Genomic DNA, 57,671 nt, shown 5'->3' with positions numbered 1-57,671 from the left:
GCCATCTTGCCCTTGCCAATCAGCCGGACGGGGGGGTGCTGGCCACACTCTGGCTGCCCGGCAACTGAGGACACTTCACACCAAGCACACAGAGCCGGGCTAAGCTGCACCTCCTCGATGACGACCTTCCCCGTCGATGCGCATTCGTATTAATCAAGGAGATAGATATGCCCCGTATGCTGTTGTCCGGTCTGCTTGCCGCCGGCCTCTTCTGTGCACTGCCTGCCAGCGCCGCTTCTGGCTGCATGCTGTTTGCCGATGGAACCGGCAAACCCGTCAGCACCCAGGGGGACTGTGCCGCCCAGTTGACCCCGGCCTCCACCTTCAAGATCCCGCTGGCACTGATGGGCTATGACAGCGGCTTCCTGGTGGATGAACAACTGCCGGCCCTGCCGTTCAAGGCCGGTGATCCTGATTTCCTGCCGGAGTGGAAACAGACCACCACCCCGAGCAGCTGGATGCAATTCTCGGTCATCTGGTACTCGCAGCGCCTCACCGAGTGGCTGGGAGAAGCTCGCTTCCAGCACTACGTGGACAGCTTCGACTACGGCAACCGGGATCTCGAAGGCAACCCGGGCAAGCACGACGGTCTGACCCAGGCCTGGCTCAGCACCAGCCTCGCCATCAGCCCCCAGGAGCAAGCCCGCTTCCTTGGCAAGATGGTGAGCGGCAAGCTGCCGGTCTCCGCCCAGACCCTGCGTCATACCGCCAACCTGATGCGTCAGCCCGACATCGACGGTTGGCAGATCCACGGCAAGACCGGCATGGGCTACCCCAAGCTGCTGGATGGCAGCCTGGACAGGGAGCAGCAGATCGGCTGGTTCGTCGGCTGGGCCAGCAAACAGGACAAGACGCTCATCTTCGTCCACACCGTTATCCAGAAGCCGGGCAAGCAGTTCGCTTCCCTCAGGGCCAGGGAGGAGGTGTTCGCCTCCCTGCCGGCCCGGTTGAAGACACTCTGATGCCAGCAACACCGGCGCCTGGCGCCGGTTTTTTTATCCCCCTTCACCACCACTTCACACTGCCCCATCCTCCCTTCACGCGACCCCGGCACACTCCCGTTCAACAACAAGGAGACGTGTCATGGTCAAACAGATTTTCACCCACAAGATCGCCCTGCTGCTGTTGCTCTGCCTGCTGATGATGATCCCGGTTCACGCCATCATGGAGCTGAATCGGGAGCGCCAGGCCTATCGCAGTCAGGCCATTCACAGCATCATGGCCAGCCACAGCGGGCCCCAGCGCCTGATGGGGCCCGTACTGGTACAGCCCTATACCCGGACCGTCACCGTCGAGCAGGATGGCAAACATTTCGTTCGCAAGGAGCAGGTCTATCGCTACCAGCTGCCCCAGAGGCTGGACGTGCGGGCCAGCATGGAGGTGACCCCGCGCAAGCTCGGTATCTATCAGGCCCAGATTTATCACAGTCGCCTCTCCCTCTCCGGCCTGATGCCCACCAGCCAGGCTGACAAGGGGCTGGTGGCCGGCAACCCGAACCTGAGCTTCGACCCGGCAGATCCCGCCCTGGTGCCGGGCAAACCCTATATCAGCCTGATCCTCTCCGATGCCCGGGGCATCAGCCGCGTACCCGAACTGCAATGGGGGGAGCAACGCATCCCGTTTGCCCCTGGTGCCCAGCTGGGGGACGGGCGAGTGGGGATCCATGCTCCGCTCGACGCCTTGCCAGACGAAGATGGCCGCTTTCACATCGAGCTGGATCTGCAGGGCATGAACGCGCTGGAAGTGGTGCCGCTCGGACAGGACAGCCGGTTTCACCTGAGCGGCAACTGGCCCCATCCCAATTTTCTCGGCGACTTTCTGCCCGGTGAACGCACCCTTGCGGATCAAGGGTTCGAGGCAAGCTGGCAGACCAGCTGGTTCGCCACCGACATGGAGAGCCGCTTCAACCGCATGATGAAGGGAGCGGGCACCAAACTGCCGTCATTCAGCGTCAGCCTGGTGCAACCGGTGGATCACTATCAGCTGAACGAGCGGGCCGCCAAATATGCCCTGCTGTTCATCGGCCTCACCTTCATCAGCTTCTTCATGTTCGAGCTGCTCAAGGGGCTGCGGGTACACCCCATCCAGTACGCGCTGGTGGGCATGGGGCTGGCCATCTTCTATCTGGTGCTGCTGGCGCTGACCGAGCATCTCGGCTTTATCTGGGCCTATCTCATTGCCGCCCTGGCCAGTGTGGCCCTCAACGGCTTCTACCTGAGCCATGTGCTGGGCGGCCCGAAACAGGGCATGGGATTCGCCGCCCTGCTGGGGCTGGTCTACGCCATCCTGTTCGGGCTGCTGCAGGCCGAGGAGACAGCCCTGTTGCTCGGCGCCCTGCTGCTGTTCGCCACCCTGGCGCTTGTCATGGGGCTGACTCGCAAGCTCGACTGGTATCAGGTGATGGAGAGCAGTCCCTCCGCCACCGCATGGGCGGCCCCCCAGCCATCGACCAGTAACACCAGCCATCAGCCATAAGCAAAAAAACCGGCGCCCTCGGGCGCCGGTTTGCATTTCATTGATCGGGCATCACTTCTTCTTGACCGGACGGGGCCAGTTCGGAATGTGGCGCTGGGGCACCCGGGTGATCACCAGCTCGTTTTCCGCCACATCCTTGGTGATGGTGGAGCCGGCCCCCAGAGTCGCCCCCTTGCCGATCCTCACCGGCGCCACCAGCTGGGTATCGGAGCCGACGAAGACATCGTCCTCGATGATGGTCTGGAACTTGTTCACCCCGTCGTAATTGCAGGTGATGGTGCCAGCACCGATGTTCACCTTGGCACCGATCTCCGCATCGCCCAGATAGGTCAGATGACCGCACTTCGAGCCAACCCCCAGCCGGGCCTTCTTCATCTCGACGAAGTTGCCGACATGGGCATCCTGCTCCAGCACGGCACCCGGGCGCAGGCGGGTAAAGGGCCCGACCGAGCACTGGTCGGCAATTTGCGCACCTTCGATGACGGAGTAAGGTTTCACCTCGGAGTGGTCGCCGATCACGCAATCCTTCAATACGCTGCCGGCACCGATGCGCACGTGATTGCCCAGCACCACCTTGCCTTCGATGATGACGTTGACGTCGATCACCACCTCCTCCCCGATTTCCAGGGAACCCCGCAGATCGAAACGGGCCGGATCGATCAGGGTGGCGCCAGCGATCATCAGCTTCTCGGCCTGCATCTGCTGGTAGCTGCGCTCGAGCGCCGCCAGCTGCACCCGGTTGTTGGCCCCTTCCACTTCCATGGCGCTGTCCGGATGGACTGCAGCGATGGGGCAGTTGTCACCGTGGGCCATGGCAATGACGTCGGTCAGGTAGAACTCGCCCTGGGCATTCTTGTTGTCCAGGCGGGAGAGCCAGCTGCGCAGCTGGCCGCCGTTGGCCACCAGCACGCCGGTGTTCACTTCACGGATGGCGAGTTGCTCGGCGTTGGCATCCTTCTGCTCGACAATGCCGACCACCTGGCCGTGTTCCCGCACGATGCGGCCATAGCCGGTCGGGTTGTCCAGTACCACGGTCAGCAGCGCCATGCCATCGTCGGCCTTGGCCGCCAGCAACCGTTGCAGGGTCTCGGGCTGGATCAGCGGGGTATCGCCGTAGAGCACCAGCACGTCGTCTTCGTCATGCCAGAACGGAATGGCCTGGGCCACGGCATGGCCGGTCCCCAGTTGCTGGGCCTGCAGCACCCAGTTCAGGTCGGATGCCTGGATCCGCTCCTTCAGCAGTTCGGCGCCGTGGCCATAGACCAGGTGCAGCTGTTCGGCACCGATCTGGCGGGCGGTCTCGATCACATGGGAGACCATGGGCTTGCTGGCAACGGGGTGCAGCACCTTGGGCAGGGAGGAACGCATGCGGGTGCCTTTGCCCGCAGCCAGGATCACGACGTTGAGAGACATAGCTAACCTTTGAAACAGGTGGAAATGCTGGGCGGAGTCTATCCAACGGGCAAAAAAAAAGCGACCCGAAGGTCGCTTTTTGCATCACCGTGATTAACGGTAATTCTTTTTGACGATATCGATAACCCGCAACTGGGCCATCGCTTTGGCCAGCTCGGCAGACGCCTGAGCATAGTCGATATCACCATGGGAGCTGTTGATCCGCTCTTCGGCACGACGCTTGGCTTCCTGGGCTTTCGCCTCATCCAGATCGTCGGCGCGAATGGCAGTATCGGCCAGCACGGTCACGGCTTCGGGTTGTACTTCCAGCATACCGCCGGAGATGTACAGCACCTCTTCGCTACCATTTTGCTTGATCAAGCGGACCAGGCCCGGCTTGATGGCAGTCAGCAACGGAGCATGACCGTGGCGGAGACCCAGCTCACCTTCGGAGCCTGATACCTGGGCAGATTGCACGCGACCGGAAAACAGTTTTCCTTCGGCGCTCACCACATCCAGGTGAAAGGAGATCATCTCAGCCATGGGCCCTCCTATCGAGGCTTACAGTTTCTTGGACTTCTCGACGACTTCGTCGATGCCGCCAACCATGTAGAACGCCTGCTCCGGCAGATCGTCATACTCGCCCTTCAGGATGCCCTGGAAGCCACGGATGGTTTCCTTCAGCGGCACGTATTTGCCCGGAGAACCGGTAAATACTTCGGCCACGAAGAACGGCTGGGACAGGAAACGCTCGATCTTACGGGCACGGGCTACGGTCAGTTTGTCTTCTTCTGACAGTTCATCCATACCCAGGATGGCGATGATGTCCTTCAGCTCCTTGTAGCGCTGCAGTACGGTCTGAACGCCACGAGCGGTCTCGTAGTGCTCCTTGCCAACCACCAGCGGATCCAGCTGACGGGAGGTGGAGTCCAGCGGGTCAACGGCCGGGTAGATACCCAGAGCCGCGATCTGACGGGACAGTACGACGGTCGCATCCAGGTGGGCGAAGGTGGTCGCCGGAGACGGGTCGGTCAAGTCATCCGCAGGCACGTAAACGGCCTGTACGGAGGTGATGGAACCAGTCTTGGTGGAGGTGATGCGCTCTTGCAGAACACCCATCTCCTCGGCCAGGGTCGGCTGGTAACCTACTGCGGAGGGCATACGGCCCAGCAGTGCGGATACTTCGGTACCGGCCAGGGTGTAACGGTAGATGTTGTCCACGAAGAACAGCACGTCACGACCTTCGTCACGGAACTTCTCGGCCATGGTCAGGCCGGTCAGCGCCACGCGCAGACGGTTTCCGGGCGGCTCGTTCATCTGACCGTAAACCAGAGATACTTTGTCCAGTACGTTGGACTCCATCATCTCGTGGTAGAAGTCGTTACCCTCACGGGTACGCTCACCTACACCGGCGAACACGGAGTAACCGCTGTGCTCGATCGCGATGTTACGGATCAGCTCCATCATGTTGACGGTCTTGCCTACACCGGCGCCGCCGAACAGACCAACCTTACCACCCTTGGCGAACGGACATACCAGGTCGATAACCTTGATGCCGGTCTCCAGCAGCTCGGTGCTGTTGGACTGATCTTCGTAGCTGGGGGCTTCGCGGTGGATGGACCAACGCTCTTCTTCGCCGATCGGACCCTTCTCGTCGATGGGGTCGCCCAGTACGTTCATGATACGGCCCAGGGTCGAGGTACCGACCGGTACCTGGATGGCCTTGCCGCTGTTAACTACTTCCAACCCACGACGCAGACCGTCGGAGGAACCCATGGTGATGCAACGCACGACGCCGCCGCCGATCTGTTGCTGAACTTCCAGTACCAGACCCTGGCCTTGGCCTTCGCTGACAACCTTCAGTGCATCGTACACCTGGGGCACGGCATTCTGCGGGAACTCGATGTCCACCACAGCGCCGATGATTTGGACGATGAAACCGTTACTCATGTCAAATCCTCTAAACCTTTGATAACCCTTGCCTTACACCGCAGCAGCACCGGAAACGATCTCTGTGAGCTCCTGGGTAATACTGGCCTGACGGGCCTTGTTGTATACCAGTTGCAGATCGTTAATCAGGTTGCCGGCGTTGTCAGTCGCGGCTTGCATGGCAACCATTCGGGCTGCCTGTTCACTTGCCAAGTTTTCTACCACACCCTGGTAGACCTGGGATTCGACGTAGCGAATCAGCAGGGTATCCAGCAGTTGCTTGGGATCCGGCTCATAGAGGTAGTCCCAGTGGTGCTTCTTGGCGAGCTTGCTGTCTTCTGTTACGGGCAAAGGCAGCAGTTGATCGACTTTTGGTTGCTGAACCATGGTGTTGACGAACTTGTTGTACACCAGATACAGCCTGTCAATCTCACCGTTGTCGTAAGCCTTCAGCATGACCTTCACTGAACCGATCAGGTCATTGACGCTCGGGTTGTCACCCAGTCCGGAGACGTGGGCTTTCACCTTGGCGCCGTGCCGTTCAAAGAAGTTGGAGGCCTTGTTACCGATCAATGCCAGGTCAACCTTGGCACCTTTCGCGCTCCATTGCTTCATATCATTGAGGGCAGCCTTGAACAGGTTGATGTTCAGACCACCACACAGGCCACGGTCGGTGGAGACGACGATGTAACCCACTCGCTTCACCTCACGTTCGATGAGGTAGGGGTGCTTGTATTCCAAGTTCCCCTGAGCGATATGGCCGATCACCTTGCGCATGGTTTCAGCGTACGGACGGCTGGCAGACATGCGTTCCTGCGCACGGCGCATCTTGCTCGCTGCCACCATTTCCATAGCGCTGGTGATCTTCTGAGTGTTCTTCACACTCCCGATCTTGTTACGTATCTCTTTTGCGCCGGCCATCTCTTCTCTCCATCAGGTGGCAGCTTGCGCTGCCACACACGCTTACCAGGTCTGGGTTGCCTTGAAGTCATCCAGCAACGCAGTCAGCTTGCCAACGATCGTGTCGTTGTAGTCGGCCTTGGCATTGATTTCAGCCATCAGCTCGGCATGCTGGGTATTGGCGTAAGAGAGCAGAGCGGCTTCGAAGTCGACGATCTTGCTCAGTTCGACATCGGCGAGATAACCCTTCTCGGCGGCGAACAGCACCAGGGATTGCTGGGCCACGCTCATCGGAGAGTACTGCTTCTGCTTCATCAGCTCGGTGACTTTCTGACCGTGATCCAGCTGCTTGCGAGTGGCATCGTCCAGGTCGGAAGAGAACTGGGCAAATGCCGCCAGTTCGCGGTACTGGGCCAGCGCGGTACGGATACCACCGGACAGCTTCTTGACGATCTTGGTCTGAGCAGCACCGCCCACACGGGATACGGAGATACCCGGGTCAACCGCCGGACGAATACCGGAGTTGAACAGCTGGGAGGTCAGGAAGATCTGGCCGTCGGTGATGGAGATCACGTTGGTCGGAACGAACGCGGAGACGTCACCGGCCTGGGTTTCGATGATCGGCAGGGCGGTCAGGGAACCGGTCTGGCCTTTCACGGCACCATTGGTGAACTTCTCTACGTACTCGGCGTTGACGCGAGCAGCACGCTCCAGCAGACGGGAGTGCAGATAGAAGACGTCACCCGGGTAAGCTTCACGTCCAGGCGGACGGCGCAGCAGCAGGGAGATCTGGCGATAGGCAACGGCCTGCTTGGACAGGTCATCATAGATGATCAGTGCGTCTTCGCCGCGGTCACGGAAGTACTCGCCCATGGAGCAACCGGCGTAGGGAGCCAGGTACTGCAGAGCAGCCGCTTCGGAGGCAGAAGCCACGACCACGATGGTGTTGGCCAGGGCGCCGTGCTCTTCCAGCTTGCGCACCACGTTGGCGATGGTGGAGGCCTTCTGGCCGATCGCAACGTAGACGCACTTAATGCCGGAATCTTTCTGGTTGATGATGGTGTCGATGGCGATGGCGGTCTTACCAACCTGGCGGTCACCGATGATCAGCTCACGCTGGCCACGACCGATAGGGATCATGGCATCGATGGCTTTCAGACCGGTCTGGACTGGCTGGTCAACAGACTTACGCTCGATAACGCCCGGGGCGATCACTTCGATCGGCGAGAAGCCGTCGTTGTCTACCGGACCCTTACCGTCGATCGGCTGACCCAGGGTGTTGACCACCCGGCCCAACAGACCACGACCGACCGGCACTTCCAGAATGCGGCCGGTACCCTTTACCTTCATCCCCTCGGCCAGATCGGCATAGGGACCCATTACTACGGCACCAACGGAGTCACGCTCCAGGTTCAATGCCAGAGCGAAGCGGTTGCCCGGCAGCTCGATCATCTCACCCTGCATGGCATCGGCCAGACCGTGGATACGAATGATACCGTCGCTTACAGAAACGATGGTACCTTCGTTACGCGCTTCGCTTTTGACATCAAACTGCGCAATGCGCTGCTTGATCAGCTCGGCGATTTCAGTGGAATTCAGTTGCATGCTCTAATACCCCAATCAAGATTGCAGCGCATCGGCCATGCGATCCAGCTTACCGCGGACCGTGCCGTCGATAACGAGATCACCGGCCTTGATGAGCACCCCGGCCATCAAGGACGCATCTGTGCTGCAATTCAGCTTCACTTTGCGCGCGAGACGTTGTTCCAGAGAAGCCTGAATATTGGCTTTCTGCTGGTCGGTCAGTTCGATCGCCGAAATCACGTCAGCCTGAACTTCTTTGTCCAGTTCAGCCTTGAGCGCGACGAATTCGGCAACGACCGCCGGCAGCACACCCAAGCGACCATTCTCGGCCATCACCCGGATCAGGTTCTGACCGTGCTCGTTGAGCTGCTCACCGCAGACACCGACAAACAGCTTTGCCAGTTCTTCGGCAGCAACGGAGCCGTTTACCAGGCTGTGCATGGTCTCGTTTTCTGCCACCTGAGCGGCGAAATCGAGCATCTCCAGCCATTGGTCAACCGCCTTGTGCTCAACGGCAAACTCGAAAGCAGCCTTGGCGTAGGGGCGAGCGATTGTAGTCAGTTCAGACATAGCCCCGTTCCCGTTACAGTTCTGCTACCAGTTTGTCGACGATGTCGCTGTTGGCAGCCTGGTCGATTTGGCGTGCCAGGATCTTCTCTGCACCCGCGATGGCAAGAGCAGCAACCTGCTTGCGCAGTTCTTCTTTGGCACGATGACGTTCAGCTTCGATCTCTGCACGGCCCTGAGCCAGGATTTTCTCCCGCTCAGCTTGGGCTCCGACAGCGGCCTCATCAATGATCTGGGCCTTGCGTTTGTTGGCCTGATCGATGATTTCAGCAGCCTGAAGCTTGGCTTCTTTCAGCTGATCGGTGGCGTTGGCCTTGGCCAGCTCCAGATCTTTCTTGGCACGCTCTGCAGAAGAGAGGCCGTCAGCGATTTCTTTCTGACGGGCTTCGATGGCAGCCATCAGCGGCGGCCATACGTACTTCATGCAAAACACTACGAAGATGAAAAAAGCAACTGCTTGGCCGAGGAGGGTGGCGTTGATATTCACAGCCGATGTCCTCTTTAGTTAGTTAATGGGTTCTGCGTGAGTCGTAATGACTTAGGCAACCGCAAACATCACATACAGACCCAGACCAACGGCGATCATCGGGATCGCATCCACCAGACCCATCACGATGAAGAACTGGGTACGCAGAACAGGGATCAGGTCAGGTTGACGGGCTGCACCTTCCAGGAACTTGCCACCCAGGATACCGATACCGATGGAGGCGCCGATAGCCGCCAGACCCATCATCATTGCAGCAGCGATGTACAGCAGGTCCATGTTCAAGTTTTCCATGAGGATCTCCATTTATTTAGATGTAATTGATTGTATAAAAAGGATTATTTGAGTTGCATCAACCATGGTCTTCCTGCGCCATCGACAGATAGACGATGGTCAGAACCATGAAGATAAACGCCTGCAAAGTGATGATCAGGATGTGGAAGATTGCCCAAGGCACGGACAGGATCCACTGTGACCACCAGGGTAACAAACCCGCAATCAGGATGAAGATCAGTTCGCCAGCATACATGTTGCCGAACAGTCGCAGACCCAATGAAACAGGCTTGGAAATCAACGTGACGGTTTCAAGGATGAAGTTAACCGGGATGGCAGCAGGGTGATTGAAAGGCTGAAGCGTCAGCTCCTTCACGAACCCGCTGATACCCTTGACCTTGATGCTGTAGTACAGGATCAAGAAGAACACGCCCAAAGCCATGGACATGGTGATGTTAACGTCAGCAGAGGGAACCACACGCAGATAGGGAACACCCATCAACTGTGCAGCGTGAGGGATAAAGTCAACGGGGATCAGGTCCATGAAGTTCATCAGGAAGATCCACACGAACACCGTCAGGGCCAAAGGTGCGATGACCTTGTTGCGACCATGAAAGATGTCCTTGACGTTACCATTCACAAACTCGACCAGCATCTCCACAAAGCACTGCAGCTTACCGGGCACACCGCTGGTGGCCTTGACGGCAACCTTGCGGAACAACCAGATAAACAGGGCGCCTAGCACGACGGAAAATATCATGGAATCGATATTCACCGTCCAGAACCCGGACCCTACCTGCAGGTGGGTCAGGTGGTGGGAGATATATCCCTGAGGAGTCAGGACTTCTCCGGTTGCAGACATGAGTTTTCCTAATAGTGGTTGTTAAGCGTGAATGAAACTATCCACTGTACAACGAGGGCGAGGATATAAGTGGCGAAGAACGAGGCGGTGTCGACCTCAATCCCGGCGCCAAACAGCAGGGCGAAAAGTCCTGTTGTAGTAATGAGCTTAATCCCTGCCCCACCATAAAAGTCCCGCAAAACCAGGCCTACGCTCTCTTTCGTCACCTTGCGGCGCAGAACCCAGAGCGTGAACAGGGCTTGAGGAACCCAGTACATCCCCCCTCCGTAGAGAGAGGATTGTCCGGCGAACTCTCCCGCCTGATAAAACCAGACGGTGGCGATCGCCAGGATCAGGACCAGCTGACAAACGAGCATAGCCAAGGCCAGCGTCAAACCTTCCAAGGCTATTTTCTGCTTCACCAACCTACCCCTGAACATTACAGAACTGTAAAAAATCGGGATCCGAAGACCCCAGGTTCACAGCTCGAAAAGCCGGTCAAATTATACCCGTGAAGACGGCTATTGCAACATGGCAAAAATCCTTAATTTTTGCGGCTTTCCGCGCGAAATTAAGGTTATGTTCATATCGAAAGTAATGGATGTTTTATTACTACAAAAAGCGTAAAAATCACGATTCTGACAGGCCAAAATAGCCCAATACCCGGTCCAAATCTGCCAAGTTATCGTAACTTATTACTAACTTGCCGCTATCTTTCTTGCCCGGCTGAAGTTGCACCTGATTGCCAATTTTTTCAGAAATCTGGCGCTCGAGATAACCAAACTGCGGATCGCGGACGGGTTCAACCCTGGTTTTTGCCGGTTCCAGTGCTTTTTGCACCAGCTTCTCGGTATCTCGCACTGTCAGCCCCTTCTGGGCCACCAGTTTGGCCAGCTCTGACTGGGCCTGGCCGCTCAGGGCCAGCAGGGCACGGGCGTGGCCCATGTCGAGATCGCCGTGCTCCACGAAGCGCTTCACATCCTCGTTGAGCTGGTTCAGGCGCAGCAGGTTGGTGACTGTCGTGCGGGACTTGCCCACCGCTTCGGCCACTTGCTGGTGGGTCAGCTCGAACTCGGTCAGCAGCCGCTGCAGGGCCACCGCCTCCTCGATGGCATTGAGGTCTTCGCGCTGGATGTTCTCGATGAGTGCGATGGCGACGGCCGCCTCGTCGGCGACATCCTTGACCAGGCAGGGCACCACTTCGAGACGGGCCAGCTGGGAGGCGCGCCAGCGGCGTTCACCAGCAATGATTTCGAAACGGTTTTCACCGATGGAGCGAACCACGATGGGCTGGATCACCCCTTGTGCACGGATGGAGTTGGCCAGCTCCTCCAGCGCATCCTGGGACATATCCTTGCGCGGTTGGTATTTGCCGGACTGCAGCCACTCCACCGGCAGCTTGCGCAATTCCCCCTGATTGGTCGGGGCCATGGCCTGTTCGGTGCGCTGGTCGCTCATCACCTGTTTCTGGCGGGCGGCCGTGCTGGTGCTGAGCAGGGCGTCCAGCCCCTTGCCCAGCCCACGTTTCTTCGGCGTCATATGCTCTCTCGATCTGCGGTGAGCGGCTGGGACTCCTGCTCCTGGCGGCGCAGGATCTCGCCAGCCAGGGCCAGATAGGCCTTGGCCCCCACCGATGATTTGTCATAGTGCATGGCTGGCGCGCCAAAGCTCGGCGCCTCCGCCAGTCTTACGTTGCGGGGAATGATGGTGCGATAGACCTTGTCCCCGAAATGCTGTTTCAGCTGATCGGACACATCATTGGCCAGCCGGTTGCGATGATCGAACATGGTGCGCAGCACCCCTTCGATCTTCAGCTCCGGATTGACCACGGCTGCCAGCTTGCTGATGGTGTCCACCAGGGCGGTCAGCCCTTCCAGCGCATAGTATTCGCACTGCATGGGCACCAGCACGGAGTCGGCGGCGGCCATGGCGTTCACCGTCAGCATGTTGAGAGAAGGCGGGCAGTCGATGAAGACGTAGTCGTACTTGTCCCTGACCGAGGCCAGGGCGTTGCGCAGGCGGATCTCGCGGGCAAAAAACTCCATCAGGCGGATTTCTGCCGCGGTCACGTCGGCATTGGCGGCGATCAGGTGATAGCCTCCCGAGGTTTCGGGGATGATCACCTCGCCGATGGGGGCATCTTCGATCAGCAGTTCATAGGCAGTGCGTTCGACATCGTACTTGTCGACGCCACTGCCCATGGTGGCATTGCCCTGCGGATCCAGATCGATCACCAGCACCTTGCGCCGGGTAGCGGCCATGGAGGCGGCCAGATTCACACAGGTGGTGGTTTTACCCACTCCACCCTTCTGGTTGGCTATGGCAATGACTTTTCCCACACTGTCCCCTAAATGAATGCGGCGGCCCTATTCGGGCTGGATGGCTTTAAACTCCAGCAGATGGCGTTCGCCTTCCAGTTCCGGCACCACCAGCTTGTGGGTGGCAACCAGACGAATGCTGTCAGGCAACTGTGCCAGCTCCTGCTCGGGGTATTGTCCCTTGAGCGCCAGGAAGCTGCCCTCGGGTGACGGCAGATGATGACACCAGCTCAGCATGTCCTCCAGGGAGGCGAAAGCCCGGCTCAGTACACCATCAAATCCGGTCTCGGGTTGATACTCCTCCACCCGGGATTTGACGGGGGTCACATTGGTCAACCCCAGCTCCAGGATCACCTGGCGGATGAAGTTGATCCGCTTGCCCAGGCTGTCGAGCAGCACGAACTGTTTGTCCGGATTGATGATGGCCAGCGGCAGTCCGGGCAGACCCGGACCCGTTCCCACATCGATGAAGCGTTCACCGTGCAGGTGAGGACTCACCACCAGGCTGTCGAGGATATGCTTGACCAACATGGCGTCCGGATCTCGCACCGAGGTGAGATTGTAAGCCTTGTTCCACTTGTGCAGCAACTCGACCAACTGCACCAACTGGGTCTTCTGGGTTTCGGTGATAACAATTCCGGCCTGCATGAGCAGGCCGTTCAATCTTTGCAGCATGTTGTCCAACGGGGAATTCCTCAGGCGGTTTTACGCAGCAGGCCGTGTTTCTTCAGGTGCACCAGCAAGATGGAGATGGCGGCAGGGGTGATGCCGGAGATGCGAGACGCCTGACCTATGGTCTCTGGCTTGGCATCGTTGAGCTTGGCGATCACCTCGTTGGAGAGACCGTTCACGTCGCGGTAGTTCATATCCAGCGGCAGCAGGGTGTTTTCGTTGCGCAACTGTTTCTCCACCTCGTCGTGCTGACGCTCGATATAACCGGCGTACTTGATCTGGATCTCCACCTGATCCGCGGCAGCCGCATCGGTCAATGCAGGCCCCACACCCTCGATGGCCATCAGGGCATCGTAGGTCACCTCGGGGCGACGCAGCAGCTCTTCCAGGCTCTGCTCCCGGGTCAGGGGAGTGTTGACCAGGGCGTTGACGGCCTCCAGAGACGGATGCTGCGGGTGGATCCAGGTCGAGCGCATGCGCTGACGTTCCTGCTCCACCTGTTCCACCTTGGCATTGAACAGGCTCCAGCGATGATCATCCACCAGACCCAGCTCGCGGCCGATGGCGGTCAGGCGCAGATCCGCATTGTCTTCCCGCAGCAGCAGGCGATATTCGGCACGGCTGGTGAACATGCGATAGGGTTCGCGGGTCCCCAGTGTGGAGAGATCGTCCATCATCACGCCCATGTAGGCCTGATCCCGGCGTGGGTGCCAGGCTTCCTTGCCCTGGGCGCGCAAGCCCGCGTTCAGACCGGCCATCAGGCCCTGGGCAGCGGCCTCTTCATAGCCGGTGGTGCCGTTGATCTGGCCGGCGAAGAAGAGGTTCTCGATGCACTTGCTCTCCATGTTGGCCTTGAGATCCCGCGGATCGAAGAAATCGTACTCGATGGCGTAGCCAGGGCGAGTGATATGGGCATTCTCGAAGCCACGGATCGAGCGGACGATCTGCACCTGCACGTCGAACGGCAGGCTGGTGGAGATCCCGTTCGGGTAGAGCTCGTGGGTGGTCAGGCCTTCCGGTTCCACAAAGATCTGGTGCGCCGTCTTGTCGGCAAAGCGGGTGATCTTGTCCTCGATCGACGGACAGTAGCGCGGGCCTATCCCCTCGATCACCCCGGCGTACATGGGGCTGCGATCCAGGTTGTTGCGGATCACCTCGTGGGTCTGCTCATTGGTATGGGTCACGTAGCAAGGCATCTGGCGCGGATGCTGGCTGGCGTTGCCAATGAAGGAGAAGACCGGGCGAGGATCGTCACCATGTTGCTGCTGCATCACGGAAAAATCGACGGTGCGTGCATCGATGCGTGGTGGCGTGCCCGTTTTGAGGCGATCGATGCGCAGCGGCATTTCACGCAGGCGCTGGGCGAGGGCAATTGAGGGAGGATCCCCGGCGCGGCCCCCTTTGTAGTTCTCCATGCCGATGTGGATCAGACCATTGAGGAAGGTGCCAACGGTCAGTACGACCGTCTTGCCGCTGATGCGGATCCCGCTCTGGGTAACGACCCCGGCGACGCGATCCCCGTCCATGACCAGATCGTCGCAGGCCTGCTGGAAGATCTTCAGGTTCGGGTAGTTCTCCAGGGTCTGACGCACCACAGCCTTGTACAGCAGGCGATCCGCCTGGGCACGAGTAGCCCGCACCGCAGGGCCCTTGGAAGAGTTGAGCGTGCGGAACTGGATCCCGCCGAGATCGATGGCCTGCGCCATGATCCCGCCAAGGGCGTCGACTTCCTTGACCAGGTGTCCCTTGCCGATCCCGCCGATCGCCGGATTGCAGGACATATGCCCCAGCGTATCTATGTTGTGGGTGAGCAACAGGGTATTGAGACCCATGCGGGCTGCCGCTGTTGCTGCTTCGGTTCCTGCATGACCGCCACCGACGACGATCACATCAAATTGTTCATGGTATTGCATTGGGGATCACCTTGATCTGCACGCCTGAAGATCTTTGTTTGCCTGGTCTGAAGGGCGGATCATTCTATCTGTTTAGCATCCGGAGGGGAACGTCTACTTCAGGATCAGTATGGATCAGGGATCGGTTAAATAGATCTTAAGGATCTTTAGATCGATCTTTTATTGGATCTTTTATTAGGATCCGCGACTTCTGTTGATAAGGCATTTTTGATCATAAAGATCATTCGGTTAAGGTCGATCGCTGCTTGTGGAAAAGCTTGGATCCAGAGGGGGCGAGCGGGGGGATAACATGGGTTTTTATGCACAGACACATGGTCGGTAAGATCTAATACATGAATAACTATAGGTTTTGCAGAGCTTAGCACCTAAGTTATACACAATTATCCGAGCTCATGTGGGGAGCTCTCGGGAAAAACTTATCCGGATCCCTCTGTTAATAACCTGGTGGATAGGGATCTGGGGATAACCAGGGAGATCGGGGGTCGTGACCGGATCTCCCTGGCCCTGATCAGCCGATCAAGGTCATCCAGTCGTGGATCCAGGTTTCTGCGGCATCTTCGGGGATCTCGTGCTGGGTCACGTCTATTTCCAGGAGATCCCCCAGTCGGCTGGCACCGCACCCGGCCAGCAGCCGATCCAGCGTCTTGCCGCCCTGGCAGAAGGTGTCATAACTGCGATCCCCCAGGGCGATCACTCCGTACTTGAAGGCGGCGAGATCCGGCTGCTGCTCGGCAAGATCCCGGGCAAAGGGCTGCAGATTGTCGGGTACATCCCCCGCACCATGGGTGGAAGTGACCACCAACACGATGGCTTCTGGCTCGGTCAGGATCCTGGCCAGGCTGGCGGGGTTGTGGATCTCCGCCTGGTGGCCCGCCTGTTCAAGCAGGCCGACCACATGATCTGCGACATATTCGGAGGCCCCCAGCATGGAGCCGACGACGAGGTTGAGTTTGGCCATGGAATGGATCCTGATGTCATCGAAAAAGTGAAGAGCGGGGATCTTACCGCCAAAGCATGTGGATAAATATGGATAAAGCTTGGGGATAAGGATCCTGTCCACTTTTTTGCAGCCAAAACCGGTCTCGTGGCCGTCATGCTGCCTTCTTTCCGCCTGTTGTGACCTCATCGCACCTTTCGTTGTCAAACGACACTTTAAAATATCAATTAACAATGCAGATGCAAATGATTAGCAATTATTGAATCGATTCGATCACGGCACCTGTAGTAGCATGGCGCTGCTTTATTCGCCTGAGGCGCCGGGCTGACCGGTCCAATTGGGCACCCATAATAAGAAATCAAACATAACTTATTGATATTTGAGACACTTATATGATTGCGCAAAAAAATACCCCGAATGCCGTGATGCGAAAGAGAGGCGCACAGCTGCTGCCGCTCTCCTGTCTGCTGGCGTCCCTGCCCGTGTTGGCGGTGGAACAGGCGGATAAAGAGTTGCCCAAGGCGGGCGAAACCATGGTCGTGACCGGGACCGCCATGAAGGTCGAGGTCCCCATGGCAGAGACCCCCCGTGCCGTTTCCGTGGTCAATCGCGAAGAGCTGGACCAGCATGCCGTACTCAAGCTAGACGAGTCCCTGCGCTATCGCTCCGGCGTCCTGTCCCAGTCCTATGGTTCGGACACGGATGCGGACTGGTTCAAGGTGCGCGGCTTCGATGCGGCTTCTTACCTGGATGGCAACCGTCTTTTCAGCACCGGTTACTATGTCTGGACCCCGGAGCCCTTCGGCCTTGAGAGCGTGGAAGTGCTCAAAGGCCCGGCCTCCATTCTGTATGGCGAAGCCCCTCCCGGAGGCGTCATCAACGCCATCAGCAAGCGTCCGACCGCTACCCCGCAGGGACTGGTGAACCTGCAACTGGGCAACCGGGATCTGCGCCAGGTCGGGGTGGATGTCTCCGACACCCTTACCGACAACAGCCGGTATCGTCTGGTGGCCCTCTACAACGAGCGGGACGGCGTGCTGGATGGCACCTACAACGAGCGCGCCTATCTGGCGCCGAGCGTGACCCTGGATATTTCTGATCGCACCACGCTGACGCTGCTTTCCAGCTTCAAGCACGATGAAGGGGTGCCGACCAACGGCTTCTTCCCGGTTTACGGCACCCTGAATACCTCCGGAGGCCAGATCGATCCCTCCACCAACCTGAGCCAGCCGGATTACGATCGCAATCGCAATACCCAGATCTCCGCCGGGTACGAGCTGGCCCACCAGCTCAACCAGACCTGGGAGTTCAAGCAGAACGTTCGCTTCAACTACAACGATCTGCTGCTGCGCCAGACCTACATCTTCCCGACCTATGAAGGCACCACCGCCTACCGCGGCCTGGTCTACCGGGATGGGGATACCAAGAGCGCCACCATGGACAATCAGATGGTGGGCTACTGGAACACCGACAGCACGGAGCAGACCCTGCTGCTGGGGGTGGATCTGCAGCGCCATGTGAATGAAGGCCAGGAAGCCGACAACTATGGCATGGGCGCCATCAACACCATGAACCCGGATTACAGCGGTTTCCCCGGTTTTGATGAATCCACCGCGACCCACCAGAAGAGCACCAAGGGCCAGAGCGGCCTCTATGCCCAGCACCAGATCCGCTGGGATGATCGCTGGCTGCTGACCGCGGGCGGTCGTTTCGACTACGTGGAAACCCACAACATCAGCGAAGCCAAGAGCAAGAACGAGAAACAGTACGACGACAACCTCTCTCTCTCCGGCAGCCTGATGTACCTGGCCGATAACGGTCTCTCCCCTTACTTCGCCTATGCGGAATCCTTCGAAGTGCTGCCGGGGATAGACCCCAACACCGGCAATTCCTACAAGCCGCTGGAAGGCAAGCTCTACGAGACCGGGGTCAAGTACGCACCCAGCTTCCTCGATGGCTACATCAACCTGGCGCTGTTCGATCTGGAGCAGACCAACTCCCTGGTCTCTACCGGCTCCGGCCAGCAGACCCAGGCCGGTGAAGTGACCTCCCAGGGGGTCGAACTGGAGGGGAGCGTGCAGGCCACCGAGGCGTTGCGCCTGACCGCTGCCTATACCTATACCGATGCCAAGACCAACGACACCGGTAACGGCGATCGTCGTGCGAGCCTGATCCCGCGCCACCAGGCCTCCTTCTGGGGCAACTACAAGGTGCAGCAGGGCCCGGTATCCGGTCTTGAGCTGGGTTCCGGCGTGCGCTATGTGGGTTCCAGCGTCGGCATCGGCGCGGTGAATGCGGACTACACCCCCATCTATGGTTCCGCCCAGGTACCGGCACACACCGTATGGGATGCGATGATCGGGTATGACTTTGCCAAGAACTGGCGTGCCCAGATCAACGTCAACAACCTGCTGAACGACACCTATGTGGCGAGCTGCGACTACTACTGCTACTACGGCGAGCCGCGCAGCATAGTCGGCACCGTCAACTACCGCTGGTAAGCGACAGGCTGGGCGGGGGCGAAGGCTCCCGCCCTCCTTCCATTCATCTACAGGCCTGTCATGGAACTCTTGTCACTGGTTTATCGCCAATACCGTTGGCCCTTCATCGCCATTACCCTGCTCAGCCTGCTGAGTGCTGTCAGCGGGATAGGCGTCATTGCCTTCATCAATCAATCACTTATCGAATCAGTCGGGGATCCGCTGCCGATCCTGGGTCAGCTTGTCGGCCTTGTCTTGCTGCTGCTGGTGATCACGCTCGGATCCCAGCTGGCCCTGACCACCCTGGGTCACCATTTCGTCTACCGGTTGCGTGGCCGCCTGCTCAAGCAACTGCTGGATACCGACGTCGCCCGTCTGCGTCAAATAGGGCAGGGGCCGCTCCTGGCCTCCCTTTCCAGCGACATCGGTCAGATCACCATCGCCTTCGTGCGCCTGCCGGAACTGGTACAGGGTCTGGTGCTCACCCTGGGCTCCATCATCTACCTTGGCCTGCTCTCTCCCGCCTTGCTCGGTGTTACCGCCCTCTGGGTCACCGTGACCATGGTGGTGGGCTGGCTGCTGGTGAATCGGGTCTATCGCCACCTGGCGCACATGCGCCAGGCCGAAGACAGGCTCTACCAGAACTACCAGTCCATCATCGCCGGGAGCAAGGAGCTGGCGCTCAACCGCGAGCGTGCCCACTTCGTCTACCACCAGCTCTATGAGCAGAATGCCCGGGACTACCGGGAGCAGATCATCCGCGCCGATACCTACCACCTGAGCGCGGTGAACTGGTCGAATATCATGATGCTGGGTGCCATCGGCCTGGTCTTCTTCCTGGCCAACGGGCTGGGCTGGGCCAACACCAATGTGGCCGCCACCTTCGCCCTGACCCTGTTGTTCCTGCGCACTCCCTTGCTACAAGGGATCGGAGCCTTGCCGACCCTGATCGCCGCCCAGGTGGCATTCGACAAGATAGCTGCCCTCAATCTGGCGGAGCCGGACGAGGCGTTCCCGTTGCCGCCTGCGTCTCGCCCCTGGCAGCGCATCGAGCTGGAGCAGGTGAGCTTTCACTACCAGGGGGAGGGCGGTTTCTCCGTGGGCCCCATCAATCTGGTGATCGAGCGGGGGGAGCAGATATTCCTCATCGGTGGCAATGGCTCCGGCAAGTCGACCCTGGCCATGCTGCTGACCGGGCTCTATCAACCGGTCTCTGGCCGGATCCTGCTGGATGGGGAGCCGGTCACCGATCGCAACGGCTATCTGGGGCTCTTCTCCGCCATCTTCACAGACTACCACCTGTTCCAGCATTTGCTGGGGCCCGAGCCGAAAGAGGCGCTGGTCGCCGAGTGGCTTGAGCGGTTGCAGATGGGCAGCAAGCTTGCCATCGAGGATGGCTTCATCGCCGATATCGACCTCTCCCAGGGCCAGCGCAAGCGGGTCGCCCTGCTGCTGGCCCTGGCAGAGCAGCGGGAGGTGATGCTGTTCGACGAGTGGGCCGCGGATCAGGATCCCCAGTTCCGCCGCATCTTCTATCAGGTGCTGTTGCCGCGTCTCAAGGAGATGGGCAAGACGGTGATCGCCATCAGCCACGACGATCACTACTTCTCTCTGGCCGATCGCCTGCTGGAGATGCGCCAGGGCCGCCTCACCGAACTGACCGGCGAGCAGCGCGAGCAGGTGAGCCGGGATGCGGTCGCCCATCTGGATGGCAAGGTGCCGGCCTGATGCTGGCACCGATGAGACTGGCAGCAAGCCAGCACAGGAATTGCTTATGTTCGAGATGAAATCCGCCAGCTTCGCGGTCAATGACCGCACGCTGCTGCACCCCACCAGCCTTCGCTTCGAGCAAGGTCGGGTCTATGGCCTCATCGGCCACAACGGGTCGGGAAAATCGACCCTGATCAAGCTGCTGGCGCGCCAGCAACCCCACAGCGGCGGGGAGATCCTGTTCGATGACCAGCCGTTGTCTGCCTGGGGCAACCGGGAGTTTGCCCGTCAGGTGGCCTATCTGCCCCAGCACCTGCCGAGTGCCGAAAACCTGCTCGGCCGCGAGCTGGTGGAGATGGGGCGCTACCCCTGGCGCGGCCTGCTGGGCCGGATGGGAGCGGAAGATCACCGTCAGGTAGAGCGGGCCATCGCCCTGACCCACACCGAACGCTTTGCCGATCGGCTGGTGGATACCCTCTCCGGCGGTGAGCGGGGACGAGTCTGGCTCGCCATGCTGCTGGCTCAGGAGAGCCGTTTCATCCTGTTGGACGAGCCACTGGCCGCCCTGGACGTGGCCCATCAGGTGGAGGTGCTCACGCTCGTCAAGCAGCTCAGCCGCCAGCTCAACCTCGGGGTCATCATCGTCATTCACGACATCAACATGGCCTCCCGCTTCTGCGATCGGCTGGTGGCGCTGCACTCCGGCCGTCTGCTGACCCACGGCGAGCCCGAACAGATCATGACAGGGGAGACCCTGAACGCCATCTATGGCATCCCCATGGAGGTCATTCGCCATCCGGCCCATGACCACGCCATCGCCATCGTCTGACCGGGGGCCGCTCTTGAACCGTTTATTGAAGATGGCGCCCTGTCTGCTCAGTCTGCTGCTGCCCCTGGCAGGGGAGGCCGGGCAGCTTGTCACCGCCACCAGCGCCACGCCCCGCATCGCCACAGTGGACTGGACCATAGCCGAGACCCTGCTGGCTCTGGGGGTCACCCCGATGGCGGTGGGGGATGTGGCCCCCTATCGCGCCTGGGTCGGTGAACCCCAGCTTCCTGCCGGGGTGATCGATATCGGGCTGCGTGCCCAGCCCAACCGGGAACTGTTGGCGGAGCTCAAACCGGATCTTATTCTCATCTCGCCGCTGGCGGCCCCCCTGGCGCCGACCCTCTCCCGCATCGCGCCGGTGCACTCCATCGCCCTGTATGAACCGGGCACCGATCTGTGGCTGCGACTGCGGGAAGCGACCCTGACCATAGCCGCCCTGGTCAACAAAGAGACCGAGGCCGAACGCCAGCTCGCCGCGCTGGAGCTGGATCTGGAACAGATGCAGGCGGCGCAGCCCGCCGATCTGCCCCCTTTGCTGGTGGTGCAATTCATCGATGAGCGCCATGTGCGGGTGTTTGGCCGTGGCAGCCTGTTCGAGGCAGTGATGCAGCGCCTCGGCCTTCGCAACGCCTGGCAGGGAGAGACCAATGCCTGGGGATTCTCGGTCGCGAGCCTGGAGCAGTTTCTCGGGATGCCGGATGCCAGGCTGGTGGTGGTGGACCCCGTGCCCGTAGGAGTTGGTGAAAAACTTCAGGAGCCTGGATTGTGGCAGCATCTCCCGCTGGTACAGAACAATCCGGTGATCCATCTGCCTGCGACATGGAGTTTTGGTGGCATATTGGCGGCCCGCCGCTTCGCCACCCTGCTGGACGGTGCCTTGCGGGAGCAGGCTGTCCACAGAGCAACCGGGGGATCAAATCAATGAGCTCTTCTCTTTCTTCGCCCCTGCTGCGCCCGGGTCTCTGCCTGTTGGTGCTGACACTGGGGCTGGCTTGCGCCGAGCTGGCGCGTCAACTGCCGGGGGCGCTCTGGTGGCAGGCCCTGTTCTCCCCCGAGCTGGACGATGCCCGCCAGGCGGTGGTCCATTTCAGCTGGCTGCCGCGCCTTGCCATCTGTCTGCTGGCCGGTGCCGCCCTCGGGCTCGCCGGTACCCTGATGCAGCAGGTGCTGCGCAATCCCCTGGCCTCGCCCACCACCTTGGGGGTGGCCTCCGGCGCCCAGCTGGCACTGATGATGGTGACCCTGCTCGCCCCCTCCTGGCTGCTGATCGGGCGGGAGTGGGTCGCCATGGCCGGGGGAAGCCTGGCCATGGGGCTGGTCTTCGCCCTGGCCTGGCGCCGCCAGCTCAATCCCGTGGTCATCGTCTTTGCAGGGCTGGTGATCAACCTCTATCTGGCCGCCATCAGCATGGGATTGCTGCTGTTCTTCCAGGAGGAGCTCAAAGGGCTGCTGGTGTGGGGGAGCGGATCTCTGGCACAGAACAGCTGGAGCGGCGTCGGCTATCTGCTGCCACGGTTGCTGCTGGCCGCGATGCTGGCGGTGGTGCTGGTGCGCCCGCTGGCAGTGCTGGAGCTGGACGATGCCAGCGCTCGCAGCCTGGGGGTCTCTCTCAAGCACCTGAGATTCGCCGGCCTCGGCCTCGCGGTCTTCATCACCGCCTGCGTGGTGAGCGTGGTGGGGCTGATCGGTTTTATCGGGCTGGCGGCGCCCGCCATGGTGCGGCTGCTGGGGGTCAGAAAACTGGCCCAGCGGCTGCTGTGGGCACCCATCCTCGGCGCCCTGTTGCTGGCGGCCACCGATCTGCTGCTGCAGACCCTGAGCCGGTTCTGGCCTGTGCTGATCCCGACCGGCGCCATGACGGCCCTGTTGGGGGCGCCGCTGCTGCTCTGGCTGATCCCGCGTCTTGGCATCAAGCAGAGTGCGCCTAAGGCGAACTCCTCCCTGCAGTTGGCCCGCCATCCGGCGCCGACTCGCCTTGTTGGCCTGATGGTGTTGGGGCTGGCTGCGGCGGTGATCGCCTCCCTGTTGTTTGGGCAGGGGATGGACGGCTGGGGTTGGCCGAGCTGGCTGCGGTGGCAGGCCCAACTGGAGTGGCGCTTGCCGCGCACGCTGGCTGCGGGTGCCGCAGGCGTGTTGCTGGCGCTGGCTGGCACCCTGTTGCAGCGAGTCAGCAACAACCCCATGGCGAGCCCCGAGCTGCTGGGGGTGAGCGGTGGCACCTTCATGGGGGTGATTGCGGCGGCCCTGTTGCTGCCCGCCTTGCCGCTGCCCATGATGCTGCTAGGGGGGCTGGTGGGCGCCTTCGCCTGCCTGTTGCTGCTGGTGCTTATCAACCGGCGCAACGGCTTCCAGCCGGAGCGGATACTGCTGTCTGGCATCGCCATCACGGCGCTGTTCGAGCCGTTGCAGGCCATCGCCCTGGCCAACGGCGACCTGCGGGTGCAGCAACTGCTCTCCTGGATGTCCGGCTCCACCTATTACGTCACCCAGCCGGTGGCCCTTGCCCTGGTGGTGTTGGCGCTGCTGATGCTGGCAGCCTGCCTGCTGGTGAGCCGCTGGCTCGATCTCATGCCCATGGGGCCGGCGGTAGCGACGGCTCTGGGGATCCATCTCGGCCGTGCCCAGCTCACCATCCTGCTGCTGGTGGCCGTGCTCACCGCCAGTGCCACCATGGTGATAGGCCCGCTCTCCTTTGCCGGTCTGCTGGCGCCGCACCTGGCCAGATTGATGGGGCTGGTGAGGGCGCGCTGGCACCTGCTCGGCGCCGCAGGCTGTGGTGCTTTGCTGATGGTGTCGGCGGACTGGATCGGCCAGCAGATCCTCTTTCCCCAGGAGGTGCCCGTCGGTCTGGTCTCCACCCTGTTAGGGGGTGCTTACTTCATGTGGTGCCTGCGCCGCCTCTAGGTCGGTGGATGAAAAGCGCACAAAAAAGCCCGGGATGAACCCGGGCTTTTCATTGCCTGCCCTGCGGACTTACTTGCCGATGCAGAAGCTGGAGAAGATGCGGCCCAGCAGATCGTCGGAGCTGAACTCGCCGGTGATCTCGGACAGGGACTCCTGGGCCAGGCGAAGCTCCTCGGCCACCAGTTCGCCAGCCACATAGACCTCAAGCTGCTCCCTGGCTACCAGCAGCCGCTCGGCGGCGCGCTCCAGTGCGTCCAGGTGGCGGCGGCGGGCCATGAAGCCCCCCTCTGTATTGCCCTGGAAGCCCATGCAGGCCTTGAGGTGCTCGCGCAGGGCGGGCAGCCCCAGCTCGGTCTTGGCGGAGATGCGATAGACGGCGTGGCCCTGCTCCTGGCTCGGTGCCAGATCCTCGCCGGTCAGGTCCGCCTTGTTGCGCACCACGGTGAGGCCGATGTTTTTTGGCAACCGATCAACGAATTCCGGCCAGATATCGTGGGGGTCGACGGCGTCCGTGGTGGTGCCGTCCACCATAAACAGCACCCGGTCGGCCTGTTCGATCTCGGCCCAGGCGCGCTCGATGCCGATCTGTTCCACCTTGTCCTGGGTATCGCGCAGGCCCGCGGTGTCGATGATGTGCAGCGGCATGCCATCCAGATGGATGTGCTCGCGCAGCACGTCGCGGGTGGTGCCGGCGATCTCGGTGACGATGGCGGACTCGCGGCCTGCAAGGGCGTTGAGCAGGCTCGATTTGCCGGCGTTGGGACGACCGGCGATCACCACCTTCATCCCCTCTCGCAGCAGGGCACCCTGCTTGGCCTCGCCGCGTACGTCATCCAGCTCGGACATGATGGCGTAGAGGTCACCCGCCACCTTGCCGTCGGAGAGAAAGTCGATCTCTTCATCCGGGAAGTCGATGGCCGCTTCCACATAGATGCGCAGCCGGGTGAGGCTCTCCACCAGCTGTTGCACCTTGCCGGAGAACTGCCCCTGTAGGGAGTGCATGGCGCTGCGGGCGGCCTGCTCGCTGGAGGCTTCGATGAGATCGGCGATGGCCTCGGCCTGGGCCAGATCCAGCTTGTCGTTGAGGAAGGCGCGCTCGCTGAACTCGCCCGGGCGGGCGGGGCGGATGCCGTCGATCTGCAGGATGCGGCGGATCAGCATGTCGAGAATGACGGGGCCGCCATGGCCCTGCAGCTCCAGCACGTCTTCGCCGGTGAAGCTGTTGGGGGCCTTGAACAGCAGGGCGATGCCCTGATCCAGCGCCTGGCCCTGCTCGTCCCTGAACGGCAGATATTCGGCATAACGCACCCTTGGGAGCTTGCCGAGCACTATCTCGGCGACCCGCTCGGCGGCAGGGCCGGAGACGCGGACTATGCCGACGCCGCCACGGCCGGGGGCGGTGGCCTGGGCCACGATGGTATCTGTTGTCATCTTGCTTGACTCGCTGGTTGGCTGAATGAGTAAGAGGGTGGGGGACATTGTAATAAAAAAGGCGGCCCGAAGGCCGCCTCTTTTGTCATCAGGAAAGATGGGCTGCGCATCAGTTGCGTGAGTGCAGGCCTTTCTTCTCCAGCTGACGATAGATGATGGTCTGCTGGATGATGGAGATGACGTTGCTCACCAGCCAGTACAGAGTCAGACCTGCCGGGAACCAGAGGAACATGAAGGTGAAGATGATCGGCATGAACTGCATCACCTTCTGCTGCATCGGGTCCGTGATGGTGGTCGGGCTCATCTTCTGCAGATACCACATGGAGGCACCCATGAGGATCGGCAGCACGAAGAAGGGGTCCTTCACCGACAGGTCGGTGATCCACAGGGCGAACGGCGCGTGGCGCAGCTCGACAGACTCCATCAGTGCCCAGTAGAGGGCGATGAAGATGGGCATCTGTACCAGGATGGGCAGGCAGCCGCCCAGCGGGTTGACCTTCTCCTTTTTGTACAGCTCCATCATGCCCTGGGACATCTTCTGGCGATCGTCACCGAAGCGTTCCTTGAGCGCAGCCAGCTTGGGCTGGAGCATGCGCATCTTGGCCATGGAGGTGTACTGGGCCTTGGTCAGCGGGAACATGATGCCGCGCACCAGCAGGGTCAGCATGATGATGGCCAGACCCCAGTTCTGGACGAAACCGTGGAACACGGTCAGCAGCCAGTGCAGCGGTTGGGCGATGAACCAGAGCCAGCCGTAGTCGACAGTCAGATCCAGGTGGTTTGCCACCTTGGCCATCTGATCCTGCAGCTTGGGACCGATCCACAGCTTGCCGCTCACTTCGGCCTGCTGGCCGGCAGCGACGTCAACCAGCGGCGCCTTGTAGCCGATGATGGCCTGGTCCTTGCCCGGGATCACGCGGCTGTAGAAGCTGTTGGTGTCGTTGGCATTCGGGGCCCAGGCAGAGACGAAGTAGTGCTGCAGCATGGCGACCCAACCACCCTGGGTGGTCTTGTTCAGGTCGGCATCCTTCATCTCGTCAAAGGTGTACTTCTTGTAGCGGGAGTCTTCGCTGGAGAAGGCACCACCACGGTAGGCACTGGCCACCATGGCATGACCTTCCTGATCCTTCGGCGTGGTCATGGTCTGCTTCAGCTGACCGTAGAACTGTACCTGGACCGGCTCGGCAGACTTGTTGTCGATCTTGTAGTCGACGCCCACGGCGTAATCACCGCGCTTGAGCACGAACTCCTTGGTGAAGACCACGCCCTTGCTGTCGGTCCAGGTCATCGGAACGACGACTTGATCCTGACCATCGGCCAGCTGATAGCTGGTCTGGGCGGCTTCATAGGTGGGACGACCCTGGGCCTGGCTGTCCGGACCATCGCGACCGACCAGACCGCTCTGGGCCACATAGAGGTGGGCAGGCTGGCTGGTCAGCAGGGTGAACGGCTGTTCCTTGCCTTCTTCCAGCTTGTGGGCCAGCAGTTCGGCAGAGACGATGTCACCGCCCTGGGTGTCCAGGGTCAATTTGAGCACGTCGGAGGAGACGGTGATCAGCTTGCGCGCGGCGTTACCATTTGCTTGCTCGGAAACCTGAGGAATATCACCGGTCTGACCGGCTTCAGGTACGAAATGTTCGGTTTGGGCCACGGTAGTCGGGGCCGGCTTCGGAGCCTTGTCGGACTCCCACTGTTGCCAGAGCAAGAAGCTCACGAACAGCAAACCGATCAGGAGTAAATTGCGTTGTGATTCCATAGTCTTCAGTTTCTTCGCTTTGGTTGCGGAACCGGGTCATAACCACCCTCGGATAAGGGATGGCATTTTAATAGACGTTTGCTGGCTAACCAAACGCCTTTTATGAAACCGTGAAGTCGGATTGCTTCTATCGCAAATTGGGAACAAGTCGGGGTGAAACGGCAGCGCGGCCCGAGCAGGGGACTAATGATTAGCTGATACAGGCGTATCAGTTTGATTGCTACCCATTGCAACGGCGTGACAGAGTGCGCCATAGCTTTTCCAGTAACTTGAACAGCGCTTCGTTGTCCATCTCCTTCACGCCACCCTTGGCGATCACGACGATGTCGATAGCGGGCAGATTGGCTTGATTGAGGCGAAAACTTTCCCGAACCACTCGTTTTACACGGTTGCGCCAGACGGCACGCTTGAGCGCCTTTTTGGGCACGGCGAGGCCAAGACGGGGGTGTTCGAGGGAGTTGGGGCAAGCAAGAAGCGTAATTTGCGGAGAAGCGGCCCGGACAGGCTCGGCGAAAACGCGTTTGAAGTGTTCGGGAGTTAACAGACGTAACTCCCGAGAGAAGGTGTGCTGGGTAGGCATTAGACTACCAGGCGGGCACGACCCTTGGCACGACGAGCGGCCAGAACTTTGCGGCCGTTGGCAGTAGCCATGCGAGCGCGGAAACCGTGAGAGCGCTTGCGCTTCAGGTTGGACGGTTGAAAAGTACGTTTCATGATTCGATTCCGTATTTCTGTACAGTTTTGATTGTCACACTTAGCCGACGCGCCAGCTATAGCGTGTGACGACTAGCAAAAGAGGCCGAATTCTAAACAGAGTTCAGCTTCTCGTCAATCCGCCGTTCCTTTCCATCTCGCCCCGTTCGTCGACCGAGCGGGATAATCTGGCAGGATCCGGAGGATCAAGGGCCCCGAATTATACTGGCAACCCGGGGTTAAACAAGGATCCCTCAAGAAAAAAGGCGGCCAGGCCGCCAAAGAGAGAGCTATTTAAGTACTTTGCGCAGGAACTCCCGGGTACGGGGATCCTGCGGATCGACCAATATCTGATCCGGCGGGCCCTGCTCCACGATCCGGCCTCCTTCCATGAAGATCACCCGATCGGCGACATCACGGGCAAACTCGATCTCGTGGGTCACCACCACCATGGTCTGGTGCTGGCGGGCGAGCTGCTTCATCAGGCCCAGCACCTCGTCGACCCACTCGGGATCGAGGGCGGAGGTGGGCTCGTCAAACAGGATCACCTTGGAGTGGGCCGCCATGGCCCGGCCGATGCCGACGCGCTGTTGCTGGCCGCCGGAGAGGGAGGCCGGGTAGGCATCCTGTTTCTCGGCGAGGCCGATGTCCTTGAGGATGCCCAGGGCAGTGGCACGAGCCTCCGCCTTCGGCTGCTTCCAGACGGTGATCAGCCCCTCGGCGATGTTGTCCAGCGCCGTTTTGTTGGCGAACAGGGCGTAGTTCTGGAACACGAAAGAGGCGCGTTTGCGCAGTTCGATGGCCTGCTGGTCGCTGGCCTTGGCCAGATCCACGGCGAGGTCATCGATGACGAGCCGCCCTGCATCCGGGGTTTCCAGCAGGTTGAGGCAGCGCAGCAGAGTCGACTTGCCGGTACCGGAGGGGCCGATGATGACGACAATCTCCCCCTTCTTTACCTCAAGATCGATGCCGTTGAGCACCTGATTTCCGTCATAGGCCTTGGAGAGACCCGTTAGGTTGATCATGACAGGCCTCCTTTAATAAGCACGGTTCAGCCGCACTTCCAACAGATGCTGCAAGCGGGTGAAGAAGATGACCACCACCCAGTAGATCAGCGCCACCGCCATGAAGCTCTCGAAGAACTTGAAGGAGGAGGCCGCTTCCATCTGGGCCTTGCCCATGATCTCCGCCACTCCCAGGGTAAACGCCAGGGAGGTGCTCTTGATCATGTCGATGAAGTAGTTCATCAGCGATGGTGTCGCGATGCGGGCCGCCTGGGGCAGGATGATCCGCTGCATCGCCTGCAGCCGGCTCATGCCGATGCTGAGGGCGGCTTCCATCTGGCTCTTGTGGATGCCGAGAATGGCTGCCCGGATCGACTCGGCCATGTAGGCGGCAAAGTGCAGGGTCAGGCCGATGATGGCGGCGGTAAAGGCATCCATCCCCACGAAGATGGGGAAGAGCTGCGGCAGCCCGTAATAGAGCAGGAACAGCTGGACGAGCAGCGGTGTACCCCGGAAGAACGAGATATACAGCATCGCCAGCCAGTGAAGTGCGGGAACGCGAAACACCCGTACTATCGCCAGGATCAGCGACAGTACGAGTGCCAATACGAATCCCCACAGGGCCATTTCCATCGTGGTGCCCAGGTATTTGAGCAGGATGGGAAACAGCCCTAGCGTGTAATCGAGGTCAAATTCCATCATTTATTTGCTGGTGATGTCCGCTGCGAACCATTTTTCGGAGATTTTGGTCAGGGTGCCGTCTTTGCGCATGGCGGTGAGGGCATCGTCAACCTTCTTCAGCACGGCCTGCTTTTCCGGGGTCTTCAGGAAGGGCAGGGCGTTCTCGATGGTTTCGAACGGTGCACCAGCCTGTTGCAGCGGCAGCTTGGATTCCTTGATCAGCTGGGCGGTGGAGACACGGTCCATCACGAAGGCGTCGATGCGGCCCAGGGCGACATCCTGCTCGAAGGCGGAGTCATAGGTACGGATATCGATCTTCTTGTTGGGGTCGTTCTTGCGCAGCAGCTCTTCGAAGTTGGAGCCCAGGTTGACGGCGACTTTCTTGCCTTCCAGGTCCTTGATGCCGTGGATGGTGTTGTTGCCCTTGCGGACCACGATCTGGGCACCGTCATAGACATAAGGCTGGGAGAAGGCGTACTTGGCCTTGCGCTCGTCGGTGATGGTGATCTGGTTGGAGATGGTGTCGACGCGGCCGGTTTCCAGCATGCCGAACAGGCCGGAGAAGCTGGCGGTCACGAACTCGACCTTGTAGCCGGTGCGCTCACCGATCTGGTTCCACATGTCCACCTCGAAGCCCTGCAGCTTGTCCTGCTTGACGAAGGTGAACGGGAAATATTTGCCGGACATGCCGACCTTGATGGTTTCCTGGGCGATGGCCTGGCCGGACAGGCTGGCCAGCAGAATGGCGGCGCCGGAAATCAGCTTGATGGTGGTTTTCATGGGGATTCCTCTCTCTGTAGTGCTGTATTTTTAGTTGTAATCACGGGTTGGCGCTGATGTTATTGGAATAAAATATAAAAAATAAATGATATTTGGTTATATAAAATAACTATGGTCGCAGCGCGCCATTCTGTCCACATTGACGATATCCGGCTGTGGGTAACTTTGGGGATGAAATGGGATCCTGGGGCGTTGGATCCTTGAAAGTCAAGGATCTTATTTGCTGGATCCGTGCGGCAGCAACTGGAGATCCGGCCACTAAAAACGTAGAATAGCCGGTCTTTACTTAATCAATTGACGGGAGTCTAGAGTGACTGCTTCGCTATGGCAGCAGTGCCTTAACCGGCTGCAAGATGAGTTGCCCTCGGCAGAATTCAGCATGTGGATCCGGCCGCTTCAAGCGGAGTTGAGTGACAATACTCTGACCCTGTATGCACCGAACCGCTTTGTTCTGGACTGGGTACGCGACAAGTACCTGCTCCGGGTCAACGGCATCATCAACGAGCTGTGCGGAGCCGACGCTCCCACCCTGCGTTTTGATATCGGCAATCGCCCTCATCCCGTCGCGGTCGCCAGGGCGCCGGCCCGTGGTGTCGATCCTGTGAATAACTCTCCCAAGAGCTGGGAAAACAAGGCTGAAAACAAGCCCGAGCCAAACCACAAGAGCAACACCAACGTGAACTATACCTTCGAGAATTTCGTTGAGGGTAAGTCCAACCAGCTGGCCCGTGCGGCCGCCCGTCAGGTGGCCGACAATCCGGGTGGTGCCTACAACCCGCTGTTCCTCTATGGCGGCACCGGCCTTGGCAAGACCCACCTGTTGCACGCCGTTGGCAATGCCATCAAGGATCGCAAGAAAGACGCCAAAGTCATCTACATGCACTCCGAACGGTTCGTGCAGGACATGGTGAAGGCGCTGCAGAATAACGCCATTGAAGAGTTCAAGCGTTATTACCGTAGCGTCGATGCCCTGCTCATCGATGACATCCAGTTTTTCGCCAACAAGGAACGCTCCCAGGAGGAGTTCTTCCACACCTTCAATGCCCTGCTTGAAGGAAACCAGCAGATCATTCTGACCTCGGACCGCTATCCGAAAGAGATCAACGGGGTGGAAGATCGTCTCAAGTCCCGCTTCGGCTGGGGACTCACGGTGGCGATCGAGCCGCCGGAGCTGGAGACCCGGGTTGCCATCCTGATGCGCAAGGCGGACGAGAACCAGATCCATCTGCCGGACGAAGTGGCCTTCTTCATCGCCAAGCGGCTTCGCTCCAACGTCCGTGAACTGGAAGGCGCCCTCAACCGGGTGATCGCCAACGCCAACTTCACCGGCCGCGCCATCAACATCGACTTCGTGCGCGAGGCGCTGCGCGATCTCCTGGCCTTGCAGGAGAAGCTGGTCACCATCGACAACATCCAGAAGACGGTGGCGGAGTACTACAAGATCAAGCTGGCGGATCTGCTCTCCAAGCGTCGCTCCCGTTCCGTTGCCCGCCCGCGCCAGCTGGCGATGGCGCTGGCCAAGGAGCTGACCAACCACAGCTTGCCTGAGATAGGGGATGCCTTTGGTGGCCGTGACCACACCACGGTTCTTCATGCCTGCCGCAAGATCGAGCAGCTGAAGGAAGAGAGTCACGACATCAAGGAAGATTATTCCAACCTGATCCGTACCCTTTCTTCCTGATAACGGAACGGAGTGCACAGATGCAGATTGCATGTTCCAGCCTGATCCGAATCCTTTCCTCCCAATAACAACGGAGAGCACAGATGCAGCTCGAAATTAGCCGTGAGGCCCTGTTACGTCCCCTGCAACTGGTGTCCGGTGCCCTGGGTGGCCGGCCGACCCTGCCCATCCTCGGCAACGTCCTGCTCGATGTCAGCAATGGCCTGCTGTCTCTGACAGGGACCGATCTCGAGGTGGAGATGATCGGACAGGTCTATCTCAACAGCGACAGCCAGGATGGCCGCACCACAGTGCCGGCGCGCAAGCTGCTGGACATCTGTCGCGGTCTGCCGGAGGGGGCGGAGATCCGCCTCAGCACCGAGGGAGAGCGCCTCATCATCCGTTCCGGCCGCTCCCGCTTCAACCTGTCGACCCTGCCGGCGACCGAATACCCGAACATCGAGGATTGGGAATCCGTGCTCGAGTTCGACATCAGCCAGCTGGAGCTGAAAAAACTCATCGACGCGACCCAGTTCTCCATGGCGAGCCAGGACGTGCGCTACTACCTGAACGGCATGCTGTTCGAGAGCGAGGGCCACGGCCTGCGTACCGTGGCGACGGACGGTCACCGGCTGGCCACCTGCCGCCGCGAAGTGGTAACGGAATCGCTGCCCGATCATCAGGTCATCCTGCCCCGCAAAGGGGTGCTGGAGCTGGTGCGCCTGCTGGAAGCGGAAGACAAGCCGGTACGGCTGCAAGTGGGCCGCAGCAACCTGCGTGCCGCCCTGGATGGCTTCATCTTCACCTCCAAGCTGGTGGATGGCCGTTTCCCGGACTGGCGCCGCGTCATCCCGAGGGGGAGCGACAAGGCCCTGATCGCCGGTCGCGAGGATCTGCGCCAGGCCTTTGCCCGTGCCGCCATCCTCTCCAACGAGAAATTCCGTGGGGTGCGTCTCAATCTGCAGGAAAACCTGCTGCGCATCACCGCCAACAACCCGGAACAGGAAGAAGCCGAAGAGCTGCTTGACGTACAATACGCCGCTGGCGAGATGGAGATCGGCTTCAACGTCTCCTATGTGCTGGACGTGTTGAATACGTTAAAATGTGACCAAATCCGGATCAGCCTGAGCGATTCCATCAGCAGCGCCATTATTGAGGATTTTGAGAACCAAGATGCCCAGTATGTGGTGATGCCGATGCGGATCTAGTCGTGTCCCTGGTCAAACTCCAGCTCAGCGACTTTCGCAACATTCAGCACGCCAATCTCGCGCTGTCTCCCGGCCTCAATATCCTGGTCGGGAGCAACGGCAGCGGCAAGACCAGCGTGCTGGAAGCCATTCATTACCTTGGTCTCGGCCGCTCGTTTCGTACCCATTTGACCGGGCGGGTCATCCGCCAGGGCGAGCGGGCCTTTACCCTGTTTGCCCAGTGCGAGCTGGAGGGGCGTCAGGTGCCCATCGGGCTTGCCAAGGACAAGGGGGGCGAAACCCAGCTCAAGATCGCCGGTGCCCAGGCCCAGCGCCTGGCCGATCTGGCGGAGCTGTTGCCGGTACAGTTGATCCACCCCGATGGTTTCAGCCTGCTGACCGGTGGGCCCCAGGCTCGCCGGGCCTGGCTCGACTGGGGTGTTTTCCATCAGGAGCCGACCTTCTTCTCCCTCTGGGGGCGGGTGCGTCGGCTGTTGAAGCAGCGCAATGCCTTGCTGCGCCAGAGCACCCAGTATCGTCAACTGGCGTTCTGGGATCAGGAGCTGGTGCGACTGGGCGGCGAGCTGGCGGGGTTTCGCGCCAGTTATTGTCAGGCCATTACGCCCCTGATCAAGGAGATGACCGCAGATTTTCTGCCGGAGTTCGATATCAGTCTTGGATTCTATCGAGGCTGGGAAAAAGACACTCCCCTCGACGCATTGCTGGAGGCGGGGTTCGAACGGGATCGTTCGCTGGGGTACACTGGGGTCGGTCCGCAGAAGGCGGACGTGCGGCTCAAGGCGAACGGTGTCCCCGCGCAGGATATTTTGTCCAGGGGTCAGCTGAAGTTGCTGGTCTGTGCCATGCGGCTGGCCCAAGGGCTCTATTTGAATCAACATAGCAGCCGCGGCTGTATTTTTTTAATTGATGATTTTGCCTCTGAACTGGATGTCGACAAACGTCGTCTGCTGGCTGCAAGGCTGAAGCAGTGCGCGTCCCAGGTGTTCATCACCGCCATCGATACCGGTCAGCTCGCAGACATGATGGATGCGAGTGACTGCAAGCTGTTCCACGTGGAACAAGGCAAGATCTCCGAAACGTTAGAGAAGGCAGAGAGTAAGCTATGAGTGAAAATACTTACGACTCCTCGAATATCAAGGTGCTCAAGGGTCTGGATGCGGTCCGCAAGCGCCCGGGGATGTATATCGGCGATACGGACGATGGATCGGGCCTGCACCACATGGTGTTCGAGGTCGTCGACAACTCCATCGACGAGGCTCTGGCTGGCTACTGCTCCGATATCCAGGTCAAGATCCATTCCGACGGCTCCGTCTCCGTGCGCGACAACGGTCGCGGCATTCCGGTGGACATCCACCCGGAAGAGGGTCGTTCGGCCGCTGAAGTCATCATGACCGTGCTGCACGCCGGCGGCAAATTCGATGACAACTCCTACAAGGTGTCCGGCGGTCTGCACGGTGTGGGCGTCTCCGTGGTGAACGCGCTTTCCGACAAGCTGCTGCTGACCATCCGCCGCAACGGTCATGTCTACGAGCAGACCTATCACCTGGGCGAGCCGCAGGCACCGCTCAAGCAGATTGGTGACAGCACTGGCACCGGGACCGAAGTTCGCTTCTGGCCGAGCCCGACCATCTTCAGCGACACCCTGTTCCACTACGAGATCCTGGCCAAGCGTCTGCGCGAGCTCTCCTTCCTCAACTCCGGCGTCTCCATCCGTCTGATGGACGAGCGTGATGGCCGCGAGGCGCACTTCTGCTACGAAGGGGGCATCAAGGCCTTCGTCGAGTACCTGAACCAGAACAAGACCCCGATCCACCCCAAGGTGTTCCACTTCACCACAGAGCAGGACGGAATCGGTGTCGAAGTCGCCATGCAGTGGAACGACGCCTATCAGGAAGGGGTCTACTGCTTCACCAACAATATTCCGCAGCGGGATGGCGGTACCCACCTGGTGGGCTTCCGTACCGCGCTGACCCGGACGCTGAACAACTACATGGACAAGGAGGACTACAGCAAGAAGGCCAAGTCCGCCGCCAGTGGTGACGACGTCCGTGAAGGTCTGATTGCCGTTATCTCCGTCAAGGTGCCTGACCCTAAGTTCTCCTCCCAGACCAAGGACAAGCTGGTCTCGTCCGAAGTGAAGACCGCCGTGGAACAGGCGATGGGTGAGAAGCTGGCCGACTTCCTGCTGGAAAACCCGGGCGACGCCAAGATCGTGGTCAACAAGATCATCGATGCGGCCCGTGCCCGTGAAGCGGCCCGCAAGGCCCGCGAACTGACCCGCCGCAAGGGCGCGCTGGATATCGCCGGTCTGCCCGGCAAGCTGGCGGACTGTCAGGAGAAAGACCCGGCGCTCTCCGAACTCTACATCGTGGAAGGGGACTCTGCTGGCGGCTCCGCCAAGCAGGGTCGCAACCGGAAGAACCAGGCCATCCTGCCCCTCAAGGGTAAAATCCTGAACGTGGAGAAGGCCCGTTTCGACAAGATGATCTCCTCCCAGGAGGTGGGCACCCTGATCACCGCTCTGGGCTGTGGCATCGGTCGCGACGAGTACAACCCGGACAAGCTGCGCTATCACAACATCATCATCATGACGGATGCGGACGTCGATGGTGCGCACATCCGTACCCTGCTGCTGACCTTCTTCTATCGTCAGATGCCGGAAATCATCGAGCGTGGCTATGTCTTCATCGCCCAGCCGCCGCTCTACAAGGTGAAGAAGGGCAAACAGGAGCAGTACCTGAAAGACGAAGACGCATTGTTGCAGTACCAGACCGCCATGGCGCTGGACGGTGCGACCCTGCACGTCAACGAGTCTGCCCCGGCCATCGGTGGCGAGGCGCTGGAGCGTCTGGTCAACCAGCATCGCTCCGTGACTCACCTCATCACCCGCATGTCCCGCCGCGCCCCGGAAGCCGTGCTGACCCAGCTGATCTATCAGCCTGAGTTGAACGAAACCCTGCTGGCCAGCGAGAGCGATCTGCAGACCTGGTGCCAGAGCATGGAAGCCGTGCTCAACGAGAGCAACCACGGTATCCAGTACCAGATGCAGGTACGCCGCGACGAGGAGCGCAGCCTGTTCGTGCCCCACGCCGTGGTACGCCAGCACGGGGTCGACCGTGAATATCCGCTGAGCTATGACTTCCTGCAATCCTCCGAGTACCGTCAGCTGGTCTCCCTGGGCAAGGAGATCGCCAACCTGATCGAGGAAGGCGGTTACATCAAGCGTGGCGAGAAGGTGAAGCCGGTCGCCAGCTTCGTTGAAGCGGTCGAGTGGCTGATGGGCGAAGGCAAGCGTGGCATCTACATCCAGCGCTATAAAGGGCTGGGGGAGATGAACCCGGAGCAGCTGTGGGAAACCACCATGGATCCGGAAGCCCGTCGCATGCTGCGCGTCACCATCGACGACGCAGTCGGCGCCGACCAGCTCTTCTCCACCCTGATGGGTGACGCCGTAGAGCCCCGTCGCGACTTCATTGAGACCAACGCCCTGCGGGTTGCCAACCTCGACGTCTAACAGACGGTCCGACAACCATCAAAAGCCGCTCCTCGTGAGCGGCTTTTTGTTTTCTGGGGCAAGGAAAAGGGCGCGTTCCACGTGAAACATGTGAGACCTAGACTCTGTCACCGCGAAAGGTGCGGCGCCACTCCCGCGGCGACACCCCGAAGCGGGTGCGAAAGTGCTTGCGCAAGATGGTGGCAGACCCGAGCCCCACCAGTTCGGCGATGCGTTCCACGGTGTGGGAGCTGGACTCCAGCAGCGTCTGGCTGCGGCGCAGGCGCTCCGACATCAGCCACTCCCCGAGGGAGAGACCGGTGGCGAGCTGGAAGCGGCGGCTAAAGGTGCGTCGGCTCATCATGCAATGTTCCGCCAGGCTGTCCAGGGTGTGGGGCGCGGCCAGGTGCAGGCGAAGGTGATCGAACAGCTGGTTGATCCTGGCATCCCGGGTGGTGGCGGGTACCGGCTGCTCGATGAACTGGGCCTGGCCACCCTCCCGGTGGGGAGGTACCACCAGCCGCCTGGCCAGCTTGTTGGCAATCTGGCTGCCGTGATGCTGGCGAACCAGATAGAGGCAGCAGTCCAGGCTGGCGGCGGTGCCAGCCGAGGTGATGAGCCCGTCGTCGTCGACGTAGAGGGCATTGGTATCGAGCCGCACCCGGGGGAAGCGCTGGACGAACTCCTGTTCAAATTCCCAGTGGGTGGCGGCACCGCGCCCGTCCAGCAGGCCGGCATAGGCCAGCACATAGGTACCGAGACAGAGCCCCACGATCTGGGCTCCCCTGATCCGGGCGGCAACCAGGGCATCGAGCAAGGGTTGGGCGGGGCGCTCGGCCGGATCGCGCCAGAAGGGGATGATGATGATATCCGCCTCCAGCAGACCCTCCAGGCCATAGTCGGCCTCCATGCGAAAGCCCTGGGAGGAGGCGGGTTGCCGCGTGTCATCCCCGGCGCAGAGTCTCAGCTCGAACAACGACTGGCCCGGCATCATCTTGTCGCCAAAGATGAGGCAGGGCACCGAGCAGTGAAAGGGGCTGAAGCGATCGAAGGTGATGACGGCGACGATGAGGGGACGGGGCATGGTGGCAAACTCCTTTGCACTCGGATCCTCATCATACGGGGCAGCAACAGAAAGCCGAAGAGCCATGTGGTGCCCGGCCCCTCGCTCAGAGCACCATGGTGTCGCCATCCTCGGGCACCCTTACCCGGGCGGCCATCCCCTGGCTGTCCAGGTAGTCGCGCAGCTCCCGCCGGGACAGCAGGGCATGATTGACCGCCTCCATGTGGCTGGCGATCAGGGTGGCCTGCGGGGCGGCCTGATAGACGGCGGCCACATCCTCCTTGCCCATGATGATGGCGCCCAGACCCGTCACCTGGGCATCACCGCAGTTGAGGACGACAACCTCGGGTTGGTGCCGGTGCAGCGCTTGTTCAACCTGGGCATTCCAGACGGTGTCGCCAGCCAGATAGAGGGTCTTTTCGGCGGGATGGGAGAAGACCACTCCGCTGACCTCGCCAAGGCGATCCCCCAGCAGGGCCATGATGGTATCGCTGCCGTGCCGGCCTGCCGTCTGTTGCAGGCGGATGCCGGCGAACTCGCCGACCTCGCCCAGCAGGCGCACATCCTCGAAGCCGCATCTCCTCATGGTGTCGGCATCTTTCTGATGCTGCACAAACAGGGGAAGGTGCCTGGGGATCTTCGCTTTCGCGACATCGTCCCAGTGATCCAGATGGTCATGGGTGACAATCACCGCATCCACCTCCAGCAGGGTCGCCATGGGCAGCGGCAGCTCGACCAGGGGGTTGCGAAGATGGCTGTTGGCCATGCCTTCGAAGCCGGGATAGCTCCCCTTGGGGGCCAGCATGGGGTCGATGAGGAAGCGGGTTCCTGCGTAGTGGATGAGCAGGGTGGCGTTGCGAACCTGGGTAATCTTCATGGCGTGCTCCAGTTTCTCGTTGGGGACACGGCCAGTATGGAGGGATGAGGGACGGATCATGAGTGGCCCGCAGGCCTATTATCGATCTAATCGGGCCATTCTTGATGGCCTGCATTTCTTTTGTTTTTACCCCTTGAAAGCCAAATGCTGGCCCCTATATAGATAACAAGGCCGGAACGCTCGACAGAGGTTTCGACCAGGCGCCCGTCCATCAGGAGGGCAAACAATCCGTTATCGCTCACAAGAGGGTAATACTATGCGTTCTATCGACTTTTCTCCGCTCTATCGTTCTGCCATCGGTTTCGATCGTCTGGCCACTCTCATCGAATCTGCCGCCAGCAATGGCAATGCCGGCTATCCCCCCTACAACATCGAGCAGCTGGGTGACAGCGACTACCGCATCAGCATGGCGGTGGCGGGCTTTACCCAGGAAGAGCTGGAGCTGAGCTTCCAGGAAAATCTGCTGACGGTGAAGGGCAGCAAGCAGGCCGACACCGAGCGCAACTACCTCTACCAAGGCATTGCCGAACGCGGCTTCGAGCGTCGCTTCCAGCTGGCCGACTATGTGCGGGTGAAGGGGGCCGACCTGAAGAACGGTCTGCTGCACATCGACCTGGTGCGCGAAGTGCCCGAGGCGATGAAGCCCCGCAAGATCGAGATCAACGGCTGACAGCCTGACCTCGTTGCATTGCTGATGTTTCCCGGGTGCCGATGGCGGGCCCGTGGAGAGTAAACCCTGTTGCTTTATAGAAGGATAGGATCATGCGTAACCTCGATTTTTCTCATCTCTATTCCAATGCCGTCGGCTTCGAGCGGATGGCCCGCGAGCTGGAAGGCCTGTTCGATCAGAAGACCTCGGCCTACCCCCCGTACAACATCGAAAAGCGGGATCACGACAGCTACCTCATCACGGTTGCCGTGGCCGGTTTCGATCGCAATGAGCTGGAGCTGGAGACCGAAAACGGTACCCTCAAGGTGAAGGGGCGCAAGGTCGCCACCATGGGCGAGCGCCAATTCCTCCATCAGGGGATCGCCGAGCGGGACTTCGAGCTCGCCTTCAAGCTGAGCCAGCACGTGGAAGTGCAGGGGGCCAGGCTGGAGCACGGTCTGCTGACCATAGAGCTGGCCCGGGAGCTGCCGGAAGCGCTCAAGCCCCGTGCCATCCCCATCGGCAAACCCGATCAGCTGGCACTGCCCGGTTAAACAACATCGCTGACCACCTGATAGAAAAGAGGCCTGCATCTGCAGGCCTCTTTTTTTCATGCCGAAGGGGGAATCAACCGGCGTAGAGGGCGTTGATCTCGTCGGCCAGGATGGCGATGCCACGACGCACCAGATCTTCGCTCTGGGCATAGTTGAGGCGGATGCACTCCTGGCTGTGGCGCCACTCGGGGTCGTCGATGCCGGGGAAGAAGTAGTGGCCGGGCACGATCAGCAGGTTCTTCGCCTTCAGTCGCTCATACAGCTCCTGGCAGTGGATCGGCAGGTCTTCGAACCAGAGCCAGAGGAAGAGGGCACCCTCCGGCTTGTGGATGTGGAAGCGCGGATCCGGAATGGCCTCGCGCAGCAGCTGGACCGCGAAGGTGGCTTTCTGCTGGTAGAAGGGTTTCACCACCTGTTCGCTCAGGGTGATGATATCTCCGCTCTCGATCATCGGAATGGTGATGGCCGGACCCAGGCTGCCCGGCGCCAGATTGATGATGCCGCTCAGGTTGGTGATGGCCCGGATGATCTTCTCGTCGGCGATGACGATGCCGCAACGGGTGCCCGGCAGGCCGAGCTTGGAGAGGCTCATGCAGAGGATGGTGTTGGCGTTCCAGAACGGCTTGGCGTCGCTGAAGATGATGCCGGGGAAGGGCACGCCGTAGGCATTGTCGATGAGCAGCGGGATCCCTTTGTCACGGGCGATCTGATCGAGGTGCTCGATCTCCTCGTCGGTGAGCACGTTGCCGGTGGGGTTGGTCGGCCGGGAGACACAGATCACCCCGATGTCGTCGCCCACCTGCAGGCTCTCGAAATCCACGTGGTATTTGAACTGGCCGTCGGGCAGCTTCTCGATGGTGGGCTTGTAGGCGACGAAATGATCGTCCGAGAGGGCCGAGTCGGCATAGCCGATGTATTCGGGGGCCAGGGGGAACAGCACCTTCTTCTTGCGACCGTCGGCGAACTCGCCGGCCAGCAGGTTGAACAGATAGAAGAAGGCGTTCTGGCTGCCGTTGGTCAGGGCGATGTTGCGGGCGGAGATCTCCCAGCCCAGCTCCTTGCTGAGCAGGGCGGCCAGCGCCCTGGTAAACCTGTCCTTGCCTTGGGGGCCATCGTAGTTGGCCATGGCCTTGATCAGTTCGCCGTTGCCGAGCAGGGTATTGGCCTCGGCCTGAAAGCGTTCCAGCATGGCGGGGATGGGGGCCGGATTGCCGCCTCCCAGCATGATGGCGTCGGGATTCAGCAGCCCTTGATTGAGGTCGTCCATGAGTTGGGTAATACCGGCGTGGCGAGTGAACTTCTCGCCGAACAAGGAGAATTCCATTCGGTGGCAAATCCAGAGTCAGTTAAGGGGGGAGCTAGCACCATAGCTCACTTCAAAAGCGGGTGTCGATCAAAAAAACGGGGCGTTTCACGTGGAACAGGGTTGCCATGATGGAGGTGGTAAAAAAAACCATTTATAGGTTTTAAAATAACCAATATTCGATTCAGGAAGGGGGGTGGCAGCATCAAAAAATTATTTATATCAATAAAATCATGCTGTTATAAATCTGGCACAACTATTGGAATAGCTATCTGGTCATCTCAACCACACCGGAGCACGCCAGATGAAGATCCTGATCGCTACCCTGATTGCCAGCAGCCTGAGCCTGAATGCCATGGCCGCCGAGAACCCCAGACCCGAGCTGGACAGCGCCGCCCTGCAACAGGAGATGCTGGCCTTGCAGCAGCAGGCCTCCCATGACGTGGTGGCAGAGGCCATCCACAACCTCAAGCCGCTGGCCCTGGAGACCCTGGTGGTGGAGGCGAGTTCGGCCGATGCGACTCACCCCGAGAGTTGAGGTAGCGCAAGGGGGTCTGCCCCGTGTGCTGCCTGAAGAAGGCGATGAAGGCGCTGTCGCTGGCGAACTCCAGCGCAGCGGCCACCCGGCTGATGGGCTCGGCTTCGGCCAGCAGTTCCATGGCCCGAAGCAGTCGCCACTGCTGGCGCCAGGCCTGGTAGCTCATACCGGTCTCCCGCATGAAGATGCGGCCTATGGTCTTGTCGCTGGCACCCACCCGCTCGGCCAGCCGGTTGAGCCGATCGGGCAGGGTGTCACCCCGCTTTATCTCCTGCAGCCAGCCGATCAGACGCCCGTCTGACGGCAGCGGCAACTGCCAGGATTCCCGCGGCGCTTGCGCCAGCTCTTCTTTCAATAATGCCAGTGTGCAGGTTTGCTCTGCTTCCGGCTTGTCCCAGGGCCAGAGCGCCATCCGCTCGATGATCTCCCGCAGCAGCGGGTTGACCGTCAGCACCGCCATCTCGTTTGGCAACGCGGGCTCCGGCTGGAAGTAGAGGGAGCGATAGGCCACTACCCCGCGCATCAATACCCGGTGGGGCAGGCCTGCTGGCAACCAGGCTGCTCGCGTCGGCGGCAGCAGGCAGACCTGATCGTCCAGCTCTATGGTCATGCAGCCTGCCTGGGCGAACAGCAGCTGGTGGCGCTGGTGCTGATGGCGGCCGGAGTCGTGCCAGCCGAGGGCGGCGGCAATACCGATGGCGCTGCCGTCGTGCTGGTCCGGATCAAAGGGGTGATCGGGAAGAATAAAGGCCATGTGTCCGATTCTTGCTGTTTATAGTCCGCCTTATTGTAATCGGACAAGTTATCCCTCTCTAGAATGGCGACCTCTTGTGAAGGAGGTGTGTCATGAACAACAGGTTGCCACCGCGCTGGCTGGTGGTCGGATTGATGATGTTTCCCCAGATAGTGGAGACCATCTACAGCCCGGTGCTGACCCATATCGCCACTGAGTTTCGGGTGAGCGAGGGGCAGGCGTCCCAGACCCTGTCGGTCTATTTTCTGGCGTTTGCGGCGGGCGTGGTCTGCTGGGGCCGAGTGTGCGATCTCATCGGGCGGCGTCCCGCCATGCTGGCGGGGTTGCTGACCTATGGCGCCGGCACCCTGCTGGCGTTGCTGGCCACTCAATTTGAAACCCTGCTGCTGGCCCGGGTCATCGCGGCCTTCGGCGCCGCCGTGGGTTCCGTGGTGACCCAGACCATGCTGCGCGACAGCTATCAGGGCAGCGATCTGGCGCGGGTCTTTTCGGTGATGGGCATCGCACTCTCCCTCAGTCCGGTGCTGGGGCTGGTGAGCGGCGGCCAGTTGGCGAGCGGGTTCGGCTATCTGGGGGTATTCAGCGCCCTGCTGGTGTTGGCAGTCGGATTGCTGCTGGTCACTTGCTGGCAACTGCCGGAAACCCGGCCGGCCATCACCCAGCGGGTGGCACTCTGGCCGCTGGCACAACGGATGGCGCGTGATGCAGCCTTGTGGCGCAGCGCCGCACTGGTAGCGCTGTTCAACACCATGCTGTTTGGCTACTACAGCCTGGCTCCCTTTCTGTTTGCCGGGCTGGGGTTGAGTGCGGGGGAGTTCGGTTACTCCGGCATCGTGCTGGCGCTGGCGACCCTGGGGGGCAGCCTGCTCAACAAGCGCCTGCTGGGGCATGACTGGTCGCCTGCCTCGTTGATCCGGCTCGCTGCCGCGTTGGCGCTGGGGTCCGGCTGGCTGGTGTGGGCCAGTCAGACTTCGCTCTGGTTCCTGCTGCCCATGATGGGGGTGGTGGTGGCGTTCGGGCTAGCGATCCCCAATGTGCTGAGCCAGGCGCTGCTGGCCTATCGGGAGGTGGCGGGCAGTGCCGGGGCCCTGTTCGGGCTCGGTTACTACCTGTTGCTCAGCCTGGGGTTGGCGGTTGCCGCCAGCTTGCAGGATCTCGGGCTGCTGCTCGGGGGATGCGGTCTGCTGGCCTTGTGCTGCGGTTGGCGTCGTTCCACGTGAAACATCAGCTGCCGATAAAACGGTAGCCGATGCCGGCTTCAGTTTCGATCAGGGTGGGTTGCTGGGGGTTATCTCCCAGCTTCTTGCGCAGGCTGGCGATGACGATGCGCAGGTAGTGGGTATCTTCCTTGTGGCTCGGTCCCCAGATGTCGATGAGCAGCTGGGTCTGTTGTACCAGCTTGCCGGGGTGGCACACCAGCGCCTGCAACAGGGCGAACTCCTTGCGGGAGAGGGGGATCTCCTCGCCCTGCAGGGTGACTTTGTGGCTGCTGCTGTCCAGGGTCAGGCCACACTGGGGGAAGTGGCGGCATTCGCCGCTGGTGGCGCCGACCCGCTGGCGCAGCAGCACCCGGATACGGGCCATCATCTCCCCGACGCCGAACGGCTTGCTCATGTAGTCGTTGGCCCCCGCATCCAGCAGCCGCACCTTCTCCTGCTCCGAGTCCCGCGCCGAGAGCACCAGCACGGGATTGGCGTGGTGCTCGCGGATGGCGTGCAGGATTTGGATGCCATCACCGTCCGGCAGGCCCAGATCCAGGATCACCAGGTCGGGGTTGAGGTGGCGATACTGCGCCATCCCCTCGGTGACGCCGACCGCCTCACTCACCTGATGTCCTTCGGCGATCAGGCTGATCCGCAAAAAACGGCGGATGGCCGCCTCGTCGTCGATGACCAGTATGTGAGCCATTCAGCCTCCCGTTTGCTGATTGAAAAGGGCGGCGACCATCAGGCCGCCGGTGCGTTGAGGGCCAGCGGCAGGGAGATGCGCATGCAGGTGCCGTTGCCGTTGGGGCCGGCGAATGCCCAGATGCGGCCGCCGTGGACCTCTATCATAGCGCGGGAAATGGCGAGGCCAAGCCCGGTGCCGCGGCTGCCGCAGTCGCCGACCGGCTGGGTGTAGAACAGATTGAAGATCTTGTCCCGATCCGACTCGGCGATGCCGACCCCGATATCGATGATGTCGATGATGAGGTCTGGGTCCGCCAGCATCACCTTGAACTCGATGGGGGTGCCGGCCGGCGAGTAGCGGGAGGCGTTGTCGAGGATGTTGACCAGCACCTGCTCGATCAGGGCGCCGTGCACATAGAGCCGGGGGATCTGCTGATCGAAGTGCACCAGCAGCTTGTGCTGGCGCCAGGAGGAGTCGAGCCGGCGGCGGGCGCTCTCCACCAGATCCGCCAGGTCGACCCAGTCCCGTTTCAACTGGAAGTCCGGTGAGCCGATGCGAGTCATGTCCAGCAGGTTTTGCACATAGCCGTGCAGGCGGCGCGCCTCGTCCTGCACCGAGTGCAGCAGTTCGATGCGGTCCTCCGCACTTATCCGGTCCCCGTATTCCAGCAGGGTGCTGCCAGCCCCCATGATGGTGGCCAGCGGCGTCTTCAGGTCGTGGGAGACCGAGGAGAGCAGGGCGGCGCGCATCCGGTCGGTCTCCGCCTGCAACTGGCTGTCCGCCAGCCGCTCGTTGAGATCGATCCGCGCCAGGGCGGCGCGGATATCGGTGAGCAGGGCCTGTAGCTGGTGCTCGGCGGCGGAGGTGAGCGGGCTGGCCAGCCGGATGCCCAGCACCAGGTCATCGCCGAGGTGATGATACTGGGCCTCGGCGGCGTTGAGGGTGGCGGTATGGGCACCAGCGCTCTGCTTCTGGGCCAGGCACCAGTCAATGGCGGCCTTGTCGGTCTGGCCCGGCCCGGTCTGGGTGTCACCGGCCCGGTACTGGTAATCCCCATCGAGCGCGAACACGGGCTGCCCAAGGGCGAGGGCGATGGCCTGGGTTCCCTGTCTCAGCACGTCCACCGGGCTGCTGGCGGTGGCCAGCCCCTGGCTCAGGGAGAGCAGGGCGTTACCCAGTTGCTGGGTCTCGCGCAGACTGACCAGTTGCTGACGCTGGCGGGAGGCGAGGCGCCCGGCCGCGATGCCGACGATGAGCAGCACGAACAGGGTGAGCAGGTCGCTGTGGCTGGCCACGCTCAGGGAGAAGTAGGGGAAGGTGAACAGCAGATTGTGGCCGACGAATCCCAGCACGGCGGCCAGGATAGCGGGGACCAGGCTGGTGGTGAGCGCGGTGGCCAGCACCCCCAGCACGAACAGCATGGGCAGGGAGGCGGGGGGCAGCCAGTGGGAGAGGGCCCAGACCGCGGCCGAGGTCCCCCCCATGATGGCCACCGCGAGCAGGCTCTGGCGAAGCTCACCCGGGCCTGCCGTTGGCAGGGTCAGGCCGGGCTTGCGCTTCTCGGTATCCACCAGCGTGATCTCGAATCCCTGCGCCTGTTTGAGCAGGTGTTGTACCAGGGATCGACGCCAGGGCGGGTTGCGGGATTTGCCGAGCAACAATTGGGAGACCTGCTGCTGTTCGGCGGTCTCCAGCAGGGCATCGGCCACGGCCGGGCTGGAGAGGGTCAGCACCCTGGCCCCCAGTTGGGAGGCGAGGGCCAGCGCCTGCTCCAGCTCGGGGGAGCGCTGCCCCCTGCTGTCGATGTGCACCACCAGCCAGGGCAGTTGCCTGCGCTGGGCGAAGCGGTGGCCGTAACGCACCAGGGCGGCGCCGTGCTCATCCCCGATGCAGACCATCAGCTTGCCCCGCAGCGGCAAGGTGGTCTTGCCGGCGGCCTGCCACTGCAACTGCAGATCCCCCTCCACGTGGCTGGCGGCGGTCTGCATCGCCAGCTCCCGCAGGGCGGTCAGGTTGTTGAGGGAGAAGAATGACTGCAGGGCGGCCTTGGCCTGGTGGGGCACATAGACCTTGCCCTCCTTGAGGCGGCCGAGCAGCTCCTTGGGGGGGAGGTCGATCAGCACCAGGCTGTCGGCCTCCAGCAGCACCTGGTCCGGCAGGGTCTCCTTGACCCTGACCCCGGTCAGCTGCCACACCAGATCGTTGAGGCTCTCCAGGTGCTGCACGTTGAGGGTGGTGTAGACGTCGATGCCGGCGCCGAGCAACTCCTCCACATCCTGCCAGCGCTTCTCGTGGCGGCTGCCGGGGGCGTTGCTGTGGGCCAGCTCGTCCACCACGGCGATGGCGGGCTTGCGCGCCAGCAGACCGTCCAGATCCATCTCCTCCAGCCGCTGCTGGCGGTGCAGGTGCAGTGTGCGCGGCAGGATGGCGAGTTTGTCGAGCAGGGCCAGGGTCTCCTGGCGGCCGTGGGTCTCCACCACCCCGATCAGGATGTCGACTCCCTCCCTGGCCTGCTCCCGCACCGCCTGCAGCATGGCGTAGGTCTTGCCGACGCCGGGGGCCGCGCCGAGAAACACCTTCAGCTTGCCCCTGTGCTCCTGCTCCAGGCTCGCCAGCAGGGCGTCTGCCCTCACTTCATCACGCATCCCCGTGCTCCCGTTGCATCGGCCGAACTGCGGCCGTGACCTCATTGCTCATGCTTGTCCCCGTTGTCGAAAGGGAGCCTTCCCGAACGGCAAGGAGCGCCCTCAGGCGCCCTTTTGATGATCGAGTTGCAGGTTCAACTGGAGAATGTTGACCACCTGCGGGCCAAGGATACCAGCTTGTGCCGCCGACTTGACCTGCTCCGTCAACTGAACGGGATCCAGCCCCCGTTGCCCGGCGACCCTATCCACCTGGGCCAGTGCTGCATCGAGGGGCAGATGGGGATCGAGGCCGGAGGCGGAGCGGGTCAGCAGGGCGGGGACCCTGGCTTCCGGCTGCGCCCTGGCCGCCGCTGCGGCAAACTCGGCCCGTAGCGGCGAGCTCATCCCCAGGTTGCTTCCTCCGCCACCTATGGTGGCGAAATCGCTGGCGGAGGGGCGGGAGTGGAAGTAGTCGGCCCGCTCGAACTTCTGGGCTAGCAGGGCGCTGCCGACCACCTGCTGCTTGGCGTTGGTGAGCAGGCTGCCGTTGGCCTGCCAGGGGAAGAGCAGCTGGGCCAGCCCGGTGACGGCCAGCGGATACGCCACCCCCAGCAGCAGGGTCAGGGTCAGCATGGTTCTGATTGCGATCATGATGTGTTTGCTCCAAATGTGTTGGGTGGATGCGGGCCTGCCCCGCATCCGGTGATGCCGTTACACCAGCCCCAGGCCGGTGATGACCAGGTCGATCAACTTGATGCCTATGAAGGGCACTATCAGGCCGCCGACGCCGTAGATCAGCAGGTTGCGGCGCAGCAGGCTGGCCGCCGTTCCCTTCAGGCTGACCCCGCGCAGGGCCAGCGGCACCAGCGCGACGATGATCAGGGCGTTGAAGATGATGGCCGACAGGATGGCGCTCTCGGGGCTGCCCAGCTGCATCAGGTTCAGCACCCCCAGCTGCGGATAGGCGGCGATAAACAGGGCCGGCAGGATGGCGAAGTACTTGGCAACGTCGTTGGCGATGGAGAAGGTGGTCAGGGCGCCGCGGGTCACCAGCAGCTGCTTGCCCACCAGCACCACGTCCAGCAGCTTGGTGGGGTTGGAGTCGAGATCCACCAGGTTGCCAGCCTCCTTGGCGGCCTGGGTCCCCTCGTTCATGGCCAGGCCCACGTCGGCCTGGGCCAGCGCTGGTGCGTCGTTGGCGCCGTCCCCGCACATGGCGACCAGCCGGCCGTCGGCCTGCTCCTGACGGATGTAGGCCAGCTTCTTCTCCGGCGTCGCCTCGGCGATGAAGTCGTCCACCCCGGCCTCGGCGGCGATGGCGGCGGCGGTCAGCGGGTTGTCACCGGTGATCATCACGGTGCGGATCCCCATGTGGCGCAGGATCTGGAAGCGTGCCTTGATGCCCGGCTTGATGATGTCCTTGAGGAACACTACCCCCAACAGCTTCTCGTGGGTGCAGACCAGCAGCGGGGTACCGCCCTGGCGGGCGATGTTGTCCACCGATTTGAGAATGAGCTCGGGCACCGCCTTGCGATCGAGCGAGAGGTAGCGCAGCACCGCGTCCACCGCGCCCTTGCGATAGTGATGGCCGTTGCGATCCAGCCCGCTCAGCCGGGTCTCGGCGCTGAAGGGGATGATGATGTCGCTCTCCAGCTGGCTCGGTCTGGTGTGGCTCTTGCCCGCCAGGGTCAGGATGGATTTGCCCTCCGGAGTGTTGTCGCCGAGCGAGGCCAGCATGGCGGCCTGGGCCAGCAAAGAGGGGTCCACACCGGGGGCCGGGATCAGCTCGTCCGCCATCCGGTTGCCGAAGGTGATGGTACCGGTCTTGTCCAGCAGCAGGGTACGCACGTCGCCGGCGGCCTCCACCGCCCGGCCCGACTTGGCGATCACGTTGAGCTTCACCAGCCGGTCCATGCCGGCGATGCCGATGGCGGAGAGCAGGCCGCCGATGGTGGTCGGGATCAGGGTGATGAACAGCGCCAGCAGATAGAGCCGGGGCACCTGGGTGCCGTTGTAGTCGAGGAACCAGGGCAGGGTGGCCACCACCAGCAGGAAGATCAGGGTCAGCCCTACCAGCAGGGCGTCCAGCGCCATCTCGTTGGGGGTCTTCTGCCGCTTGGCCCCTTCCACCAGGGCAATCATGCGATCCAGGGTACTTTCGCCCGGGTTGTTGGTGATACGCACCCAGATCTCGTCGGAAACGACAGTGGTGTTGCCGGTCACGCCGCTGCGGTCGGTGCCGGACTCGCGGATGACGGGGGCGGATTCGCCGGTGATGGCCGCCTCGTTGACCGAGGCGATGCCGGCGACCACTTCGCCGTCGGCGGGGATCATTTCGCCGCTGCGCACCAGCACCAGATCGCCCTTGAGCAGGCTGGTGGCCGGTACCCACTCGCCCTTGTCATCCTGCGGGCTGGTGACCCGACGAGCCTTGAGCTGGCTCATGCCGGCCTTCAGACTGTCGGCCCGCGCCTTGCCGCGCCCCTCGGCCAGGGTCTCGGCGAAGTTGGCAAACCAGAGGGTGAGCCAGAGCCAGGCGGTCAGCTGCCAGGCCAGAGAAGGAGCGACGCCGGAGAGCGGTTGCCCCAGCAGCGACTCCAGGGTCGCCATCACGGCCGCCAGCCAGAGAGTGAACAGGATGGGGCTGCCAAACAGCGCCCTGGGATTGAAGCGATAGAGGGCTTCCACCATGGCCTGCAGGATCTGTGATTTCTGTTTCTTGCCCTTCACCTGAATGGTGTCGGTGCTCATTGAAGCGGATTTGCTCATTGGAAAGCTCCCTGCATCGAGTAGTTGGTCACGCAGATCAGTCGGAGGTGCAGCATCAGAAGGCTCCTCCCAGCAGGCTCAGGTGTTCCGCCACCGGGCCCAGCGCCAGCACCGGCAGGAAGGAGAGACCCCCCATCAGCAGCACGGTGACGATCAGCAGGGTGATGAAGAGCGGGCCGCTGACGGGGAAGTCCCCCTCGCTTCGCTCCTGACGCGGGGCGCGGGCCAGCTGGCCGGCGATGGCCAGCACCGGAATGATGTAGCCGAAGCGGCCGAGCAGCATGGCCAGCCCGATGGCGATGCACTGCCAGCTGTCGGCGGCGGCAAAGCCGGCGAAGGCGGAGCCGTTGTTGCCGGCGGCCGAGGCGTAGGCATAGATCAGTCGTGACAGGCCATGGGGGCCATCGTGACCGATGACGGTGGCGGAGTTCGGCATCAGCAGGGTAATGCCGCCGATCACCAATACCCCGACCGGCATCACCAGCATGCTGGCGACCACCCACTTCATCTCGGTGATGCCGAGCCGTTTGCCCAGATAGGTTGGGGTGCGCCCCACCATCAGGCCGCACAGGAACACGGTCAGCAGCACGAACAGCATCATGCCGTAGATGCCGGCACCGACGCCGCCGAACACCACTTCACCCAGCAGCATGTTGATCATGCCGACCATGCCGCCGAGGGGGGTGAAGCTGTCGTGCATGGCGTTGACCGAGCCGTTGGAGGCGGCGGTGGTGGCCACTTCCCAGATGCTGGACAGCACGGGGCCGAAGCGACTCTCCTTGCCTTCCCAGTTGCCGGCTTCGCTGGTGAGGTGGGCGAGGGCGGGATCCGGTTTCAGCTCCTGGCCGATGGCGAGGCAGAGCCCCAGCACCAGCATGATGGTCATGGCGATGAGGATGGCGCGGCTGTGGGCCAGATCCTTCACGTAACGGCCCAGGGTGCAGACCATGGCGGCGGCCAGGGTCAGCAGGGCGACCATTTCCAGCCAGTTGGAGAGGGCGGTGGGGTTTTCAAACGGATGGGCCGAGTTGATGCCGAAGAAGCCGCCGCCGTTGGAGCCGAGCTGCTTGATGGCGATCTGGGAGGCGGCCGGGCCGAGCGGCAGCAGCTGCTCCTGGCCTTCCAGGGCGTGGAACGGCAGGTAGGCCGACAGACTCTGGGGCACCCCCTGCCAGACCAGCAGCAGCGCCAGGATCAGCGCCATCGGCAGCAGCACGTAGAGGCAGAAGCGCACCAGATCCTGCCAGAAGTTGCCGAGGTGGGTGGTCTGCTGGCGGGCGATGCCGCGAAACAGGGCGATGGCGACCGCGGCGCCGGTGGCGGCGGAGACGAAGTTCTGGGTGGTGAGCCCCACCATCTGGCTGAAGTAGGAGAGGCTGGCTTCGCCGGAGTAGGCCTGCCAGTTGGTGTTGGTCATGAAGCTGACCGCAGTGTTGAAGGCGAGTTGCCAGTTCAGTCCGGGCAGCTGCTGCGGGTTGAGGGGCAGCAGACCCTGCGCCAGCAGGATCAGGAACAGCAGGCCGAAGCCTGCGCCGTTGAAAGCCAGCAGGCTGAGGGCGTAGGACTTCCAGTCCTGCTCGCGCCCGTCCGTGCCGCAGCAGGCCAGGGTGGCGCGCTCAAGCGGGGCGAGCCAGCGACTCTTGCCTTCAAACACCCGATAGAGGTAGTTGCCAAGCAGAGGCGCCGGCAGCAGCACCAGCAGCACGAACGCGACGGGATAGATGATCTCTTGCCACATATCCGGTTCCTCACTCATGGGTGCGCGCGAGAGCGCGCAGCAGATAACCCGCGAGGGCGAGGACCAGCAGCAGATATAGCCAATTCATAACGACTCCGTTGAGGTAATTAGCGTCAGGGATCGATGCATATCCGTGTCGATCCCATGGGGCTCATTGACGCTGAAAGGGTATGTAAAACGGGCGTAAAGGCGCCATAAAGCCCAATTTGGCTGGCGTAAAATCGGCGTAAAGAAGGCAGGTTTTGTTGGCTGGTGGACAGGCAAGGCACAAAAAACCCGGCCAGGGCCGGGTTTTGGTAGCAAGTGGTGGAAGCTGACCCGATGGTGATGAGGTCAGCTTCAACCCCGCTTATCGCATGGTCATGGACTACCTACACAGATTGACTATGAAATAAATCTGGAAATCGTTGTATGGTAGGGCTTAGTGGCCTTTTCCAGAAAAATAGTAATTTTTTGCTATTTTTCCTATTTTTCAACTTTTGATAGCCCAATTTTTCCAGAACTTCCCCCTGATAGATGACCACCCTTTCACTTCTCGAACAGGTACATTGATTGAATCATGAATTGTACTGCTTCAATCTTGGATGCTAATACCGTAAACAGACCTGACATATCTGTCATACCTCAAGCAACTAGAGCGAGCTAGTAGCCGTTGTACGTTGACATCATGGAAACCACCTTCGGGACTCGAAATTTTGAACTGGGACAATAGAACTTGGTCAGTAACTTGCCCAAGTTGTCTCATAAGATCAGAAGCTTGCCCAGCTAAGTTGGCTAATTTACTAGGGTCGCGGTTATTGTTCAAAACCATCTGATCCATGGTTTTAAGCCATTTTCTAGCAGTGGAAAAATTACCTTGAGATTTTCGATATGTATCTAAAATTGCTTCGTCAATCGGCAACGAATTAAAAGTATTATGAGCATTATCCCATGGATAAGTCGCAATTCCTTGCGGCCTATGTTGAGCTGCCATCATCTCATTCCATCTTGATCCGCTGTCAGTAACTACTACAGAACCTGTCACTTGAGCAATTAGTAACGACATTTCATAGTTGGGCGCCATTCTGAATAGCATGAATTGACTATTATCTTTACGATCAACTTTTTGAAGCATCACAAGTGGTGAGACATCTGCTTGCTGCTCTAATAGATCAATCGTTTGAGTTGCATGATCATTATCAAGTCCAAATTGATTTATCAGTAACTTAACTCTTGCTTCTCTGGACATCATAGATGTTGAGTTCAATACATCTTCAATGCACATTCCAAAATGTAGCTGACGATCTTGCTCATTCAGAATATTTTTCTGATTGCCACGCTTACCAGCCATCTCCATGACAGCTCTCATCAGAGGCATGTCAAACTCGCTTGGATCAGGGATTAAATTAACTAATCCAAGTCCTATATATGGTTCCAATTGCAGCATGAACAAGAAATCTTTTAAGGCTTGATATTTGTATCTGGATGGATTCTCTATTGGACTAAACTCTGGCCGGACGTTGTTAGGATTGGTTATTGGGGTCTCAATTAAAAACTCATCAAACATTGATGTCATTGGCAATGCATTAACACTAATAGTTCGAATGTCCAATATGCCACTATATAAACCTCTAAATTTTCCATCAGGCTTTGGAAATAGTGAGTAAATATCTGTATCGCGAGGCCACAAAATAGAGTAATACTCGTAAATAGTTTTAATCTGATTATCTGAAAGCTCTTTTCTTACATCTAACCATGTTTTGCCGCTATCTAGTCCGAGAACATCACGGATGCAGTTACAAAACATCAAATTTCGCTCTCGGATGCTGACAGCACTCCATGTTGTGCGCAATTCAAGAGGGGTTTCTCGACAGCAATTTTTATATTTTTTACCACTTCCACAACCGCAAAAATCATTACGGCCTAAGAGAGACTCATCAAGATCTTTTTTTAGGTATTTGTTTTCTGGTGTTGTTCTACCGAATTCATCCTGATAGTGAACTGTTCCATCTTCAAATTGAGCATACATTTCTCCACCAAAAATCACACCTTCTTTCGGTGGTAACAAGACGTGCCTTAAATCAGCCCAGTCACAAGTAACGCTGTGCTCGGGGTATAGCCATTCCTCTTTACCTGCGGCAACTGACACTTGTGCTCTACTTTTAATGATGTAGTTAATTTTTGTGACTTCATCAGCAGTTAGCTTTCGTGTATTAATAAATTCAATCGTGTTGACCATGCTATGACGCATTCGGCCTGGGTTAGTACGTTGTTCAAGTGGGTTTACGTTTTCAGGATCCCGAGCATATTCAAGATTTGTTAGAATCAGGCAACGATTTTTATCTAGTGGAAATATCGTTTGAGACCCTTTTAGTGCAATGTCAGGGTCATTCGGATAATCACATAACTCCGAGTCGGGTGGACAGGAATAGTTATAAATGGTGATCGGGTGATCTGATAGTACGAATTTAATATCTGAATTTTCAGCTGACACCAACTCTCGCACACCTTCTGCCCACAACGTACAGTGTATAGAACGTAATAACTGCATTTCAGTCATTAACTGTTGTTGGTTAAGTTCATGGTATTTACTTCTAATCCAGTCCAAACCTTTTGGTGTTCGAAGCTTCTGTGCATCTAAGTAAATAAAGAAATCGTTAAAATTATTGTGCCACTGGGCCTGATCGTCGGTTAGAAATGCACGAATAGCTTTGGAGCCATTATGATCTATTGGGCCAAATAACTTCCGTTCTATATCATCGCTTACATCTTCACCGAAGAGAGTTGAGTAGAGATGTTCCCCATAGAACTGTTGAGCCGGAGTATGCCATTTTTTAAATGTTTTCACCTTCACCTCACCATTAGGTAAGGGGAACTCCCGACGAGTTAAGTAGCAGAGCTGGTCATCACGATCGCTCATGAAACCTTTCTGATGCCATTGTGGGATGTAATGGTTGTTTTTAGTTATCATCCGATCAACCTCAAAATCAATTATTTTATTGCTGTGATCATGCCGCGTTTTAATATAATCAGTTCCTCTTTCAACTCTGCATTTTCGTACTCCAGAGCACTGATTTGAGCTAGCGCTTTGACGAGCTTATCATTTAATTGATGCTGAGCAGCAGCAAACAATGCTAGCTTGTTTTTTTCAGCCTCGTACTTCTCCTTGTAGTTCGTTTTAATTCGCTTTTGCTCGTTGAGCTTGGCTCGCACGGCTTGAATCTCTGGCACTACCTGGTTGCCTCTATCTGTAGAGATTTTTGCTTTGGCGGCTTTTACTTTGGCAACAAACTCAGGGTAGTAATAGCCGCTACCATTGCCTAGGTTAGCCTCCTCCTCTACAGCTCTGACGCTGAGTTTGCGGCTCTTAGGGATACGTTTAGGCTGACCTTGTATGATGCGTTCCAACGCCGCCTCTAAGACCATTAAGGTGTTCTCACTTTTGTTCATACTGTCGTTACCTTAAGTTCAGGCTCAAAGGGGGTATATATCATGCCAAAGTCTGACATTACATTTTCTGCTGCTCGTATCTGAGTGATGTAATGGCTGCGTTCGGTCACAGAAATATCGTCACCTGACGCCATATAAGCGATTAAACTGTTGTGTTTTTTCTGCCACCATTTGGCTTGTTGCTCGTCAATAATGCTACTGCCAGAACCACAATCTACGCAAAATTGTGGTGTGACAACACCATCCATATCGCAGTCGTATCCCGACTTACAATAGCTGTGCATAGAGCCATGAAGGGTTAGTTTCCCCTCTTTAACCGCTTTGTAAATCACCTCCCAAGAGCCATAAATGGTTGGCACATCACCGCGCATCTTCATAATGGCCTTACCATGGGTTCCTGACAGTGTTTCATCCGAGTGCCATTGCTTGAAAATTTTATTTGCTGTGCATTCAGCATTAATGTCAGCCAATAAGTTACGCATCTTGTCATCAATTTTTAAATTGTGAAAACTAGCTAGTTTTCCGCCATTGGTGTACCACTCCGTCATAGACAAATATAGATGCTTAAACTGTTGCTTAAGCGCAACCAAGGTGCCAAAGCGGTTTTTAATGCAATAAAATGCCAGCGTGCGCCTAAATTGGTGTGGAGTCAAAGGCCAAGGTTGCCCTGGTACTACGTCCTCTTTCACGCGTACCAATGATCGAGGGTTAGACATAAGGCACTCTTGGTAATCGGCTTCGGTAACAGAGAAATCAAACTGACGACAAAAGCGCTTTAATCGCTCACTCCAATTGTTGATAAGTACAGGAGGTATTGAGCGTTTATATTGATTTACCCATAGTGTATTAGCGTATTTTTCATTCGGGTAGTTAACGTCTTTTCGCCAGTTTTCCGTAAGTACGGTCATCAGTTCAATGGCAATTTTTGATGATGCGGCCGTCACCCATGTTTCACGCTTTTCACCGAGCTTAAAGCTGTGAGATTGCAGCATGTGGTAATCCCGCCCCTCGAACGTATCTTTGTAGTAACAGCCAGGAGCTAGTTTATTCAGTTCCGAGTCTCGCATTCCACTAAAGCCGCCACAGATAATGTAACTTGCGGTGATGAGATTTGATAAGTAACGTTGGAAATGGTGTCCATGCGTTAATTTAATGCTGGGGAGTTTGTTGGCTAAAGTGGATAGAATTTTTCTCTGCCCTTGAGGTTTGTTATCTACGATTGCAGAAGCGTATTTATGTCTGTTGATGCTCCCATCAATATTAATAAAAGAAAACATTGATCCAGATTTAATCTTCACATCCAAGATGCTCTTAGCTAAATTATAGTTTTCTTGTAGGGCTTTTTCTGTGTCTGAAATTAGTTTCCGGTGTGGGTAAGCACTCTCTACTAACTCAATCGCTTTACCATAGATGGCATCACATAAGCGCTCTGGAATCACGAGAGTTTGTTGCGCCTCCTTCGAACTGAGGGACTTCGCTTTTATATTGGCTTTAATGGGAGTTAAGCCCAATTCTAACTTGTGCCACGAGGCAAAGTCTGTCGCAGCATTAACTGCAACAAAAGTTTGTTCGAGCGCACTCTGGGATAATTTTTGGGATATCAAATAGTTCTCAAACTCTACCCAGATGTTTGAATGAGATAGTGCGCTTAGGGAACTGAGATTGCTTTTAAATAAAAACTGGTAAGCGCGTTTAATTGCCGTAAGCCGAACATAAACACTCGAAAATTTCACTGCCTTTATATTCTTAGGACTTTTGTTAAATAACCAACCATAGGTGATAAGTTTAAGCTCTCGTTGCAGTTTTGGCGTATAGTCGAACTCTTTGAAATTAAGGTTATTTGCATTTTTTTTTCGAGAAAATGGCATGCAACTCCAAACGTTTTGTCCAAAGCTGGCAGTAACCTGACCATCTATGTCTTTGCAGACTGTGACAATATCAAGTTTGTCAAATTTCCCTTCATGGTAGAGTTTGACCACATCTATGTCCTGAACTTTATGCTGATCAGGAAAACTGCTGGAATAGAGGTGTGTCGTGTCCATTGTTTTACCTTCTGGGTTGGGGCAGCAGATTTAACAGATATGCACTGTCGTCCCAGGCTGGGTGTAAACCTTCGTCATTTAACTTTTCTTCGGCTTGCTTTAGTATCTTTTTATTGATGGTCGGGCATATGTTTAAATCTATAAAGTTAATGATTTTCTGGAAATTTTTGCGGTAGTGGCTGGCATCCAAATGTAGATACAGCGACTCCTCAATACATGCCTTAAACGACAGTAAACACCAAATGTCAGAAACAGACTGAACTATTACTTGGTCAGGGCAGCCGAAGCAAGCTAGCAGATCTGCGCAGGCTAAACGCTCCCCCTCTTTAAGTAGTCCATGCTGTTGCGCTTTGCGTGCGTATTTATCAGACCTTTCGCCAAAGGGGGCCTTACAACTTCCTGTAATGACCCAGCCGTTCCTGCACAACTAAGCGGCTTCGGCATAGGCCTGCGCCGGTGTTTTCATCTTTAGCGCCTGGTGAGGACGCTTCTGGTTGTAAAACTGGATCCAGTCGCCAATCACCCGA

The 57,671-nt window shown here is 59.4% G+C and carries 52 protein-coding genes (1 of these 52 running past the window's edge); 16 read left to right on the top strand and 36 right to left on the bottom strand.

The window, feature by feature from the left end:
• The 3 genes from blrB to creD form a co-directional block, all read left to right on the top strand.
• A protein-coding gene (gene blrB, locus C3418_RS04910; RefSeq protein ID WP_103858086.1) for a beta-lactam sensor histidine kinase BlrB crosses the window boundary here: on the top strand, positions 1-68 show its final stretch. 1,354 nt of this gene lie to the left of the window's left edge; the window shows 68 of its 1,422 coding nt (coding positions 1,355-1,422); the start codon falls outside the window, past its left edge; it ends in the stop codon at positions 66-68.
• 99 nt (positions 69-167) lie between these two features.
• Positions 168-962 carry a class D beta-lactamase gene (gene blaOXA, locus C3418_RS04905; protein ID WP_103858081.1) on the top strand — a complete coding sequence of 265 codons (795 nt, stop codon included), beginning with the start codon at positions 168-170 and terminating at the stop codon, positions 960-962.
• Positions 963-1,083: 121 nt separating this feature from the next.
• Complete coding sequence (gene creD / locus C3418_RS04900) at positions 1,084-2,475, top strand: cell envelope integrity protein CreD (RefSeq protein WP_103858080.1); 1,392 nt, start codon at positions 1,084-1,086, stop codon at positions 2,473-2,475.
• Between the two features lie 51 nt (positions 2,476-2,526).
• Here creD and glmU read toward each other — a convergent pair whose 3' ends face one another.
• From glmU to mioC, 15 genes are all read right to left on the bottom strand, one after another.
• Entirely contained in the window at positions 2,527-3,888 is a 1,362-nt protein-coding gene (gene glmU / locus C3418_RS04895) for a bifunctional UDP-N-acetylglucosamine diphosphorylase/glucosamine-1-phosphate N-acetyltransferase GlmU (protein WP_103858079.1), read from the bottom strand.
• A 93-nt stretch (positions 3,889-3,981) separates the two neighbouring features.
• The gene (locus C3418_RS04890) at positions 3,982-4,410 is read right to left on the bottom strand and encodes a F0F1 ATP synthase subunit epsilon (protein ID WP_010672259.1); all 429 of its coding nucleotides are present in this window, start codon (positions 4,408-4,410) and stop codon (positions 3,982-3,984) included.
• An 18-nt stretch (positions 4,411-4,428) separates the two neighbouring features.
• Positions 4,429-5,817: a F0F1 ATP synthase subunit beta gene (atpD, locus tag C3418_RS04885; protein WP_010672260.1), complete on the bottom strand. Its 1,389-nt coding sequence runs from the start codon at positions 5,815-5,817 to the stop codon at positions 4,429-4,431.
• Between the two features lie 33 nt (positions 5,818-5,850).
• Positions 5,851-6,717 (bottom strand): F0F1 ATP synthase subunit gamma, encoded by an 867-nt coding sequence (gene atpG / locus C3418_RS04880; protein WP_010672261.1) that lies wholly within the window; start codon positions 6,715-6,717, stop codon positions 5,851-5,853.
• A 42-nt stretch (positions 6,718-6,759) separates the two neighbouring features.
• Positions 6,760-8,301: a F0F1 ATP synthase subunit alpha gene (gene atpA, locus C3418_RS04875; protein ID WP_041214174.1), complete on the bottom strand. Its 1,542-nt coding sequence runs from the start codon at positions 8,299-8,301 to the stop codon at positions 6,760-6,762.
• A 15-nt stretch (positions 8,302-8,316) separates the two neighbouring features.
• The gene (atpH, locus tag C3418_RS04870) at positions 8,317-8,850 is read right to left on the bottom strand and encodes a F0F1 ATP synthase subunit delta (RefSeq protein ID WP_010672263.1); all 534 of its coding nucleotides are present in this window, start codon (positions 8,848-8,850) and stop codon (positions 8,317-8,319) included.
• A 13-nt stretch (positions 8,851-8,863) separates the two neighbouring features.
• The gene (gene atpF / locus C3418_RS04865) at positions 8,864-9,334 is read right to left on the bottom strand and encodes a F0F1 ATP synthase subunit B (protein WP_010672264.1); all 471 of its coding nucleotides are present in this window, start codon (positions 9,332-9,334) and stop codon (positions 8,864-8,866) included.
• A 51-nt stretch (positions 9,335-9,385) separates the two neighbouring features.
• On the bottom strand, positions 9,386-9,625 hold the full coding sequence (atpE, locus tag C3418_RS04860; RefSeq protein ID WP_010672265.1) for a F0F1 ATP synthase subunit C: 240 nt from the start codon (positions 9,623-9,625) through the stop codon (positions 9,386-9,388).
• Between the two features lie 58 nt (positions 9,626-9,683).
• Positions 9,684-10,466: a F0F1 ATP synthase subunit A gene (gene atpB / locus C3418_RS04855; RefSeq protein WP_010672266.1), complete on the bottom strand. Its 783-nt coding sequence runs from the start codon at positions 10,464-10,466 to the stop codon at positions 9,684-9,686.
• A gap of 8 nt (positions 10,467-10,474) precedes the next feature.
• The gene (locus C3418_RS04850; RefSeq protein ID WP_010672267.1) at positions 10,475-10,885 is read right to left on the bottom strand and encodes an ATP synthase subunit I; all 411 of its coding nucleotides are present in this window, start codon (positions 10,883-10,885) and stop codon (positions 10,475-10,477) included.
• A 190-nt stretch (positions 10,886-11,075) separates the two neighbouring features.
• On the bottom strand, positions 11,076-11,984 hold the full coding sequence (locus C3418_RS04845) for a ParB/RepB/Spo0J family partition protein (protein WP_010672268.1): 909 nt from the start codon (positions 11,982-11,984) through the stop codon (positions 11,076-11,078).
• The gene (locus C3418_RS04840) at positions 11,981-12,784 is read right to left on the bottom strand and encodes a ParA family protein (protein WP_029313362.1); all 804 of its coding nucleotides are present in this window, start codon (positions 12,782-12,784) and stop codon (positions 11,981-11,983) included. The genes C3418_RS04845 and C3418_RS04840 overlap by 4 nt, the downstream gene beginning before the upstream one ends.
• A 27-nt stretch (positions 12,785-12,811) precedes the next feature.
• A complete protein-coding gene (rsmG, locus tag C3418_RS04835; RefSeq protein ID WP_010672270.1) occupies positions 12,812-13,438 on the bottom strand; it encodes a 16S rRNA (guanine(527)-N(7))-methyltransferase RsmG in 627 nt (208 codons plus the stop codon).
• Positions 13,439-13,458: 20 nt separating this feature from the next.
• Positions 13,459-15,348: a tRNA uridine-5-carboxymethylaminomethyl(34) synthesis enzyme MnmG gene (gene mnmG, locus C3418_RS04830; RefSeq protein ID WP_010672271.1), complete on the bottom strand. Its 1,890-nt coding sequence runs from the start codon at positions 15,346-15,348 to the stop codon at positions 13,459-13,461.
• Between the two features lie 508 nt (positions 15,349-15,856).
• Positions 15,857-16,306 (bottom strand): FMN-binding protein MioC, encoded by a 450-nt coding sequence (gene mioC / locus C3418_RS04825; protein WP_039040628.1) that lies wholly within the window; start codon positions 16,304-16,306, stop codon positions 15,857-15,859.
• Between the two features lie 371 nt (positions 16,307-16,677).
• Here mioC and C3418_RS04820 point away from each other — a divergent pair, with 371 nt between their 5' ends.
• The 5 genes from C3418_RS04820 to fhuB are packed head-to-tail and all read left to right on the top strand — an operon-like array spanning position 16,678 to position 24,208.
• Positions 16,678-18,786, top strand: coding sequence for a TonB-dependent siderophore receptor (locus tag C3418_RS04820; protein ID WP_103858078.1), 2,109 nt, complete (start codon positions 16,678-16,680; stop codon positions 18,784-18,786).
• Between the two features lie 60 nt (positions 18,787-18,846).
• Complete coding sequence (locus C3418_RS04815; RefSeq protein WP_103858077.1) at positions 18,847-20,493, top strand: multidrug ABC transporter permease/ATP-binding protein; 1,647 nt, start codon at positions 18,847-18,849, stop codon at positions 20,491-20,493.
• A 46-nt stretch (positions 20,494-20,539) separates the two neighbouring features.
• Positions 20,540-21,304 carry an ATP-binding cassette domain-containing protein gene (locus C3418_RS04810; RefSeq protein WP_010672275.1) on the top strand — a complete coding sequence of 255 codons (765 nt, stop codon included), beginning with the start codon at positions 20,540-20,542 and terminating at the stop codon, positions 21,302-21,304.
• 31 nt (positions 21,305-21,335) lie between these two features.
• Entirely contained in the window at positions 21,336-22,229 is an 894-nt protein-coding gene (locus C3418_RS04805; protein ID WP_181023066.1) for an ABC transporter substrate-binding protein, read from the top strand.
• Positions 22,226-24,208 (top strand): Fe(3+)-hydroxamate ABC transporter permease FhuB, encoded by a 1,983-nt coding sequence (gene fhuB, locus C3418_RS04800; protein ID WP_103858075.1) that lies wholly within the window; start codon positions 22,226-22,228, stop codon positions 24,206-24,208. The genes C3418_RS04805 and fhuB overlap by 4 nt, the downstream gene beginning before the upstream one ends.
• A gap of 69 nt (positions 24,209-24,277) precedes the next feature.
• On the opposite strand, the gene mnmE is transcribed toward fhuB, so the two are convergent.
• The 8 genes from mnmE to C3418_RS04760 all read right to left on the bottom strand — a co-directional run bounded on the left by mnmE (position 24,278) and on the right by C3418_RS04760 (position 30,553).
• Positions 24,278-25,639, bottom strand: coding sequence for a tRNA uridine-5-carboxymethylaminomethyl(34) synthesis GTPase MnmE (gene mnmE / locus C3418_RS04795; RefSeq protein WP_010672278.1), 1,362 nt, complete (start codon positions 25,637-25,639; stop codon positions 24,278-24,280).
• A 109-nt stretch (positions 25,640-25,748) separates the two neighbouring features.
• On the bottom strand, positions 25,749-27,395 hold the full coding sequence (gene yidC, locus C3418_RS04790) for a membrane protein insertase YidC (protein WP_041214180.1): 1,647 nt from the start codon (positions 27,393-27,395) through the stop codon (positions 25,749-25,751).
• Positions 27,396-27,400: 5 nt separating this feature from the next.
• Positions 27,401-27,649, bottom strand: coding sequence for a membrane protein insertion efficiency factor YidD (yidD, locus tag C3418_RS04785; protein ID WP_010672280.1), 249 nt, complete (start codon positions 27,647-27,649; stop codon positions 27,401-27,403).
• Entirely contained in the window at positions 27,616-27,975 is a 360-nt protein-coding gene (gene rnpA / locus C3418_RS04780) for a ribonuclease P protein component (protein ID WP_010672281.1), read from the bottom strand. Before rnpA ends, yidD begins: the two co-directional genes overlap by 34 nt.
• Complete coding sequence (gene rpmH, locus C3418_RS04775) at positions 27,975-28,109, bottom strand: 50S ribosomal protein L34 (protein WP_005307156.1); 135 nt, start codon at positions 28,107-28,109, stop codon at positions 27,975-27,977. The genes rnpA and rpmH overlap by 1 nt, the downstream gene beginning before the upstream one ends.
• Positions 28,110-28,378: 269 nt before the next feature.
• Positions 28,379-29,113, bottom strand: coding sequence for an amino acid ABC transporter ATP-binding protein (locus C3418_RS04770; protein WP_010672282.1), 735 nt, complete (start codon positions 29,111-29,113; stop codon positions 28,379-28,381).
• Positions 29,114-29,125: 12 nt separating this feature from the next.
• The gene (locus C3418_RS04765) at positions 29,126-29,794 is read right to left on the bottom strand and encodes an amino acid ABC transporter permease (protein ID WP_103858074.1); all 669 of its coding nucleotides are present in this window, start codon (positions 29,792-29,794) and stop codon (positions 29,126-29,128) included.
• Complete coding sequence (locus C3418_RS04760; protein WP_010672284.1) at positions 29,795-30,553, bottom strand: amino acid ABC transporter substrate-binding protein; 759 nt, start codon at positions 30,551-30,553, stop codon at positions 29,795-29,797.
• A gap of 310 nt (positions 30,554-30,863) precedes the next feature.
• On the opposite strand from C3418_RS04760, the gene dnaA reads away from it, so the two are divergent.
• From dnaA to gyrB, 4 genes are all read left to right on the top strand, one after another.
• Positions 30,864-32,234, top strand: coding sequence for a chromosomal replication initiator protein DnaA (gene dnaA / locus C3418_RS04755; protein ID WP_039040645.1), 1,371 nt, complete (start codon positions 30,864-30,866; stop codon positions 32,232-32,234).
• A gap of 83 nt (positions 32,235-32,317) precedes the next feature.
• Positions 32,318-33,421, top strand: a complete 1,104-nt coding sequence (gene dnaN / locus C3418_RS04750) for a DNA polymerase III subunit beta (RefSeq protein ID WP_041212068.1) — start codon at positions 32,318-32,320, stop codon at positions 33,419-33,421.
• Positions 33,422-33,423: 2 nt separating this feature from the next.
• Entirely contained in the window at positions 33,424-34,527 is a 1,104-nt protein-coding gene (gene recF, locus C3418_RS04745) for a DNA replication/repair protein RecF (RefSeq protein ID WP_103858073.1), read from the top strand.
• Complete coding sequence (gene gyrB / locus C3418_RS04740; protein ID WP_010672288.1) at positions 34,524-36,935, top strand: DNA topoisomerase (ATP-hydrolyzing) subunit B; 2,412 nt, start codon at positions 34,524-34,526, stop codon at positions 36,933-36,935. Before recF ends, gyrB begins: the two co-directional genes overlap by 4 nt.
• 97 nt (positions 36,936-37,032) lie before the next feature.
• On the opposite strand, the gene C3418_RS04735 is transcribed toward gyrB, so the two are convergent.
• Both C3418_RS04735 and C3418_RS04730 read right to left on the bottom strand, forming a co-directional pair.
• Positions 37,033-37,998: a GlxA family transcriptional regulator gene (locus tag C3418_RS04735; RefSeq protein WP_103858072.1), complete on the bottom strand. Its 966-nt coding sequence runs from the start codon at positions 37,996-37,998 to the stop codon at positions 37,033-37,035.
• Between the two features lie 85 nt (positions 37,999-38,083).
• Complete coding sequence (locus C3418_RS04730; RefSeq protein ID WP_103858071.1) at positions 38,084-38,854, bottom strand: MBL fold metallo-hydrolase; 771 nt, start codon at positions 38,852-38,854, stop codon at positions 38,084-38,086.
• 256 nt (positions 38,855-39,110) lie between these two features.
• Between C3418_RS04730 and C3418_RS04725 the strand changes: the two genes are divergently transcribed.
• Both C3418_RS04725 and C3418_RS04720 read left to right on the top strand, forming a co-directional pair.
• Positions 39,111-39,524, top strand: a complete 414-nt coding sequence (locus C3418_RS04725) for an Hsp20 family protein (RefSeq protein WP_010672291.1) — start codon at positions 39,111-39,113, stop codon at positions 39,522-39,524.
• Positions 39,525-39,616: 92 nt separating this feature from the next.
• A complete protein-coding gene (locus tag C3418_RS04720) occupies positions 39,617-40,057 on the top strand; it encodes an Hsp20 family protein (RefSeq protein ID WP_010672292.1) in 441 nt (146 codons plus the stop codon).
• A 73-nt stretch (positions 40,058-40,130) separates the two neighbouring features.
• Here the strand turns inward: C3418_RS04720 and C3418_RS04715 are convergent, their stop codons facing one another.
• Complete coding sequence (locus C3418_RS04715; protein ID WP_103858070.1) at positions 40,131-41,381, bottom strand: valine--pyruvate transaminase; 1,251 nt, start codon at positions 41,379-41,381, stop codon at positions 40,131-40,133.
• Between the two features lie 283 nt (positions 41,382-41,664).
• On the opposite strand from C3418_RS04715, the gene C3418_RS04710 reads away from it, so the two are divergent.
• Positions 41,665-41,898 carry a hypothetical protein gene (locus C3418_RS04710; RefSeq protein ID WP_041214189.1) on the top strand — a complete coding sequence of 78 codons (234 nt, stop codon included), beginning with the start codon at positions 41,665-41,667 and terminating at the stop codon, positions 41,896-41,898.
• Here the strand turns inward: C3418_RS04710 and C3418_RS04705 are convergent.
• Positions 41,828-42,652 carry a helix-turn-helix transcriptional regulator gene (locus C3418_RS04705; protein WP_103858069.1) on the bottom strand — a complete coding sequence of 275 codons (825 nt, stop codon included), beginning with the start codon at positions 42,650-42,652 and terminating at the stop codon, positions 41,828-41,830. The two genes, C3418_RS04710 and C3418_RS04705, sit on opposite strands and share 71 nt — an antisense overlap.
• Positions 42,653-42,744: 92 nt before the next feature.
• On the opposite strand from C3418_RS04705, the gene C3418_RS04700 reads away from it, so the two are divergent.
• A complete protein-coding gene (locus C3418_RS04700) occupies positions 42,745-43,872 on the top strand; it encodes a multidrug effflux MFS transporter (RefSeq protein WP_103858068.1) in 1,128 nt (375 codons plus the stop codon).
• Positions 43,873-43,876: 4 nt separating this feature from the next.
• On the opposite strand, the gene C3418_RS04695 is transcribed toward C3418_RS04700, so the two are convergent.
• The 9 genes from C3418_RS04695 to C3418_RS04645 form a co-directional block, all read right to left on the bottom strand.
• Entirely contained in the window at positions 43,877-44,560 is a 684-nt protein-coding gene (locus tag C3418_RS04695; protein WP_042879730.1) for a response regulator, read from the bottom strand.
• Positions 44,561-44,598: 38 nt separating this feature from the next.
• Positions 44,599-47,187 (bottom strand): sensor histidine kinase KdpD, encoded by a 2,589-nt coding sequence (locus C3418_RS04690; protein ID WP_010672298.1) that lies wholly within the window; start codon positions 47,185-47,187, stop codon positions 44,599-44,601.
• Between the two features lie 102 nt (positions 47,188-47,289).
• Positions 47,290-47,817 (bottom strand): potassium-transporting ATPase subunit C, encoded by a 528-nt coding sequence (locus C3418_RS04685; protein WP_103858067.1) that lies wholly within the window; start codon positions 47,815-47,817, stop codon positions 47,290-47,292.
• 60 nt (positions 47,818-47,877) lie between these two features.
• Complete coding sequence (kdpB, locus tag C3418_RS04680) at positions 47,878-49,935, bottom strand: potassium-transporting ATPase subunit KdpB (RefSeq protein WP_103858066.1); 2,058 nt, start codon at positions 49,933-49,935, stop codon at positions 47,878-47,880.
• A 55-nt stretch (positions 49,936-49,990) separates the two neighbouring features.
• Complete coding sequence (gene kdpA, locus C3418_RS04675) at positions 49,991-51,673, bottom strand: potassium-transporting ATPase subunit KdpA (RefSeq protein WP_103858065.1); 1,683 nt, start codon at positions 51,671-51,673, stop codon at positions 49,991-49,993.
• 574 nt (positions 51,674-52,247) lie between these two features.
• Complete coding sequence (locus C3418_RS04665; RefSeq protein ID WP_103858064.1) at positions 52,248-54,623, bottom strand: DUF4238 domain-containing protein; 2,376 nt, start codon at positions 54,621-54,623, stop codon at positions 52,248-52,250.
• Between the two features lie 20 nt (positions 54,624-54,643).
• A complete protein-coding gene (locus C3418_RS04660) occupies positions 54,644-55,102 on the bottom strand; it encodes a hypothetical protein (RefSeq protein ID WP_103858063.1) in 459 nt (152 codons plus the stop codon).
• On the bottom strand, positions 55,099-57,144 hold the full coding sequence (locus C3418_RS04655) for a hypothetical protein (protein ID WP_103858062.1): 2,046 nt from the start codon (positions 57,142-57,144) through the stop codon (positions 55,099-55,101). Before C3418_RS04655 ends, C3418_RS04660 begins: the two co-directional genes overlap by 4 nt.
• A gap of 427 nt (positions 57,145-57,571) precedes the next feature.
• The gene (locus C3418_RS04645) at positions 57,572-57,667 is read right to left on the bottom strand and encodes an integrase core domain-containing protein (RefSeq protein WP_225522578.1); all 96 of its coding nucleotides are present in this window, start codon (positions 57,665-57,667) and stop codon (positions 57,572-57,574) included.
• Positions 57,668-57,671 lie beyond the last annotated feature (4 nt).

The organism is Aeromonas sp. ASNIH8 (assembly GCF_002919855.1).
Taxonomy (GTDB): domain Bacteria; phylum Pseudomonadota; class Gammaproteobacteria; order Enterobacterales; family Aeromonadaceae; genus Aeromonas; species Aeromonas caviae.
The sequence above is the reverse complement of the archived record's forward strand: the minus strand, read 5'-3'. Positions and strand labels throughout refer to the sequence as shown.

Coding starts and splice junctions, on each gene's coding strand:
- blaOXA (WP_103858081.1), top strand. CDS start 168: ATGCCCCGTATGCTGTTGTCCGGTCTGCTTGCCGCCGGCCTCTTCTGT.
- creD (WP_103858080.1), top strand. CDS start 1,084: ATGGTCAAACAGATTTTCACCCACAAGATCGCCCTGCTGCTGTTGCTC.
- glmU (WP_103858079.1), bottom strand. CDS start 3,888: ATGTCTCTCAACGTCGTGATCCTGGCTGCGGGCAAAGGCACCCGCATG.
- C3418_RS04890 (WP_010672259.1), bottom strand. CDS start 4,410: ATGGCTGAGATGATCTCCTTTCACCTGGATGTGGTGAGCGCCGAAGGA.
- atpD (WP_010672260.1), bottom strand. CDS start 5,817: ATGAGTAACGGTTTCATCGTCCAAATCATCGGCGCTGTGGTGGACATC.
- atpG (WP_010672261.1), bottom strand. CDS start 6,717: ATGGCCGGCGCAAAAGAGATACGTAACAAGATCGGGAGTGTGAAGAAC.
- atpA (WP_041214174.1), bottom strand. CDS start 8,301: ATGCAACTGAATTCCACTGAAATCGCCGAGCTGATCAAGCAGCGCATT.
- atpH (WP_010672263.1), bottom strand. CDS start 8,850: ATGTCTGAACTGACTACAATCGCTCGCCCCTACGCCAAGGCTGCTTTC.
- atpE (WP_010672265.1), bottom strand. CDS start 9,625: ATGGAAAACTTGAACATGGACCTGCTGTACATCGCTGCTGCAATGATG.
- atpB (WP_010672266.1), bottom strand. CDS start 10,466: ATGTCTGCAACCGGAGAAGTCCTGACTCCTCAGGGATATATCTCCCAC.
- C3418_RS04850 (WP_010672267.1), bottom strand. CDS start 10,885: ATGTTCAGGGGTAGGTTGGTGAAGCAGAAAATAGCCTTGGAAGGTTTG.
- C3418_RS04845 (WP_010672268.1), bottom strand. CDS start 11,984: ATGACGCCGAAGAAACGTGGGCTGGGCAAGGGGCTGGACGCCCTGCTC.
- rsmG (WP_010672270.1), bottom strand. CDS start 13,438: ATGCTGCAAAGATTGAACGGCCTGCTCATGCAGGCCGGAATTGTTATC.
- mnmG (WP_010672271.1), bottom strand. CDS start 15,348: ATGCAATACCATGAACAATTTGATGTGATCGTCGTCGGTGGCGGTCAT.
- mioC (WP_039040628.1), bottom strand. CDS start 16,306: ATGGCCAAACTCAACCTCGTCGTCGGCTCCATGCTGGGGGCCTCCGAA.
- C3418_RS04820 (WP_103858078.1), top strand. CDS start 16,678: ATGATTGCGCAAAAAAATACCCCGAATGCCGTGATGCGAAAGAGAGGC.
- C3418_RS04815 (WP_103858077.1), top strand. CDS start 18,847: ATGGAACTCTTGTCACTGGTTTATCGCCAATACCGTTGGCCCTTCATC.
- C3418_RS04810 (WP_010672275.1), top strand. CDS start 20,540: ATGTTCGAGATGAAATCCGCCAGCTTCGCGGTCAATGACCGCACGCTG.
- C3418_RS04805 (WP_181023066.1), top strand. CDS start 21,336: ATGGCGCCCTGTCTGCTCAGTCTGCTGCTGCCCCTGGCAGGGGAGGCC.
- fhuB (WP_103858075.1), top strand. CDS start 22,226: ATGAGCTCTTCTCTTTCTTCGCCCCTGCTGCGCCCGGGTCTCTGCCTG.
- mnmE (WP_010672278.1), bottom strand. CDS start 25,639: ATGACAACAGATACCATCGTGGCCCAGGCCACCGCCCCCGGCCGTGGC.
- yidC (WP_041214180.1), bottom strand. CDS start 27,395: ATGGAATCACAACGCAATTTACTCCTGATCGGTTTGCTGTTCGTGAGC.
- yidD (WP_010672280.1), bottom strand. CDS start 27,649: ATGGCGCACTCTGTCACGCCGTTGCAATGGGTAGCAATCAAACTGATA.
- rnpA (WP_010672281.1), bottom strand. CDS start 27,975: ATGCCTACCCAGCACACCTTCTCTCGGGAGTTACGTCTGTTAACTCCC.
- rpmH (WP_005307156.1), bottom strand. CDS start 28,109: ATGAAACGTACTTTTCAACCGTCCAACCTGAAGCGCAAGCGCTCTCAC.
- C3418_RS04770 (WP_010672282.1), bottom strand. CDS start 29,113: ATGATCAACCTAACGGGTCTCTCCAAGGCCTATGACGGAAATCAGGTG.
- C3418_RS04765 (WP_103858074.1), bottom strand. CDS start 29,794: ATGATGGAATTTGACCTCGATTACACGCTAGGGCTGTTTCCCATCCTG.
- C3418_RS04760 (WP_010672284.1), bottom strand. CDS start 30,553: ATGAAAACCACCATCAAGCTGATTTCCGGCGCCGCCATTCTGCTGGCC.
- dnaN (WP_041212068.1), top strand. CDS start 32,318: ATGCAGCTCGAAATTAGCCGTGAGGCCCTGTTACGTCCCCTGCAACTG.
- gyrB (WP_010672288.1), top strand. CDS start 34,524: ATGAGTGAAAATACTTACGACTCCTCGAATATCAAGGTGCTCAAGGGT.
- C3418_RS04735 (WP_103858072.1), bottom strand. CDS start 37,998: ATGCCCCGTCCCCTCATCGTCGCCGTCATCACCTTCGATCGCTTCAGC.
- C3418_RS04730 (WP_103858071.1), bottom strand. CDS start 38,854: ATGAAGATTACCCAGGTTCGCAACGCCACCCTGCTCATCCACTACGCA.
- C3418_RS04725 (WP_010672291.1), top strand. CDS start 39,111: ATGCGTTCTATCGACTTTTCTCCGCTCTATCGTTCTGCCATCGGTTTC.
- C3418_RS04720 (WP_010672292.1), top strand. CDS start 39,617: ATGCGTAACCTCGATTTTTCTCATCTCTATTCCAATGCCGTCGGCTTC.
- C3418_RS04715 (WP_103858070.1), bottom strand. CDS start 41,381: ATGGAATTCTCCTTGTTCGGCGAGAAGTTCACTCGCCACGCCGGTATT.
- C3418_RS04710 (WP_041214189.1), top strand. CDS start 41,665: ATGAAGATCCTGATCGCTACCCTGATTGCCAGCAGCCTGAGCCTGAAT.
- C3418_RS04705 (WP_103858069.1), bottom strand. CDS start 42,652: ATGGCCTTTATTCTTCCCGATCACCCCTTTGATCCGGACCAGCACGAC.
- C3418_RS04700 (WP_103858068.1), top strand. CDS start 42,745: ATGAACAACAGGTTGCCACCGCGCTGGCTGGTGGTCGGATTGATGATG.
- C3418_RS04695 (WP_042879730.1), bottom strand. CDS start 44,560: ATGGCTCACATACTGGTCATCGACGACGAGGCGGCCATCCGCCGTTTT.
- C3418_RS04690 (WP_010672298.1), bottom strand. CDS start 47,187: ATGCGTGATGAAGTGAGGGCAGACGCCCTGCTGGCGAGCCTGGAGCAG.
- C3418_RS04685 (WP_103858067.1), bottom strand. CDS start 47,817: ATGATCGCAATCAGAACCATGCTGACCCTGACCCTGCTGCTGGGGGTG.
- kdpB (WP_103858066.1), bottom strand. CDS start 49,935: ATGAGCAAATCCGCTTCAATGAGCACCGACACCATTCAGGTGAAGGGC.
- kdpA (WP_103858065.1), bottom strand. CDS start 51,673: ATGTGGCAAGAGATCATCTATCCCGTCGCGTTCGTGCTGCTGGTGCTG.
- C3418_RS04665 (WP_103858064.1), bottom strand. CDS start 54,623: ATGATAACTAAAAACAACCATTACATCCCACAATGGCATCAGAAAGGT.
- C3418_RS04660 (WP_103858063.1), bottom strand. CDS start 55,102: ATGAACAAAAGTGAGAACACCTTAATGGTCTTAGAGGCGGCGTTGGAA.
- C3418_RS04655 (WP_103858062.1), bottom strand. CDS start 57,144: ATGGACACGACACACCTCTATTCCAGCAGTTTTCCTGATCAGCATAAA.